The organism is Prevotella sp. S7-1-8 (genome assembly GCF_000758925.1).
Classification (GTDB): domain Bacteria; phylum Bacteroidota; class Bacteroidia; order Bacteroidales; family Bacteroidaceae; genus Prevotella.
The window spans coordinates 1-57,671 of record NZ_JRNC01000036.1 but is presented as its reverse complement, the minus strand read 5'-3'; the positions used below and the strand labels follow the sequence as shown (position 1 = coordinate 57,671).

The 57,671-nt window shown below is 45.9% G+C and carries 59 protein-coding genes, 1 tRNA gene and 2 pseudogenes (1 of these 62 running past the window's edge); 50 read left to right on the top strand and 12 right to left on the bottom strand.

What is annotated here, in order from left to right:
• From HMPREF1640_RS06460 to HMPREF1640_RS12560, 23 genes are all read left to right on the top strand, one after another.
• Window positions 1-662: the 3' portion of a hypothetical protein gene (locus tag HMPREF1640_RS06460; protein ID WP_052051745.1), read on the top strand. It extends 295 nt beyond the left edge of the window; only the last 662 of its 957 coding nucleotides appear in the window; its start codon lies beyond the left edge, outside the window; it ends in the stop codon at window positions 660-662.
• Between the two features lie 20 nt (window positions 663-682).
• A complete protein-coding gene (locus HMPREF1640_RS06455; RefSeq protein ID WP_036893374.1) occupies window positions 683-1,423 on the top strand; it encodes an MBL fold metallo-hydrolase in 741 nt (246 codons plus the stop codon).
• Window positions 1,424-1,435: 12 nt separating this feature from the next.
• Entirely contained in the window at window positions 1,436-2,053 is a 618-nt protein-coding gene (locus tag HMPREF1640_RS12580; RefSeq protein WP_052051744.1) for a hypothetical protein, read from the top strand.
• A 27-nt stretch (window positions 2,054-2,080) separates the two neighbouring features.
• Window positions 2,081-2,536, top strand: a complete 456-nt coding sequence (locus tag HMPREF1640_RS06445; protein ID WP_052051743.1) for a hypothetical protein — start codon at window positions 2,081-2,083, stop codon at window positions 2,534-2,536.
• 3 nt (window positions 2,537-2,539) lie between these two features.
• Window positions 2,540-3,274: a DUF2303 family protein gene (locus tag HMPREF1640_RS06440; protein ID WP_036893373.1), complete on the top strand. Its 735-nt coding sequence runs from the start codon at window positions 2,540-2,542 to the stop codon at window positions 3,272-3,274.
• 67 nt (window positions 3,275-3,341) lie between these two features.
• Window positions 3,342-4,199: a Lin1244/Lin1753 domain-containing protein gene (locus HMPREF1640_RS06435; RefSeq protein WP_036893371.1), complete on the top strand. Its 858-nt coding sequence runs from the start codon at window positions 3,342-3,344 to the stop codon at window positions 4,197-4,199.
• Window positions 4,193-4,945, top strand: a complete 753-nt coding sequence (locus tag HMPREF1640_RS12575) for a hypothetical protein (protein ID WP_156098738.1) — start codon at window positions 4,193-4,195, stop codon at window positions 4,943-4,945. Before HMPREF1640_RS06435 ends, HMPREF1640_RS12575 begins: the two co-directional genes overlap by 7 nt.
• Before the next feature lie 31 nt (window positions 4,946-4,976).
• Window positions 4,977-5,756, top strand: a complete 780-nt coding sequence (locus HMPREF1640_RS06425; RefSeq protein WP_036893369.1) for a Rha family transcriptional regulator — start codon at window positions 4,977-4,979, stop codon at window positions 5,754-5,756.
• Entirely contained in the window at window positions 5,753-6,355 is a 603-nt protein-coding gene (locus HMPREF1640_RS12785; RefSeq protein WP_081935300.1) for a DUF4406 domain-containing protein, read from the top strand. Before HMPREF1640_RS06425 ends, HMPREF1640_RS12785 begins: the two co-directional genes overlap by 4 nt.
• Entirely contained in the window at window positions 6,342-7,412 is a 1,071-nt protein-coding gene (locus tag HMPREF1640_RS06415) for a DNA cytosine methyltransferase (protein WP_081935299.1), read from the top strand. The genes HMPREF1640_RS12785 and HMPREF1640_RS06415 overlap by 14 nt, the downstream gene beginning before the upstream one ends.
• Window positions 7,413-7,416: 4 nt before the next feature.
• On the top strand, window positions 7,417-8,181 hold the full coding sequence (locus HMPREF1640_RS06410; RefSeq protein ID WP_036893367.1) for a site-specific DNA-methyltransferase: 765 nt from the start codon (window positions 7,417-7,419) through the stop codon (window positions 8,179-8,181).
• 13 nt (window positions 8,182-8,194) lie between these two features.
• Window positions 8,195-8,764, top strand: coding sequence for a 3'-5' exonuclease (locus HMPREF1640_RS06405; RefSeq protein WP_036893365.1), 570 nt, complete (start codon window positions 8,195-8,197; stop codon window positions 8,762-8,764).
• A 16-nt stretch (window positions 8,765-8,780) separates the two neighbouring features.
• Window positions 8,781-8,942 (top strand): hypothetical protein, encoded by a 162-nt coding sequence (locus HMPREF1640_RS13230; protein ID WP_156098737.1) that lies wholly within the window; start codon window positions 8,781-8,783, stop codon window positions 8,940-8,942.
• Window positions 8,943-8,953: 11 nt separating this feature from the next.
• Window positions 8,954-10,063 carry a hypothetical protein gene (locus tag HMPREF1640_RS06400; protein ID WP_036893363.1) on the top strand — a complete coding sequence of 370 codons (1,110 nt, stop codon included), beginning with the start codon at window positions 8,954-8,956 and terminating at the stop codon, window positions 10,061-10,063.
• A 25-nt stretch (window positions 10,064-10,088) separates the two neighbouring features.
• Complete coding sequence (locus HMPREF1640_RS06395; RefSeq protein ID WP_036893361.1) at window positions 10,089-10,616, top strand: hypothetical protein; 528 nt, start codon at window positions 10,089-10,091, stop codon at window positions 10,614-10,616.
• A gap of 234 nt (window positions 10,617-10,850) precedes the next feature.
• Window positions 10,851-11,249 carry a single-stranded DNA-binding protein gene (locus HMPREF1640_RS06390; RefSeq protein ID WP_036893359.1) on the top strand — a complete coding sequence of 133 codons (399 nt, stop codon included), beginning with the start codon at window positions 10,851-10,853 and terminating at the stop codon, window positions 11,247-11,249.
• A gap of 13 nt (window positions 11,250-11,262) precedes the next feature.
• Window positions 11,263-11,751 (top strand): hypothetical protein, encoded by a 489-nt coding sequence (locus tag HMPREF1640_RS06385; protein ID WP_052051741.1) that lies wholly within the window; start codon window positions 11,263-11,265, stop codon window positions 11,749-11,751.
• Between the two features lie 100 nt (window positions 11,752-11,851).
• Window positions 11,852-12,439: a hypothetical protein gene (locus tag HMPREF1640_RS06380; RefSeq protein ID WP_036893357.1), complete on the top strand. Its 588-nt coding sequence runs from the start codon at window positions 11,852-11,854 to the stop codon at window positions 12,437-12,439.
• A gap of 70 nt (window positions 12,440-12,509) precedes the next feature.
• Window positions 12,510-12,974, top strand: coding sequence for a hypothetical protein (locus HMPREF1640_RS12565; RefSeq protein WP_197051489.1), 465 nt, complete (start codon window positions 12,510-12,512; stop codon window positions 12,972-12,974).
• 34 nt (window positions 12,975-13,008) lie between these two features.
• Entirely contained in the window at window positions 13,009-13,515 is a 507-nt protein-coding gene (locus HMPREF1640_RS06370) for a phBC6A51 family helix-turn-helix protein (RefSeq protein ID WP_036893355.1), read from the top strand.
• Complete coding sequence (gene terL / locus HMPREF1640_RS06365) at window positions 13,515-14,993, top strand: phage terminase large subunit (RefSeq protein WP_081935298.1); 1,479 nt, start codon at window positions 13,515-13,517, stop codon at window positions 14,991-14,993. Before HMPREF1640_RS06370 ends, terL begins: the two co-directional genes overlap by 1 nt.
• A gap of 23 nt (window positions 14,994-15,016) precedes the next feature.
• Window positions 15,017-16,477: a phage portal protein gene (locus tag HMPREF1640_RS06360; protein WP_052051747.1), complete on the top strand. Its 1,461-nt coding sequence runs from the start codon at window positions 15,017-15,019 to the stop codon at window positions 16,475-16,477.
• A 353-nt stretch (window positions 16,478-16,830) separates the two neighbouring features.
• Window positions 16,831-19,290, top strand: coding sequence for a toxin glutamine deamidase domain-containing protein (locus HMPREF1640_RS12560; RefSeq protein WP_052051739.1), 2,460 nt, complete (start codon window positions 16,831-16,833; stop codon window positions 19,288-19,290).
• A 38-nt stretch (window positions 19,291-19,328) separates the two neighbouring features.
• Here the strand turns inward: HMPREF1640_RS12560 and HMPREF1640_RS06350 are convergent, their stop codons facing one another.
• The 6 genes from HMPREF1640_RS06350 to HMPREF1640_RS06320 all read right to left on the bottom strand — a co-directional run bounded on the left by HMPREF1640_RS06350 (window position 19,329) and on the right by HMPREF1640_RS06320 (window position 21,925).
• The gene (locus HMPREF1640_RS06350; protein WP_036893353.1) at window positions 19,329-19,571 is read right to left on the bottom strand and encodes a hypothetical protein; all 243 of its coding nucleotides are present in this window, start codon (window positions 19,569-19,571) and stop codon (window positions 19,329-19,331) included.
• A gap of 421 nt (window positions 19,572-19,992) precedes the next feature.
• Complete coding sequence (locus HMPREF1640_RS06340; RefSeq protein WP_156098736.1) at window positions 19,993-20,565, bottom strand: hypothetical protein; 573 nt, start codon at window positions 20,563-20,565, stop codon at window positions 19,993-19,995.
• Window positions 20,566-20,573: 8 nt separating this feature from the next.
• The gene (locus HMPREF1640_RS06335) at window positions 20,574-20,939 is read right to left on the bottom strand and encodes a hypothetical protein (RefSeq protein ID WP_156098735.1); all 366 of its coding nucleotides are present in this window, start codon (window positions 20,937-20,939) and stop codon (window positions 20,574-20,576) included.
• Between the two features lie 31 nt (window positions 20,940-20,970).
• Entirely contained in the window at window positions 20,971-21,237 is a 267-nt protein-coding gene (locus tag HMPREF1640_RS06330; RefSeq protein WP_036893348.1) for a hypothetical protein, read from the bottom strand.
• A gap of 42 nt (window positions 21,238-21,279) precedes the next feature.
• Window positions 21,280-21,543: a hypothetical protein gene (locus HMPREF1640_RS06325; protein ID WP_036893347.1), complete on the bottom strand. Its 264-nt coding sequence runs from the start codon at window positions 21,541-21,543 to the stop codon at window positions 21,280-21,282.
• A gap of 1 nt (window position 21,544) precedes the next feature.
• Window positions 21,545-21,925 (bottom strand): hypothetical protein, encoded by a 381-nt coding sequence (locus HMPREF1640_RS06320; protein WP_036893346.1) that lies wholly within the window; start codon window positions 21,923-21,925, stop codon window positions 21,545-21,547.
• A 229-nt stretch (window positions 21,926-22,154) separates the two neighbouring features.
• On the opposite strand from HMPREF1640_RS06320, the gene HMPREF1640_RS06315 reads away from it, so the two are divergent.
• The 21 genes and pseudogenes from HMPREF1640_RS06315 to HMPREF1640_RS13665 form a co-directional block, all read left to right on the top strand.
• Complete coding sequence (locus HMPREF1640_RS06315; protein ID WP_036893343.1) at window positions 22,155-22,844, top strand: hypothetical protein; 690 nt, start codon at window positions 22,155-22,157, stop codon at window positions 22,842-22,844.
• A gap of 18 nt (window positions 22,845-22,862) precedes the next feature.
• Window positions 22,863-23,429, top strand: coding sequence for a hypothetical protein (locus tag HMPREF1640_RS06310; protein ID WP_036893342.1), 567 nt, complete (start codon window positions 22,863-22,865; stop codon window positions 23,427-23,429).
• A 19-nt stretch (window positions 23,430-23,448) separates the two neighbouring features.
• Complete coding sequence (locus tag HMPREF1640_RS06305; RefSeq protein ID WP_036893341.1) at window positions 23,449-24,555, top strand: major capsid protein; 1,107 nt, start codon at window positions 23,449-23,451, stop codon at window positions 24,553-24,555.
• Window positions 24,556-24,611: 56 nt separating this feature from the next.
• Window positions 24,612-24,926, top strand: a complete 315-nt coding sequence (locus HMPREF1640_RS06300) for a DUF6706 family protein (RefSeq protein WP_036893340.1) — start codon at window positions 24,612-24,614, stop codon at window positions 24,924-24,926.
• A gap of 1 nt (window position 24,927) precedes the next feature.
• Complete coding sequence (locus tag HMPREF1640_RS06295) at window positions 24,928-25,263, top strand: hypothetical protein (RefSeq protein ID WP_036893339.1); 336 nt, start codon at window positions 24,928-24,930, stop codon at window positions 25,261-25,263.
• A complete protein-coding gene (locus HMPREF1640_RS06290) occupies window positions 25,254-25,721 on the top strand; it encodes a hypothetical protein (RefSeq protein WP_036893338.1) in 468 nt (155 codons plus the stop codon). The genes HMPREF1640_RS06295 and HMPREF1640_RS06290 overlap by 10 nt, the downstream gene beginning before the upstream one ends.
• Window positions 25,718-26,119 carry a hypothetical protein gene (locus HMPREF1640_RS06285; protein WP_036893337.1) on the top strand — a complete coding sequence of 134 codons (402 nt, stop codon included), beginning with the start codon at window positions 25,718-25,720 and terminating at the stop codon, window positions 26,117-26,119. The genes HMPREF1640_RS06290 and HMPREF1640_RS06285 overlap by 4 nt, the downstream gene beginning before the upstream one ends.
• A gap of 13 nt (window positions 26,120-26,132) precedes the next feature.
• On the top strand, window positions 26,133-26,636 hold the full coding sequence (locus HMPREF1640_RS06280; RefSeq protein ID WP_036893336.1) for a hypothetical protein: 504 nt from the start codon (window positions 26,133-26,135) through the stop codon (window positions 26,634-26,636).
• Between the two features lie 86 nt (window positions 26,637-26,722).
• Window positions 26,723-27,286, top strand: coding sequence for a hypothetical protein (locus tag HMPREF1640_RS06275; RefSeq protein ID WP_036893335.1), 564 nt, complete (start codon window positions 26,723-26,725; stop codon window positions 27,284-27,286).
• 225 nt (window positions 27,287-27,511) lie between these two features.
• A complete protein-coding gene (locus HMPREF1640_RS06270; protein WP_156098734.1) occupies window positions 27,512-31,927 on the top strand; it encodes a hypothetical protein in 4,416 nt (1,471 codons plus the stop codon).
• 18 nt (window positions 31,928-31,945) lie between these two features.
• Entirely contained in the window at window positions 31,946-32,455 is a 510-nt protein-coding gene (locus HMPREF1640_RS06265) for a hypothetical protein (protein WP_036893390.1), read from the top strand.
• Window positions 32,456-32,467: 12 nt separating this feature from the next.
• Window positions 32,468-33,673 carry a phage tail domain-containing protein gene (locus HMPREF1640_RS06260; protein WP_036893334.1) on the top strand — a complete coding sequence of 402 codons (1,206 nt, stop codon included), beginning with the start codon at window positions 32,468-32,470 and terminating at the stop codon, window positions 33,671-33,673.
• Between the two features lie 32 nt (window positions 33,674-33,705).
• Complete coding sequence (locus HMPREF1640_RS12555) at window positions 33,706-37,707, top strand: phage tail protein (protein ID WP_156098733.1); 4,002 nt, start codon at window positions 33,706-33,708, stop codon at window positions 37,705-37,707.
• A gap of 1 nt (window position 37,708) precedes the next feature.
• On the top strand, window positions 37,709-37,936 hold the full coding sequence (locus HMPREF1640_RS06250; RefSeq protein WP_156098732.1) for a hypothetical protein: 228 nt from the start codon (window positions 37,709-37,711) through the stop codon (window positions 37,934-37,936).
• 105 nt (window positions 37,937-38,041) lie between these two features.
• Entirely contained in the window at window positions 38,042-38,311 is a 270-nt protein-coding gene (locus HMPREF1640_RS06245) for a hypothetical protein (protein WP_036893332.1), read from the top strand.
• A 1-nt stretch (window position 38,312) separates the two neighbouring features.
• Window positions 38,313-39,626: a hypothetical protein gene (locus tag HMPREF1640_RS06240; RefSeq protein ID WP_036893331.1), complete on the top strand. Its 1,314-nt coding sequence runs from the start codon at window positions 38,313-38,315 to the stop codon at window positions 39,624-39,626.
• Between the two features lie 348 nt (window positions 39,627-39,974).
• Window positions 39,975-41,072, top strand: coding sequence for a reverse transcriptase/maturase family protein (locus tag HMPREF1640_RS06235; RefSeq protein ID WP_036893329.1), 1,098 nt, complete (start codon window positions 39,975-39,977; stop codon window positions 41,070-41,072).
• The gene (locus HMPREF1640_RS06230; protein ID WP_156098731.1) at window positions 41,035-41,424 is read left to right on the top strand and encodes a hypothetical protein; all 390 of its coding nucleotides are present in this window, start codon (window positions 41,035-41,037) and stop codon (window positions 41,422-41,424) included. Before HMPREF1640_RS06235 ends, HMPREF1640_RS06230 begins: the two co-directional genes overlap by 38 nt.
• A 10-nt stretch (window positions 41,425-41,434) precedes the next feature.
• Window positions 41,435-41,845 carry a hypothetical protein gene (locus HMPREF1640_RS06225; protein WP_036893325.1) on the top strand — a complete coding sequence of 137 codons (411 nt, stop codon included), beginning with the start codon at window positions 41,435-41,437 and terminating at the stop codon, window positions 41,843-41,845.
• Window positions 41,846-41,855: 10 nt separating this feature from the next.
• Entirely contained in the window at window positions 41,856-42,464 is a 609-nt protein-coding gene (locus HMPREF1640_RS06220; protein WP_156098730.1) for a hypothetical protein, read from the top strand.
• Window positions 42,451-43,020: pseudogene (locus HMPREF1640_RS13665) on the top strand (glycoside hydrolase family 108 protein); the annotation flags it as partial. The gene HMPREF1640_RS06220 and the pseudogene HMPREF1640_RS13665, both read left to right, overlap by 14 nt.
• Window positions 43,021-43,813: 793 nt before the next feature.
• Here the strand turns inward: HMPREF1640_RS13665 and HMPREF1640_RS06210 are convergent.
• Together HMPREF1640_RS06210 and HMPREF1640_RS06205 are read right to left on the bottom strand one after the other, a co-directional pair.
• Window positions 43,814-43,898: transfer RNA gene (locus HMPREF1640_RS06210), tRNA-Ser, on the bottom strand.
• A gap of 181 nt (window positions 43,899-44,079) precedes the next feature.
• Window positions 44,080-44,401 (bottom strand): annotated as a pseudogene (locus HMPREF1640_RS06205) (transposase); the annotation flags it as partial.
• A gap of 229 nt (window positions 44,402-44,630) precedes the next feature.
• On the opposite strand from HMPREF1640_RS06205, the gene HMPREF1640_RS13660 reads away from it, so the two are divergent.
• On the top strand, window positions 44,631-45,284 hold the full coding sequence (locus tag HMPREF1640_RS13660; protein ID WP_231565852.1) for a transposase: 654 nt from the start codon (window positions 44,631-44,633) through the stop codon (window positions 45,282-45,284).
• Window positions 45,285-45,318: 34 nt separating this feature from the next.
• On the top strand, window positions 45,319-45,849 hold the full coding sequence (locus tag HMPREF1640_RS13655) for a transposase (protein ID WP_231565851.1): 531 nt from the start codon (window positions 45,319-45,321) through the stop codon (window positions 45,847-45,849).
• A 283-nt stretch (window positions 45,850-46,132) separates the two neighbouring features.
• Here the strand turns inward: HMPREF1640_RS13655 and HMPREF1640_RS06195 are convergent, their stop codons facing one another.
• Together HMPREF1640_RS06195 and HMPREF1640_RS06190 are read right to left on the bottom strand one after the other, a co-directional pair.
• A complete protein-coding gene (locus HMPREF1640_RS06195; protein WP_036893321.1) occupies window positions 46,133-47,044 on the bottom strand; it encodes a sugar phosphate nucleotidyltransferase in 912 nt (303 codons plus the stop codon).
• A 296-nt stretch (window positions 47,045-47,340) separates the two neighbouring features.
• A complete protein-coding gene (locus HMPREF1640_RS06190) occupies window positions 47,341-51,735 on the bottom strand; it encodes an acyl-CoA dehydratase activase-related protein (RefSeq protein ID WP_036893319.1) in 4,395 nt (1,464 codons plus the stop codon).
• 175 nt (window positions 51,736-51,910) lie between these two features.
• Here HMPREF1640_RS06190 and HMPREF1640_RS06185 point away from each other — a divergent pair, with 175 nt between their 5' ends.
• The 3 genes from HMPREF1640_RS06185 (at window position 51,911) to HMPREF1640_RS06175 (ending at window position 54,189) form a co-directional block, all read left to right on the top strand.
• Window positions 51,911-52,600, top strand: coding sequence for a GIN domain-containing protein (locus tag HMPREF1640_RS06185; RefSeq protein WP_036893387.1), 690 nt, complete (start codon window positions 51,911-51,913; stop codon window positions 52,598-52,600).
• A 426-nt stretch (window positions 52,601-53,026) separates the two neighbouring features.
• Window positions 53,027-53,494: a hypothetical protein gene (locus HMPREF1640_RS06180; protein ID WP_036893318.1), complete on the top strand. Its 468-nt coding sequence runs from the start codon at window positions 53,027-53,029 to the stop codon at window positions 53,492-53,494.
• 68 nt (window positions 53,495-53,562) lie between these two features.
• Window positions 53,563-54,189: a DUF3256 family protein gene (locus tag HMPREF1640_RS06175; RefSeq protein ID WP_036893316.1), complete on the top strand. Its 627-nt coding sequence runs from the start codon at window positions 53,563-53,565 to the stop codon at window positions 54,187-54,189.
• A gap of 97 nt (window positions 54,190-54,286) precedes the next feature.
• On the opposite strand, the gene HMPREF1640_RS06170 is transcribed toward HMPREF1640_RS06175, so the two are convergent.
• Entirely contained in the window at window positions 54,287-55,753 is a 1,467-nt protein-coding gene (locus HMPREF1640_RS06170) for a DASS family sodium-coupled anion symporter (protein ID WP_036893314.1), read from the bottom strand.
• Window positions 55,754-55,908: 155 nt separating this feature from the next.
• Window positions 55,909-56,304 carry a DUF1573 domain-containing protein gene (locus HMPREF1640_RS06165; RefSeq protein ID WP_036893312.1) on the bottom strand — a complete coding sequence of 132 codons (396 nt, stop codon included), beginning with the start codon at window positions 56,302-56,304 and terminating at the stop codon, window positions 55,909-55,911.
• 1,174 nt (window positions 56,305-57,478) lie between these two features.
• Between HMPREF1640_RS06165 and HMPREF1640_RS13650 the strand changes: the two genes are divergently transcribed.
• The coding region (locus HMPREF1640_RS13650; protein ID WP_036893308.1) for a hypothetical protein at window positions 57,479-57,671 on the top strand (193 nt) is incomplete at its 3' end.

Below are 57,671 nucleotides of genomic sequence, written 5' to 3'. Positions count from 1 at the left end.
CGTTGATGGTTATGCAGAACATGGCGGTGATTTATGGTCGCCCATCATGGTCATCCAAGTTCTTGATTGCAACCGTCAATTCGTGCGGTCGCTTTGAACCATTGCAATTCCGTTTCACGGACAAGGGCGCGTTGGGAATGGTTGATTACACCGATTATGTTTGGAATCAACAAAAGCGTTGCAAGGAATCCGTAAAGAAACAATTCGATGGAAAGAACATCCACGAAATCGAATGTGTTGCATACACAACCAAGCGTGGTTCGGACGGAATTTTGGAATCATCCCCGGTTTCAATCCGGCTTGCGATTCAAGAGGGTTGGTACACAAAAAGCGGTTCAAAGTGGCAAACTATGACAAAGCAAATGTTGATGTATCGCGCCGCGTCCATGTGGACAAACGCTTATGCGCCAGAACTTTCGATGGGTATGCGTACCGTTGAGGAACAACAGGACATTTACACCGAATATGAGGATGTAACCGCAAGTGAAGTTTCCGCCGAAAAGGAAGCAAATGCGAACAAGAAACGCATTTCACTTGGTACGGGAAGCGAAAAGCCGGAAACGGGCGAAATAAACCACGATAATAACGCGACAAGGGAAACGCCCACCGATAACGCGAAAGTGGCGGAAAACGCAAATAACGCCCCAAATCCGGGGTTTTAATCACTTAAACCGAAAGGCAAATGGAATTGAAAATATTGGGTTCATCCAGCAAGGGCAATTGTTACTTGCTTGACAATGGCAAAGAAGCGTTGATGATTGAATGTGGAATCGCTTTCAAAAACGTACAAAAGGCGGTTGATTTCGACATCACACGAATCAAGGCTTGTATCATATCGCACGAACACGGCGACCATGCAAAGCACGTCAAACGTTGCCTTGATGCCATGATTCCTTGCTATATGTCAGACGGTACAAGAAACGCCCTTGGGTTGGCATCGCATCCATTGGCACACGCAATGACCGAAAACGTGTTGCACAAAATAGGAAATTTCGGTGTTTTACCATTTGACACCGAACACGATGCCGCCCAGCCTTTCGGGTTTCTGATAGCGCATCCCGAATGTGGCACGGTGTTATTCGCGACCGACACATATTATCTGCAATACACGTTCGATGGTTTGAACAACATTCTTATTGAGTGCAACTATCGCCAAGACATCTTGGATGCCAACGTGGAAGCCGGGTTGATTCCGGCAAAGTTGCGGGCAAGAACGATGAAAAGCCATTGCAGCTTTGAAACGTGCAAGGAGATATTGCAAGCGAACGACCTTTCAGAAGTCCACAACATCGTGTTGATTCACCTTTCCGATGGCAATTCAAACGCCGTTGAGTTCCAGCAAGGAATCGCGGACTTGACACACAAGATTGTCACCGTTGCCCGTTCGGGAATGACTATCAATTTCAACAAGTCACCATTTTAACAACAAAGAAAAATGAAAAAGTACATTATCAAAAACGCGGATGGAAGCGAGCAAAGCGAAATGCAAGCCATCCACGAATCACGCAAAGAAGCCGGGGAAACCTTGATGGACTACATTTGCGACCACAACGAAGATTTGGACGTTGACGATGACGATTATTTGTCGCCGTTTGATTTCGCCCTTGAAGAAGTTGAATGCACGGAAGTGAACGAAGTTATCACGGACTTTGAGAGCGCAAGAAAAGCCCTTGGCGGCAAGCCGAACGCGGACTTTACCGTTGCAAAGAAGATTCTTTCCGGAAACGTTGTCCAGCTTGAAGATGTCGCAAGACTTGTGACCGACATCAACCCCAAGCACATTGAAGCATTGATTGCCTTGAACAAGTTGTTCACCATCGCACAGGCATGGAACAAGGAAGATGGCTTTGTACCCGATTTCTCGGATTGGGAACAAGACAAGTGTTTTCCTTGGTTCGTGTATGACAAGGATGATGCGGGGTTCGTGTGCGCGAATACGTATTACTCGCCTACGAATGCGAATATCGGTTCTCGGCTTTGCTTCAAATCGTCCGCGCGCGCCGCGCAATTCGGCAAGCAATTCGCCGACCTTTACAACAAGGTTTTCTTGTAATGTGTTTCACTATAAAACAAAGTAACAATGAACAACAAGACAATGGGCAAGGATATTGCCAACCCAATCCAGCGTGAACAGTTCATCAAGGACAACGCGGATGCGTGTGAGAACAAGGGTTACATGAAAGCGTACACCCCGGAAGAACTGCAAGGACACAAAGAGAAACTTGTGAACGTTTCCATTGAGATTTCCGAAATCGAAAACGAGATTAAGGAAATCAAAAAGGAGTACGCCGAACGCTTGAAGCCCTTGAAAGAGGCACGCGAAAACATGGTTTCCAACATCAAGGCGAAAGCCGAATGTGTGAACGAAGTTTGTTATCGTTTCACCGACCGCGATGCCAAGATGACGGAGTATTACAACCGCGATGGCGACCTTGTGGAAATGCGCCCGGCAACCGCCGAAGAGTTGCAGCCAACACTATTTATGAACGCACAATATATGAACACCGCCGCCGTAAAGGATGGCACAAACGATTAAAATATGAACAACGAGAAAATGAACATCAATCTTGCACCGGGAATGAATGAAATCATCATCCGCGAGGGTGCAGCACCCAAAGTTCTTGACCCGAAAGCCCCGGTTAAGATGGAAATCAACGGAACAATCGGCGCACCCGTGGGGTTCTTGAAGAAGCGTATCAACGCCGGACAATTTGAGCAGAAGAATTGCCACATCATCGTTGACCGCGAGAACATCTCTATCGAACTTGTGGTGAACGAATCCGATGAATACACACGCGGCACAATCAAGGGAACATTGCGATTCCATCCCAAGTTCATTGAATTTGGCATCAACACGGGCAAGGTGTGGTCGCCGTTTGAATTTTCGATGTTCTGCAAGATGAACCGCGCGTTCTTTGCGGACAAGAACGCAAACATGACCTTAGTTTCGGCTTGCAAGAATTTCACGGCAACCGTGAACAACGCCATCGAAAGAAGCATCAAGGAGAACGGCGACCGAACGGACAATTTCGCCCAAGTGGTCAATTCCAGCTTGCCGGAATCGTTCACGCTTTCAATCCCTGTTTTCAAGGGTGGCGACAAAGAGAACTTGGAGGTGGAAACATTCGCCAAGATTGACGGACGCAACGTTGCATTCGTGTTGATGTCGCCGGGTGCGGAAGAAACGCTTGAAACATTGCGTGACACCGCGATTGACAAGGAACTTGAAGCAATCAAAGAGATTGCCCCGGAAATCGCAATCATCGAAATCTAACAACAAGGCAACCCCGCCGCCTTTCCATCCGGTTGGGTGGCGGGAAAGCCATTAAAACGCATTCGGCATGAAAGATTCATATTATTTCCAGCATGATTACAACGCGAGAAACGACCCCAAGTTGCAAGACGTGTTGATTGAATTGGGCGTTGAGGGCATCGGCATTTATTGGTGTATCATCGAACAACTATATGAGCAAGGCGGAACGTTGCCATTGCGTTACTGCAAAAGCATTGCATTTGCATTGCACGTGGATTGCAAGACCGTTGAGCGACTTGTGAACAATTACGGATTATTCGCCAATGATGGTGAAAATATGTGGTCGGATAGTGTTTTGAAGCGTTTAGACAAGCGAAAGGATATTTCCGACAAACGCAAGCAAGCGGCAATCGAAAGATGGCGGCAAAACCTTGACAATCAACGGAAAGCGGCAATTCAAGATGGTAATGAAGAAACGTCCGGAGATACACAAGCAATACAAACGCAAAGCACAAGCAATGCAAATGCAGAACATAAAGAAAAGGAAAGAAAAGAAAAGAATAATATATCTACTAACGTAGATACGTCAACTTTCGTTGACGCGCCGGAGCAAAAAAAGGAATTTTCGGTTGATTATTCAAGATTGTTGGCATTATGGAAAGAACAATGCCCGTCATTCCCACAACCACGTTCCCTTGCTGATGATGACAAACGCAAGATTCGGCAAAGGTTCGGCGAAATGATGACCGCAAAAGACCCGGAAACGGCATACCAGCGCATCAAGGCGATATTCCAAACCGTCAACGCATCCGATTTCTGCAAAAGAGGGAAATGGTGTACATTCCGATGGATATTCACGAACGCGACCAATTGGCGCAAGGTTGAAGATGGCAACTATATAGACCGCCCCGGCGGAAACGATAAAAGAACAAACGAAGAATGGTGAACAACGAGAACAAGAAACCGACAATGCCAAGCATCGAACAGGTGTTGAACGCGATTCGGCAACGCGATATGTTTTCCGGATTCCAGCGTTACCAATACACAAAGCCGGGTTGGTACGACCTTGACAACGCGATGAAGATAATTGAAGCAATCGGAAAAAGCCGGAATCCGGCGTTCGTCATTGACGATGAAAACCGATTTGCATTTGAAAATTTCATCAAATGGGCGCATTGCGACACGTCAATGAAGTGTCTTGACCCTGTATCGGGACAAGTCATCCCCGGCAGACTGAAACGCGGAATCTATATCGCCGGAAACGCCGGAACGGGCAAAACGTGGTGCATGGAAATCATGCAAGCGTACATCCAAGCCATCGGAATCAAGGTTTTATGGCATACCGACAACGACCCGCGCCCGTTGTATTGGCGCACAATACGCGCCGATGGCTTGTGTGACGTGTGGGCGGAATCCGGCAACATTCAGCAATACAAGACCGCGCCGATGCTTGCCATTCAAGACCTTGGCAACGAACCGCCGGAAACGCTTTACATGGGCAACCGTCTTGACGTGGTGCGTTACATCATCGAATACCGGGGTGATATGCACGCCGAAATGACTTTCATCACATCGAATTTGAGGATGGGCGGCGAAATCCTCAAAGAACGGTATGGCGACCGCGTATCAAGCCGATTGCAAGAAATGTGCAACTATCTTGTGATAAAGGGCAAAGACCGCCGCAAACTTTGATTTGGATTACTAACAATGAAAATTTACAATTATGAATGAAATCATCCAATCAAGCGTTTACAAAACGCAAAAGGGAACGCCCGTGACCGATTCCGTCAAGGTTGCACAGGTGTTCGGCAAGATGCACAAGAACATAATGAAGTCCATCCGCAACATCATGGGGTCGGCTCAAAATTTAGCCAACGAACATTGGTTTGCCGAAACCACATACACGGATGCACAAGGGAAGCGGCAACCCATGTTCTTGATGAACCGCGATGGCTTTTCCTTGCTTACGATGTCATTGACCGGAGAAAAGGCGATGGCATTCAAGGTGGCATTCATCAACGCATTCAACAAGATGGAGGAAACAATAAAGGAACTTGCGCCAGCATCCCCGGCGATTCCTCAAACGTTCGCACAGGCTTTGCGCCTTGCGGCGGAACAGGCGGAAACAATCGAAAGCCAACAAAAGCAGATTGAAGCACAAGCCCCGAAAGTGGCATTCGCGACCGCCATCATCAATTCCCCGTCATCGTGCGGGATTGATGAACTTGCAAAGATTCTGAAACAAAACGGCGTGGATTTCGGGGAAATCCGGCTTTTCCAATGGTTGCGCGACAACGATTATTTGTGCAGCGTTGGAACGGCACGAAACCAGCCAACACAAAAAGCCCTTGACCTTGGCTTGTTTGAACTGAAACCGCAAACGTGGACAAACCCACGGACGGATGAAGTGATGACCACCACGCGAACGATGGTGACGGGAAAAGGCAAGGAATATTTCATCAATAAATTCATCTATAATGCAGAGAGGAAGAAAAGCCAATGAAAATTTATGTATCGGGCAAGATTTCGGGCTTGCCAATCGAAGAAGCAAAGCAACGGTTCGCCAATTCGCAAGCGTTGCTTGAATCAATTGGGTTTGAAGTTGTGAACCCGTTGGAATTTGGGTTGTGTGACGAAAAGGCATCTTGGGAATCGCACATGGTCAAGGGCATCAAATTGTTGTTTGGTTGTGATGCCATTTACATGATGGACAATTGGACGGGAAGCACGGGCGCGGGCATTGAATACGACATCGCCTTTCGTCTTGGAAAGGACATTTGGTTTGAATCCATCTTTGCCCGTGAAAACCAGAACGTGATGCGCATCCAAAACGCCATCCACGAAGTTATAGGCTTGAAGTTTTCGGATTATATCACTAAGTCGCGCAAGCGTGATGGGTTTTATGCGCGCATGATATTCGTTCACCATTGCCGGGCAATGAAGATGAAGTTGACGAAGATTGCGCAATATGTCCACCGCGACCATTCATCCATGTTGCACTTGTTGAAGAAGTACAACGATGATATGCGATTCAACCCGCCGTTTAGAGATTTAGCCACGAAAGTGAATGATATATTAATAAGTTACAATGCAAAAATTTGATTATCGTTGGACTTTGGCGGATGCCCATTTCGCCAAAGACAAAGGCACGGTTTTTTCGTGCTTTGCTTGTGGGGGGGGTAGTTCTATGGGCTACAAGTTAGCCGGATTCGATGTGATAGGATGCAACGAAATAGACCACCGCATGATGTTCACATATTGCAAGAATCACAATCCGCGTTTCCCTTTCCTTGAACCGATTCAGACATTCAAGGATAAACAGGATTTGCCGCCGGAGTTATTCAACCTTGACATCTTGGATGGTTCACCGCCTTGTTCCACATTCAGCATGGCGGGAAGCCGTGAAGAAGCATGGGGAAAGATGAAAAAGTTCCGGGAGGGACAAGCCGAACAAGTTCTTGACACGTTGTTTTTCGATTTCATCCAGCTTGCAAAGCGGTTGCAACCGAAAGTCGTTGTTGCGGAAAACGTGAAAGGATTGTTGCTTGGCAGCGCGAAAGAGTATATGACAAACATTTATCGTGGCTTTGATGATGCCGGATATTATATGAACCATTACTTGCTTGATGCCCAAATGATGGGTGTTCCTCAAAGGCGGCAACGTGTGTTTTTCGTGTGCTTGCGCAAAGATTTGGTCGGTTTCGTTCCTTGCGAACAAACGTTGTTTGAAACCTTGCCAAGATTGAATATGAATTTCAACGAAGCGGTGATACCTTTCAAGGATGTTGCCGATGGCATGGGCGATGGCGTTGATTCACCGAAAATGCGCAAATGTTGGGAATTACGCATGGATGGCGATTCGGATTTGTCAAACGCAAATGAACGAGAGTTTGGGAAAAGTGGAATGTTCAACAATCAATATGTCTATCCGGACAAGGTTTCGCCAACGCTTGCAGCGCGAAAGGATTGCTTGATACGTTTTGACATACCAAAGTATTTGAGCGCATCCGAAGTTTGTTGCATTTCGTCATTTCCACAAGACTATAATTTCGGCGGACAAATACCACATTACATTTGCGGAATGTCAGTGCCACCCGTGATGATGGCACAAGTGGCATCCCGTATATATGACCAATGGTTATCAAAAATTAGAAAATAGGATTATGAACAAAGTTGAATTATTCAATGACCATTTCCAAAATTTCAAGGTGTATGGCATACCAAAGGCGCAATTGATTATTGCCGACCCGCCATATAACCTTGGCAAGAACGCATACGCAAGCAATCCATCGTGGTATATTGATGGGGACAACAAGAATGGAGAAAGCGAACTTGCAGGGCGAGAGTTTTTCGACACCGACAAGGATTTCCGCCCGGCTGAATTTATGCACTTTTGTTCGCAAATGCTTATCAAAGAGCCAAAGGAAGCCGGGAAAGCCCCTTGCATGATTGTGTTTTGCGAGTTTGAGCAACAATTCAAATACATTGAATTGGGCAAAAGGTATGGTTTCAACCATTACATCAACCTTGTGTTCCGAAAGAACTTTTCCGCGCAAGTTCTGAAAGCGAACATGAAGATTGTTGGTAATTGCGAATATGGCGTGTTGCTTTATCGCGACAAATTGCCAAAGTTCAACAATGATGCCGTTGGTGGTGGGATGGTGTTCAATTGCATTGATTGGGGACGTGACACGAAAACGCCAAAGGTACATCCGACACAAAAGCCCGTGCCATTGCTGCAATACCTTATCCGCATTTTCACCGACCCCGGCGATGTTGTCATTGACCCGTGCGCCGGGAGCGGTTCAACGCTTTTCGCAGCAAAAGAACTTGGGCGGCGCGCATACGGATTTGAAATCAAAAAGGACTTTTTCAAGGCGGCACAAGACAAAGTTTTGAACCGCGCTATCCAACCAAGTTTATTCTAATAAATATAAAATTATGAAGTTATTATTTTTCGACCTTGAAACAACAGGAACAAACCCCGGAAGAAACGGAATCCATCAAATTTCCGGTCAAGTCGTAATTGACGGAATCGTGAAAGAATCGTTTGATTTTCACGTCCAGCCAAACCCGAAAGCAGCCATTGAGGATGAAGCCTTGGCGGTTGCGGGTGTTACCCGTGAACAAATCGCGAAATATCCGGCGATGGGTACGGTGTACCGTCAATTTGTCGCAATGCTTGACAAGTACGTTGACAAGTACAATTCAAAGGACAAGTTCTTTTTGGTTGGGTACAACAACGCCGCATTCGACAATCAATTCTTGCGCGGATTTTTCTTGCAGAACAACGACAAGTTCTTTGGTTCATGGTTTTGGGCAAATTCAATGGACGTGATGGTTCTTGCGACCGTGTATCTTGCAAGCAAGCGCACGGAAATGGAGAATTTCAAGTTGTCAACGGTTGCGGCAACGCTTGGCGTGCAAGTGGATGGTGATTCGTTGCACAATGCAATGTATGACATCGAATTGACAAAGGCGGTGTTTGACATCGTGACGGGTAATGTTTAGAACAACTTTCGCAACAATGAAAACTTTATTCCTTGATGTCATGTTGAATGACCGATTTGTTTGCACGTTGAAATACAAGTTTTGTCCATTGTTCCCAATCGAACTTGGCGACTTGAAGAAGTTCATCGAAAGCAAACGCCCATCGTTAAAGGGCAAAGATTATCGAATTGCATTCTAATATTCGCAACAATGAAAACAACAAGTGAAAGGATATTCGCCAACGACATCAAGATGTCATATTGGCAACAAGACAATTGCATGAGGTGCGCCAAGGCGGTATGGTACAATGCCCAGCTTGGCAGATGCCCGAAATACAAATGCGCCTTGCAACGCGACATGGAAGCGCAAGCAGCCGGGAACATGGAAATCAACGAAAGGTCATTCAACACGTGCCACAACGACAAGACTTGCCCTTTCATCAAGCCAAAGGAACAGGAATCCGCGCCGGGCAATGAAGTTCTTGATTTCTCAAAGGGCGAATCCATGTTCAATGAAACAACCGTGTTCAATAAAATTGAACAAGCCCCGGAAATTGAACACGGACACGAACCAACGCCAGCACCGGAACACAAGCCAACGCCGGAAGAACTGAAAGCGGCGGAAAAAAGGATGTATGACACCATCTTTGAAAAGGAGATTGTGAACAACATCAATGGTTTGTCACCGATGATGACGGAAAAGCAATTCAAGGAAAGTGTGCGCCATGATACCGATTGGATGATGAAAACATTCACGTTCAACGAAAACATGATGATTGCTTTCGTTCCATTGGTCATTTCGCATTTGGCGTGGATGTATGCCGACAAGGTGATGAAGTATTGCGCCAAACACAAGATTCCGGAAACCGTCAAGTTGTCCCGCACCGTGAAGCACGTCCGCCAAGAATACGTTGGTTCCTTGAAAAAGGATTTGGATGCAAGGCATATCCAGCGTATAGAAAAGCAGACGGAAGAATTTTTCAAGGAGTACACAAGCGATTTCACGATATTTTGGTATTGTGTCAATTCGCAGTATAAAAAGCAGTTTCCGGGCGACATCTACAAGGATATGAAAACGGATGCGTTCCTTGGTGTGCTTATGTGTCGTTTCCTTGTTGACCACAACAAGCGCATGGACAAGATAATCGAATCCAAGATTGGATTTGCCCAAAGCATCAAAAACCCATACATGGACAAGTTGAAAACCTGTTTGGATGCGTATTGCGGAAACCAAGTCATCGAATGCGACACCAACATCAAGGCGTGTTTGAAAGTGTTTGAAAAGAACATCAATGAGATTGATTTTGAAATAACCGGGTAAGTTTAACACAATAAATTTTGAAAACATGAATTTCAACAAATTGGCAAAAGAATCCCATGCCAATGCCGTAAGGCATGGATTTTGGGAAAAGCGAGAGAGCAACGAACATTGTTTGATGCTTGTCGTTTCGGAGATTGGCGAAATGGTTGAAGCGCATCGAGCCGGGAAGCGCGCCAACCTTGAAGTGTACAATGATGGAACGTTCAACAGTAGCGAGAATTTCAAAGTTCTAATCAAGGACGCCTTGGAAGATGAAATGGCGGACGTTGCAATTCGTCTTGGCGACCTTGCAGGAGCGTTGGGCGTGGACTTTGACAAGATGAATCCTTGCAAGTATCATCGCGCGTTTGACAAGTTCACATTCACGGAAAACGCATTTGCCTTGACCAAAGGTTTGTGCCGTGACATCATAGGCATTGAAAAGCGCATCCAATTCGGATTGGAATACATTACGAAGTGGGCGCATTCCTTAGGAATTGATTTGGCTTGGCACATTGGCGAGAAGATGAAGTATAACGCAACGCGACCGCCGAAACACGGCAAGGCGTATTAACCAAGTGCAATGCAAGTGTACAACAAAAGCATTGCTTATGCGGTATATCGTCATAATTGAAAACCCAATTGCAGGGGAACGCACAACGGTTTAAACCAAGAATTTTGAATCCTTGCGGATTGACCAATCCCAAATTGTTGCCATCGTTGACAAATCAGACCAGCAAGTGACTTATGACGGGGAAACGTGGTGCAGTTACGAAAAAGTATATAACACTTAATTCAAAAAATCATTATGTTACAAATTGAAGTAATCGGAAACATCGGCGCGGATGCCGAAATCAAGGAGTTTGGCGGCAAAAAGTATGTATCTTTCAATGTCGCACATTCGGAGAAAAGGAAAGATGCCAACGGTGCAATGGTGGAATCAACAACATGGGTTTCCGTCTTGTGGTACGGTGATGGCGGCGGTCTTACTCAATACCTCAAAAAAGGTTGCAAAGTGTTCGTCCGTGGTCGCTTGTCCGTTAAGCCCTATCAAGACAGGAACGGCAACACCCAAGTTGCGGTAAATGTGAATGCCAACGAAGTGAACTTGTGCGGCTTCAAGGGCGAACAATCCACGGCGGCAAGTTCGGCAACACAACAGCCATCCACCCTTGCGGGGCAAGATAACGATGATTTGCCATTTTAGTTCCTGATGCCTTATGAAGTATCAAAATGTGATTGGCATTGACCCGGATAAGGAAAAGTCCGGGGTGGCGTTTTTGAAGCGAAGCACACGGCAATTGGAATTGACCAATCTTGCGTTCCCGTTGTTGCTTGATTACTTGCAGCACGCCAAGAAAAAGGGCGAGGAAACGCACGAATCGTTGATTGTCGTTGTTGAAGCCGGATGGATGAACGCCAAATCATGCTTTCACGCCGCCCAAGGCAAACAGGCGGAAAAGATTGCAAAGGATGTCGGCGCGAACCATGAAACCGGGCGAAAAATCATTGAAATGTGCAAGCATTACGGCATCGAAGTAACGCCGCACGCGCCTTTGGTGAAGTGTTGGAAAGGCAAAGACCGGAAGATTACACATGATGAATTGGCATCGTTTACGGGCATCATGGGACGCACGAACCAAGATGCAAGGGATGCCGGATTGTTGGCGTGGACATTTGCCGGATTGCCCATCCGCATAAAACCGTAGGTGGATAACTTTGGAATAACTTATCGGGCAAAAGGGGGTGTATTATAGTGATACCCCCCTAACTTTGCATTGCAATTGCATAATTTAATAAGAAAATCGTATGAAACCAATTGATTTTGAGCAATCCACAAAGGTATTGCAGAAACCCGGCACGTTGTCGGATTCACAATGTGGTGCGTTGCCCGTGTGGTGTGATGGCAAACAATGCGTTTCGTGTTGGAAACCATCAATCAAGGAACGCATCAACATATTATTCGGCGGGAATGTGTGGCTTGGTGTTATGTCCGGTAAGACACAACCGCCCGTATTTGTCGCAGGGGAAAGAGTATTTGAAAAAACGCCGTTTTTGCCCGTTTTAGGGCGTTTGGGGTTGAAGTGGGTTGAAGTTATCGCGGAAGCGTGGAAAAACCTTGCAGAAGCCGCCAAAATGCCCGACAAGCGCAAGCATTTGTATGTCGGCATTGTGATTGGCTTGGTGTTCGGGTGTCTTTTCGGCGTTTCAATAGGTTTTGCCGCCGGATGTCTTGCCGGGGCAATCAAGGAATGGTGGGATTCCAAAGGACACGGCACGGTTGAAATCATGGATTTCATTTTCACCGCCATTGGGGCATTGTGCGGTGCGTTCCTTTCCATCCCGGCAATCATATTGTATCACTTAATCATCGAACTATATGGCAAAGGTAATTGAAACAAATATTGAATCCCTTGTTCCCGACAACAAGAATTTCAACAAGGGAACACAATACGGCGACCATCTTATGGATGAATCGTTGCGCCGTTTTGGCTTGGGGCGTTCCATCCTAATTGACAAGAACAACCGCATCATTGCCGGAAACAAGACCGCCGAAAAAGCCGCCGACATTGGCTTTACCGATGTTGTGGTGGTTGAAGTGGACGGGAACCAACTTGTTGCCGTGAAGCGAAAGGATATTGACCTTGATTCCGCCAAGGGTCGTGAACTTGCCATTGCTGACAACGCAACAGGCAAAGCGAACCTTGCATGGGATGAATCTTTGATTGAAGAAGTTTCGCAACAATGGGGTTTTGAACCGCAAGATTGGGGCGTTGATGTTTTCCAACAAGAAGAACCCGAACAAGAAGAACCATCCGGGAAAAAGGAAATATCAACCCGGTTGATTGTTGAATGTGGAGATGTCACAAAGTTGTCGTTGTTGTTTAGTGAACTGCAAGACCGTGGCTTTTCGGTCGAACTGAAAGAGTGATTAAAGTGATAAAAATCAACTAAAAAAGGCAATTATGGCAAAGTACGGAAAAAAGATTGTTGACAAAATTGTCGGGCTTATCAAGTCGGACACATACACCATCGCCGAGATTTGCCGCCAAGTGGGAATAACACCAAAGACATTCCATCAATGGAAAGAAGAACATCCGGAGTTTGGGCAAATGATTGTGGATGCCAAGGATGAACGGATGCAATTCTTTGTGCAGGAAGCCAAGAAATCATTGTTGAAGAAGATACAAGGGTATGACGTTACGGAAACAAAGGTTGTCACCGTTCCCGGCAAGGTGAAAGGCGAGGAAGACAACCCGAAACCGATTATCAAGGAGCAGACGAACACAAAGAAGCATATCCAAGCGGACACGGCGGCAATCATATTCACGTTGACCAATGGCGACCCGGAACATTGGAAGAACAAGCAATCAACGGAAGTGACCGGGAAAGATGGAAAGGATTTGTTTGCGGGCAAGACCGATGAGGAATTGGCAAGCACAATTGAAGAACTTCAAAGGAAATTGGAGTAATGGCAGCAACAAGAAGCGAACGAATACAACTTATCCAAGCGATGCAAGAACGGCTTTATCGTGAAAGTCGTTCCGATTTGTTGCGCTTTACGCTTGCCACGATGCCGACATTCCGCCCGGCTGATTTCCATCGCCGATATTATCATGTATTATCCAAATTCGCGGATGGTGGCGTGAAAAAGTTGATGGTGTTCATGCCGCCGCAGCATGGAAAATCCGAGGGGTCAACGCGCCGTTTGCCCGCGTATCTGTTAGGGCGCAACCCGGACTTGCGCTTGGCGGTCGTTTCCTATTCGGCGACAAAGGCAAAGAAATTCAACCGCGAAATCCAACGTGTGATTGACACGCCGGAGTATCACAACATATTCCCGGAAACAACGCTTGGTCAATCCAGCTTTGCCGATGATTCCGGACGTGGTTACATCCGTACAACGGAAGAATGCGAGATTGTGAACCATGTCGGCGGATTCAAGACGGTGGGCGTTGGTGGTGCGTTGACAGGTGAACCCGTGGACATTCTAATCATGGATGACATTTACAAGGACGCGAAAACGGCATGGTCGTCCATTGTCCGTGAAAACATATCCGATTGGTACGATACCGTTGCCGAAACACGTTTGCACAACGATTCGCGCCAATTGATTGTATTTACCCGATGGCATGAAGATGACCTTGCGGGCAAGTTGTTACGCGAACAAGGCGTTTATGATGCCAAGGACAACCCGAACGGATGGGTTGTCGTGGTGTATCAAGCCATCAAGGAGGGCGCGCCGACCGAATATGACCCAAGACAAGAGGGTGAACCATTATGGGCGGAACGACACAACCTTGAAAAATTGCAAGCCATACGGAAGCGCAATCCACAAGTGTTTGAATCCCTGTATCAACAAAACCCGCAACCGCGCGCCGGATTGATGTATGAAGCCGGATTCGTTGAATACCTTGTGCGCCCGGCAACGCTGCAATTGCAACGCCGTTGCTATGTGGACACCGCCGACACGGGCGCGGACTACCTTTGCGCCATCGTGTATGACGAAACGGAAATTGGCAATTACATCGTGGATGTGCTTTACACGACAAAGCCCGTTGAGTTCACCGAACCCGCCCTTGCCAAGATGTTGACTAAGCACGGCGTGGCGCAATGTATTGTCGAAGCGAACAACGGCGGTCGCCTATTCAAGAACAACGTTGAAAGGCAATGCCGTTTGCTTGGCAACGGAAAGACAAAGTTCACATCCTTTGCCCAGCGCGAGAACAAGGACACGCGCATTTATTCCCATTCGGCGATGGTTCAGAACTTGACGTTCATGCCGCAAGGATGGAAACGTTTGTTCCCGGAGTTTGCAAAGGCGATTTGTGGCTATCTGAAAGCCGGACGCAACGAACATGATGACGCGCCGGACGCATTGACCGGAACGATTGAGAAACGCAAGCAAGGCAAGCAAACGAGCGTTGCCGCCCTGTTTGGTCAAGTATGATAATTCAAAACAATAAAAACGATATGACAATACAAGAAATTTTTCAGCTTGCAACGGCAAACGATGTGATTTCCGAATTGAAGTCTTGCCGTTTCATACCACAACCCGATGTGGAGAGTGCAAACAAAGCACTTGACATAAAGTCGCATGATATTATGTCGCCGATATTGCGCCCGGATAAGCGCGTTCAAGTTTCGGCGGACAATGAAGCGGATTCCGCGCAAAAGGTTATTTCAACCGATGGAGAAAGCACCAATTTCAAGACGGTACGCGTGGCGCGTGTCGCCGTTGCCATTCAAAAGTTGATAATCAAACGTGCGGTATCATTCGTGTTCGGTAATTCCCCGGCTTACAATTCAACGCCGGAGAACGAACAGGAAGAAGCCGTTGCGCGCGCCCTTGGCCGCATTTTGTATGGAGTGAAGTGCAAGTCGTTGAATCGCAAGATTGGACGTTCCATTTTCGGGCATAAGGAAGCCGCCGAATATTGGTATCCGGTTGAAAGCCCCAACACGAAATATGGCTTTCCATCGCAATTCAAGATGCGTTGTACCATCTTTTCGCCCGCCTATGGTGATACGCTTTACCCGTATTTCGATGAAACGGGCGACATGGTGGCGTTTTCACGCTCCTTTGCCCGAACCCGTGATGGCGTTGTCACAAACTATTTTGAAACGTTCACGGACACCGAACATTGGTTGTGGATAAACGGCGCGAATGGATTTGATTGCGTTGATGGTTATCCCAAAAAGACGGGCATCAACAAAATACCTGTAATATACGGACATCAAACGGAGTTCGAAACCGAGGATGTGAACGCGTTGATTGACCGATTGGAAACCTTGTTGTCAAACTTTGCCGACACGAACGATTATCACGCAAGCCCGAAGATTTTCACGACCGGACAAGTCAACGGATGGGCGCAAAAAGGCGAATCCGGTGCGGTTATTGAGGGCGAGGAGGGCGCAACCATGCAATATGTGTCATGGCAGCAAGCACCGGAAGCGGTCAAGTTGGAGATTGACACGTTGTTGAAACTGATTTATACCATCACGCAAACGCCCGACATTTCCTTTGAAGCGGTCAAGGGATTGGGCGCGATGTCCGGTGTGGCGTTGAAGTTGCTTTTCATGGATGCCCATCTAAAGGTGCAAGACAAGTGCGAAATCTTTGATGATTACTTGCAACGCCGTGTGAATGTCATCTTGGAGTATATCGCGCAGATGAACACCAGCTTGTCGGATGCGTGCGAATCCATTATGATTGAACCCGAAATCATCCCTTACATGATTACGTCAGAAATTGACGATTTGAATTATTGGATGACCGCAAACGGAGACAAACCCGTTGTGTCGCAAGAAGAATCCATCATCGGTGCGGGTATTTCCAAGAATCCGGAAATGACCATGAAGAAGTTGGAAGAACAGGACACGCGCGACAATTCATTCATCATCGGTGAACCGCAATTGGAGGGCGATGCGTAATGCCACGTTATCCAAGAACAACACGAACCCCGGCAAAGGAACAGGCGAAGAAGCCACAATTCCGATGCCGGGAATGCGCGGAATCATACGATTGGCATTCCAAGGCGATTGATGGGCATTTGATATTGTGCCGTTGCAAGCAAGACCACAAGACGGAACACGGGCGATGGTGCAAGTTCCTCAATGACCTACAATGTGAACATTTCAAACCAAGAAAGAATGAGTAAAACGAACCTTTGCGACAACTGCAAATATTGGGCGCGTGCGTTTGACAATTTTTATTGTTGCGTATGCGCCAAATGTCATCCGGGGGATGATGGGGTTTGGCATTGTCGCTATTACACCAAGAAGTAATGGCAAAAAGGCAGAAAACAACACGATTTTCCATACAAGGATGGGACGCAAGGCATTACAGGACAACGGACGCGTATGTTCAAGCCGTGCAAAGCCTGTATGACAAGGCGACAACGGCAATCACAAGGGCGGCAGCGCGTGGCAAGATTGACCCCGACAAGCCTTTTTCGTTCGATATGTACCCGTCCGTAAAAAAGGAGATGCAGCGCATCACGGAACAATTGGCATCCCGTGTGACAACCGTCATCGAATCCGGTTCAAAGAAACAATGGCTTTTTGCTTGTGCCAAGAATGACGGGTTCATTTCATCCATCATGGACACATCCAAGTTGAGCAAGGTGCGCTTGAAGAAGATGCAAGACCGCAACTTGGATGCGCTTTCGGCGTTCCAAAGTCGCAAGGTGGAGGGAATGAATCTTTCGCAACGCGTATGGAAGTACGTTGACCAATACAAGGCGCAAATGGAATCCGCCCTTGATGTCGGACTTGGTGAGGGAAGAAGCGCGGATGAACTTTCCCGCGATGTCCGGCAGAACTTGAGCGAACCGAACCGATTGTTCCGGCGTGTTCGTGACAAGCGCGGAAACCTTGTGTTGTCCAAGAACGCACGTGCCTATCATCCCGGACAAGGCGTTTATCGTTCCAGCTACAAGAACGCGACGCGCTTGACACGTTCGGAAATCAATATGGCGTACCGGGAAAGCGATTACCAACGATGGCAACAATTGGATTTCGTTGTTGGCTTTGAAATACACCGGAGCAACCACGAACCATTGTGCAAGTGTGCAATTTGTTCAAAGTTGGTTGGGCGTTACCCCAAGACATTCAAATTCAAAGGGTGGCATCCACAATGTATGTGTTACGCCACGCCCATCTTGATGGATGAAGAAACTTTCGATGCAAATGAACTTGGCGACCTAAAGGCGGCATTGCGCGGCACGGAATACAAGCATTTGCAAGCAAAGAACGCCGTGTCCGAAATGCCAAAGGAGTTCATGGAATGGGTAAAAGACCATATCGAAGCGCAAAAAGGATGGTCATCAACGCCATATTTCATCCGGGACAACTTTGTTGATGGGCGACTTGGCAAGGGATTAAAAATCGCAATGCCGACAATCGAACCATCCGGAAAGGTTGATTTCCATATCCCATTTGAACAATTGTCCGTTGATGAAAGTATCAAGTTCAACAATGAAATGACAAACCGCGTCAATGATGATTGCGATTTGATTGATGCTTGTCGTTTGTATGGCATTGATGCGGCATGGTACGACCAAATGACGGATGAAATAAGCATTCAACACCAATATTGGCGCGTTCCGGAACTGAATGCAGCCCGTGACCGACTGAAAGCGCAATTGATGGCAAAGATTGAGGAAACCCGGATGATGGCGCAAAAGATATTGTCCGAGTATGAAGCAGCAGCCAAAAGCGCGGAAGAATGGGTTGGCGACACAACAAGCATTGTGCGTTATGCGCATGACACATTCAACGATGAAGCATCCGAGCAATACCCGAATTATAAATTCATTCTCAAATCTGCAAATGGTGGCGCGTTGGATGTTTCCAAGTTGCGCGCATCCGTTGACAAGGCAAAGACGGATTATAACAAGGCAATCGCAGATGCAAAGGCGTGTGTGGCGAAGTATGACGGGAATGTCGATGTGTCCAGTTTGAAAGCGTTGATAAACGAAAACCGCACGACATCACGCAATGCAAAGGTCATCACAACGGACATCATAAAAGAGATTGAAAGGGTGGAAACATTTGCAAACAACAAAGATTTGGTTGCTAAGAACGACAACGAAACCGCGCAAATGCTTGGAATTGAAAAAGGAACACCGATGACGTTTGAGGAAGCAGACAATCATCGTGCGAATGAAAGTTACAATAAAGGTAGAATTGAAGCATGGAAAGAACAAACAACATTCGCGATGAAGAAGAACGATGACAACCCATATCACATCAATTGCCAATCTTGCGTTGTTGCACATGAATTGCGTATGCGTGGACTTGATGTTGAAGCCCAACCGAATTATGACCGTAGTGGAACGAAACCAACCGAATTGTCTCATGACACGAACAAAATATGGATAGACCCGGAAACAGGGAAAGAACCTTTGTGTGAATGGATGACAAACCAATTCACGCGAAATTCCGCGAAGGCGGCAGCATCCGCCGTTAAGTGGTACGAAGAAATGACAAAAACACCCGGTCGTTATTCGTTGACTTATCGTTGGAAAGTTCAACGATGGAAAGGCGGACACATCATCGTTGCCGAGCGTCTTGCGGATGGAACATTGCGAGTGTATGACCCACAAACGGGACGCATAAGAACCTTGGAGGATATTTGCAAAACGTTGAATTGGGGAACTTACAGGACTTGCGGAATCCAACGTGTTGACAAGATGGCAATCAATCTTGACATGATAGATGGAATTGTTCGCAAACGACAATAAGAAACGCGGATGGCGCATTAAGAACCATCCGCGTTTGTTTAATCATTGAAATAACCAATTATCGAATTGATTGAATCCGGGGAAGCAAAACGCGCTTTCCCTTGCTTTACCAATACGAAAGTTGGCAATCCGATAGTTACATTGCCATCATTCCCGACTTGTGTTTTCACCTTAAACACGTTGAATCCTTTTGGTTCCCAAAAACCAACGAAATCAACACCGGAGCGAAAGCCATTCCGCCTTGCGAAAATGGTCGCGGTGATTGTGTCATTGTTTGCCATTTGAATTTGGATTTTTGCGGTTTGTTTTCTTGCGTTGAATCAACCCACGGCGGATGATTACCTTATTGTTGCGGTATGGCTTTTGTTCCGTGATGCCATAATTCCACAACCTTGAAGCAGACACGCCAAGTTCATGCGGCGTGAAATGGTCATATATGGCGGCGATTGAACCGAAGTAATGATTGTCATCGTCACTGAAAGAAACGTGATATATCGTATTGCCATTCATTCTTTTGGGGTTTCGTTTGTTATGCTTTGCCTTATTTCATCCATGTGCGCCATTACGTCATTCCTTGTGGTGCAAAACGCAGCGTGTGGGCATCCAATACACCTTGCTTTCGTTCTTTGCCCATTGATACCAAATCTTGGTGGTTGGATGGGGCAAATTATAGCCCCGGCACAATCATATTGAAAATCCATATTATTCATTTTTTATTGTTGAACTCGTGAAATCAAACCATTCGCGCGGTGAAGCGGTCGCCGCCTTTTTGACCTTGCGATAAAAGCCTTTGTCCAGCTTGCGCAAACGACCCAACACATCGTGCGGTTGCCAACGGAAATCCGGCATCACCGGGTTGTTGGCGGAATAGATGCCGCCTTGCTTGGGTTCAAAGTGACCGAACGCCACAATCAACCCGTCCTTGATGAACACTGTTTCCCGGATGCTTTTGTTGCCCTTGTGCGTCATCGTGACATGGTGGCATCCGTTGTAATATTCAACAATCCGGCGTTGCATTTCCATTTGTTCCTTGACTTTATCCGCGCGCATCTTGCGAAGTTCAAGAAGATTCACGGCGACATCATGCCGGATGGATGCAACATTGATTGGCGCATCCCCGGTTGCAATGGCGAATGACAATGTGCCATCCACGAACATTTTCACGGCACGGGCAAAGTTTTCTTTGTCCGTCACTTTGTCGTGCAATTGTTGCACGAAATCAACATCCAAGTCATATCGGCTTGCGATGGATTCAATTTCTTGTCTTTTATCCATGTTCTTAATTACCATATTTCAATGGGCTTTGGATATTTGCGTGCCTTGGTAATTGCAACAGCACGATTCAAAGCCCGGTTAAACGATTTGTAATATCCGAACACCCATTGTTGTCGTGGGTGTTCCTTGGTGAAGATTGGGCAACCATCGGCATCAACCGGGCATCCGGGATTGTTGATGTACACCATGAATTTGCCATCGGTTGCGATGATGGCAACCCATTCCAGCTTATCAACGTAAGCCGAACCGCCAAAGTCCGTGCATTGTCCATCGTATGTGACCAATTCATGTCCAAACGTTGTAACGCCCGGCATACCCTTAAAAGCAGCCTTGAACGCCATGCAACGCGGCGTGTAATAACTTGATTTTGCCATACCACTTGCGTTTTATAGTGAAACATTTTTATCAACAACACTTTGGAATCTTATGCGAACACAACCTATGTCCGGCAAGAATGATTTGCGCTTGCTTAATGTAGAACGAAGAACGCATTGTGCATGGCAATCCGTGGTCGGCGGTTGGATGATGGTATTCAAAGGCAACGCCCGAACCATCACTATAAAATTCAACCGAATACACCTTGCCATTGTCAAGCGCGGTGATAACATCGCGCATCCGGCGTTGTTCGTCATAACTGAAACCCGAAAGGGCTTGTTCGATATTCTTGTTCATTGTTGCGAAAGATTATGCCGTGGACAATGCCCCAGCGGATTATTATTTGTTTTGATATTTTTCGATGGTGTCAAACACATCATCCAGCGCGCATTGGAACGCGTATGAATTGGAAACCACAACGCCACGGAATGCAAGGTGGTTGCACTTTTGCAAGCCAAGCAACCCTTTTATCAACGTGCTTGCATCGCCGATGGTGAACGCGTCCAAATTGACCTTATCAAGCGGATTTCCGAAATCCTTGTTGTCGCAAAAAGACTTTAGCTTGATGATAAGTTCCTTTTGCTTGGGTGTTATCAATTTCATATTACTTGTTGTTGATGATTGCCAATACCTTTTCGTAAATGTCCAAATCAAGGTCGGATGTTACCGATTCGATTTCGTAGTCATAAGGAATGCCCGTTGTTCCGATTTGTCCGGCGGGATTAAGGGTCAAGCAGATGGTGGCGGCATCGGTCGCGTCCATTTCATCCTTGGCGTTGTTGAACTCAATGATGAAGAACTTGTTTGCGTCAACATCGCATCCGTAGTCATCGCGTTCATCCTTGGGGATGAATCTTGAACGTGTGCGGATGTTATAGGACTTGACCTTGAATTTCCATCCCTTGTCAAAAGTCATCATCTTGTTCATGTATTCAGAATCAAGAACTTGTTTGATTGCCTGTTTTACTTGCTTTTCAGTTGCCATATTGTTGCGAAAGTTTTATTTGTTTACCCATTTGGGTGTGTTCCACTATGAAACACGCTGCAAAGATAATAGATTTATTTAATAAAACTAACTTATACACCGGAAAAATGCACTTGCAATGCAAATTTGTTGATAAGTCGGGCATAACTTGGGGAATTTTTCGGTATGTTTTACTATAAAACACATTATCTTTGCCACGATTTGATTTACTAAATAAAAATTTGTTCGTATGAAGAAAACCATTTTGGCATTACTTGTGGCGAAGTTCCAAGGCGTGCGAAAGGATGCGTTGGGCGTGCTGGCGGGCGTTCTTGCTTTACAGGCAACCAACGAGGATGAAGCGAAAGCCCTTGTTGAGAAAGTCACCGATGCGCAAGTGACGGAATTTGCAAAGGACTATCGCGCCGATGTGGACAAAGAAGTGTCCGAAAGTAACAAGACGTTTGAAACCAACTTGCGCAAGAAGTACGATTTCAAGGAGAAGCAGAATGAACCCGGCATCCCGCCAACCGAGAATCCGAACGACATTGCCGCAATTGTCAAAGAAGCCGTGGCAGCAGCCGTGAAGCCCTTTGAAGAAAAATTGTCCGGTTACGAAACCAAGAACATTGCCGAAACAAGGCTTGCGGCACTCAAAGAGAAGTTGTCCGGATGCAAGGACGAAACGTTCAAGGCGCAAACCTTGAAAGATTTCGCCAGAATGTCATTCGCAACCGATGATGATTTCACGCAATACTTGAACGACAAGGCGGCGGACATCGAAACCGCAAATCAAAACGTGGCGAATGCCGCCCTTGGTGGCGCAAGCGGAAAGCCCATGTTCGCGCAGAAGAACGAAGATGGTATTTCCAAGGGCGTTGCCGATTATGTGGCAAGCCTTAAACCCGAAAACAACGAGTTATCGGGCAAAGAAGTTTAACCCATTAAATTGCAAATTATGTCGTTGACAATTAAAAGAGCAAAGGACAACCGCGTTGTCAAGTGCATTTTGCACCGAATCGCGGACATCCCCGGCGGCGTGACGGTATCAGTCGCCAACCTTGGCGGTTCATCATTGTTTGAGGGAACGCCAATTGGCAAGGGCAAGAATGGTGCGTTTGAGGTATGCAAGACCGCACGGGTTATCACCAAAGCGGATGCAGCCGCCAAGACCTATGAGGTTGCGAAAGGTCATCATTTCAAGGTTGGCGACCGCTTTGCGACCGCAGATTGCGATGGTCAGACCATCACCGCCATTGACAAGTCCAATCCCGCAAAGGACATCATCACCGTAGACACAACGCTTGGCGCAATTGTCAAGGTTGGAACTTGCGCGTTTGAATCAAGCGGCGAGAACAAGACCTTGAAAGTTGTTCCGTGCGCAATCGCTGGAAGCAACGAGGATGTGGAACAGGGAAGCAACCTTTTCGTTTCCGCTTGGGTTCACGCCGTTGTAAGAGAGAGCAACGCGCCTATCGTGAATGCCACAATCAAGGCATCCATTGCATGTGTTTCTTATGTTTAACCCTTAAAACGTATTCGATATGCAGAAATCGTTAATGGTTGGACTTAATGAAAAGGACATGGGCGCGGTCATCCGTACCTATGACCTTAAAGATTATTATTATCCAACCCTTTTCCCACTCAAGGAAACCAATTTCTTGAAGTGGAAGATGCTGGAAGCACAATCGGGCTTGAAGATTGCCGCCGACCTTGTTAGTCGTGGCGCGACAATTCCACGCAAGACCCGTGAAGCCATTTCACGCATCCAAGGTGACATCCCCAAGATTACCATTTCGCGCGAGAAGAACGAGGATGAATTGACCGAATATGACATCATGGTTGCCATGTCGTCAAACAATCCAGACTTGAAAGCCCTTGTGGAGTTTTGGGCGGAAGATACCAAGTATTGTTGGGATGGCGTTGCCGCCCGTGCCGAATGGATTGCATTGAAGCAAATTTCGCTTGGCAAGGTGAAGTTCACCAATTCAAACAACGCGGCTATCGTCACCGAATATGACGTTGATTACCTTATCCCGGCGGAGCAGAAAATCGGCGTTCCCGTTTCGTATTCAACAGGCACGGGCGCAAAGCCTTTGACCGTGGACATTCCAAAAGCCTTGAAGTTGGGCAAGAAACTCTATGGCGCAACTTACAAATTCCTTTTTATGAACGTTGACACATTCGAGAAGTTTGCATCCCAAGAGGAAGTTTACAAGAAGTGTGCGTCATTCGTTCAGAACGCTGTCGGTTCACAGGATGCGCCCGACCTTGCAACGGTCAATGCGTACCTTGCCAAGAAGAAAGAACTTTATCGCGGTTTGCAAATCATTGTGATTGACCAAGACATCACACTTGAACTTGCGGACGGTTCACGCTTGACGGAAAATCCGTTTGAGGATGACGTGATATTGTTCAGCGAAAGCAAGGTTCTTGGCAACACTTATTGGAAGAAGCCAATTGACGCAAAGGCAATGTCCGGAAGCGTAGCCGAAAAGGTTATGCACGGACATACGCTTGTCAAGAAGTATTCCAATGAATCGCCCGTTCAAGAGGTAACGGAGGGAATTGCAAACCTTTTCCCCGCGTGGAATCTTGCCGGACGTTCCGTGTTGATGCAGACCAATGCGACAAGTTGGAACAAAAACTAACATTCGCCGCCGGGCGTGCGCATAACACCCCGGCGGCATAAAAGCAAGATGGAAATATGACAAACAAAGAATACTTAATTAAGTCGTTGAACGGCATGAACCTTTCGGATGATGACATTGACATCATCTTGGTAAAAGCCGGATTGGATGGCGATGCAGACCTTGACATCAAGGCGTGCGACACGGCGGTTTATAAACGCTTTTCGGTCATCCTCAAAGGTACGATGCAGAATGTGAGCGAGGGCGGATATTCCGTTTCGTGGAACATTGATGCCATCAAGTTGTTTTACAACGCCCTTTGCAACGAACTTGGCAAGGAAAATGTGCTTGTCAACCGTCCGAAGATTCGCAACCGTTCTAATATGTGGTAATATGGCAAAGATTGTTCAATACCCGCATTTCCTATTCATTGAGGAAACCCCGGATGCCGTACAGGATGAACAGGGTTATTGGTCGGAAAGCGAATCATCGCGCAAGTATCTTTCCCGATGTCGGGAAGAAAGCGATGGCAGAGGAACGGAGTTTCAAGTTGCCGGGGGTAAAACCTATAAGGCAACATCCGTCATTCAGTTGCCTAAGTCTTGCCCAACGGTAAGCAAGGGCGCAAAAGTCATCATTGCAAACGACATTGATTGTTCGGACATCCGCATTACCGGAATATGCTTGAACTTTGATGCGGCACAATTACATTCACGCTTATGGCTATAAAACCGAATTTCACCAAAGACGATGTGCGCAAGCGATTCGATGCGTTCTTGAATGAGATTGAGAAAAAGCAGATTGCCCGGTTGCAAAGACTTGGCGAAATGTGCTTGGTCGAAGCAAGGACAAACAAGGGCTACATGATGCAGACGGGCGCGTTGCTTTCGTCAACGGGTTACGAAGTCTTTGTTGATGGCGTTGCCATCCATTCCCAATTCGATGCGGCAAGCGGCGCGGAAAGCAACGCAGCCGAAATGGGCATCAAGTCCGGACAAAGCATCGCGGAAACCATCGGAAAGGGGACAAAGGGAATCGCCCTTGTGGTTGTAGCTGGAATGAATTATGCCGCCTATGTCGAAGCGAAAGGATATAACGTGTTGTCAAGCGCGGAACACCTTGCAGAACGGGAATTGCCCCGAATGTTGGAGAAACTTATTTCAAACATCAAACGTGCGGCAGAATGATAGATTCATTTGAAACAAACGAAATATTGATTGGGTTGTTGCGTGGCAAGACATCCGCCAAGGGCGGTTGTTACCATGAGGGCGACCGACCGGATAATTCAACGGAAGAAGATATTGTCGTGAACACGGTTGATTTGGCGATTGATACCACCCCGCAAATTGGTACATCGAACGTCAACATCTATGTGAGCGACACGCCGAAGAAGATAAAAGGCAAGATGATGTTGTCCGCTAATAACCCACGATTGAAAGCCTTGGCAAGAGAAGTCACGGCAATCATCCGTAATTCGCGGATTCACGGAATCAAAGCAATACCCGGCACGATGTCAATCATGAACGAGCCGAACACCAAGCAGCATTTCGCGAACATCCGCATTGATTGGAATATTCAAATTTAATTTTTTCATAATTATGGCAGATAGAGCATCAGTAATAACACTTGGTTTGTGTGAAATCCAAGTTGGCGCGGCAAGCGCGGTGGGTACAATGCCCGCGCAGATGGCGAAGATTGGCAAAACTTACAAGGACACTTGCAAGATGGCACAAGATGCCGCCGATGTCACCGAACATTACGAGGAGGGCAAAGCCGCCCCGGAGGTTCGCAAGAAGTCGCGCAAGATGCCGACCTTGACGTTTTCCATGATGGATGCCAATGTGGATGACCTTGTGTCATACGTTGGCGGCGCAAAGGTTGGTGAAGATGGATGGGGTTATGATGGTGACGAGGTTGTTGCCAACAAAGCCATCAAGGTTGTAACCGAACAGGGACTTGACTTTGAGATTCCCAACGGCGACATTGAAGCGGTAATCAACGCGGATATGAGCGCAAAGGGAATTTTCCTTGTTGATTTTACCGTCACACCTTGCGCGGTTACGGCTGGCAAAGCCTTGCGCGGCGTTCCTAAAAAGGGGTAAGGCGCGGGGCATCATAACTAACAAGAAAACCCGAAGTCCCCGGAGGTAACAAAAACGCCTTGGGGGACTTTTTATTTTTTATCAACATGAGCAGCGAAAAAGACGAAAAAACACTACTTGAACAAGAACGCCGGGAGTTGAACACAATCATCGGCAAGGGCGTTTCCTTTGAGGTCAAGGACATGGAATTTGAAACCAAGACGCGCTTTTGGGGGTTGTTCAAGAAACACATCCCGCATGAAGTCACGCGCAAGTTCACAATCCAAGAACCCACGTTGTCAACGCTTGACCGCCTTTCGGCTGAATGGGTGGAATTTGCAATTGACGAACAGGAATTGCAGAAGCCCGAAAGCATGAAAGCGGCGCGCACATTGACGCATTTCCACGCAAGACGCGCGGCAAAGGTCGTTGCCATCGCCGCATTGGGTGAAGAACGATTGATTCCCAAGCCTTGCAAAGCTGGCACGATATGGGTTGAGGATGAAAAGAGATTGGAAGAATTGACGGACTTGTTCGCCCGGAAAATCAAGCCATCCCGATTGCATCAGCTTTACAACATCGTGAACACCATGAGCAACTTGGGGGATTTTGTGAACTCTATTCGATTGATGTCAATCGAAAGAACCACCGTGCCGAATCGGATAGAGTAAAGCAAAGCGGGCTAAATTCCCCGCTTGGTCGCCGGGGTGCGATATGTGAGCATTTCGGTTGGACATACGATTATTTGCTACATGGCATTGCGTGGTCGGTTGTGCAACGCATGATGATTGACGCGCCAAGTTACGACAACACGGATGGCGAGGTTGAGGAAATCACGTTGACGCAAGAAAATAGTGATACGATTTTGAATTATGTAAATTCTTTAATGTAGAAATATGGCAGATGTAAACGGGGGCGCATTGTCCTTTACGTCCATTATGGACAACGACCAAATGAACGCGGCGATTGAAGAAACATTGCGCCGTGTTCAAGGCTTTTCGGATGCCGTTGTTGGAAGCGGTGACACGATGGACAACACAACGCAAGAAATCGTTGAAAGCATCCAAATTCAAAAGCGCGTCATCGAAGAATTGGAAAAGACCGTTGCGGACTTGAACGAACGCATCAATTCCGTTGAACCCGGCACGGCGCAAGACGCGTTGATTGAGCAAGCGAACGCGGCACGTGCGGAACTTGATGGGGAAAAACAAGGAATGGTCGCCTTGATTAACGAATTGAACAACTTGCAGCGCGCCAATGAGGGTGCAGCATCAGCAAGTGAGGACATCCGCAACGGACTTTCCCAAATCGGCGCGGCGTGTGAAATGCACGAAAACGCGATTGCCGCCCTAAAAAAGGAGTATGAGCAAATAACCCAAACGATGAACGGCGCGTTGAAAAGCGGCAACGATAATGAATATCGTGCCTTGCGCGACCGCGCCCAAGCCATCAAGGGTGAAATCGCAACCCGCAAATACTTGTTGAACGAGTTGCGCGAGCAATCAAACGCGCTGGAAGACGAAGCAAGCCGGATGGAACAGGCAAGGGCGGCAGCGGAAAACACCGCACAAGCCCATGTTTCGTTGCGTCAGCAAATTCGCGCCTTGAAAGAAGAAATGGCGAATGCGGTTGCCAACGGCATTGACGAACAATCGGAAGCATACAAAAGGATGGTGAATGAACTTGGTCGTTTACAGGACATCCAAGGTGACATTCAATCACAAGGAAGCGTTCTTGCAAACGATGAAGCGACATTCGCGGGCGTTTTGTCCGGATTGAATGGTGTCGTTGGCGGATTCACGGCGGCACAAGGCGCGGTTGCTTTGTTCGCCGGAGAAAACGAGAACTTGCAAAAGATAATGTTGAAAGTGCAATCCCTTATGTCAATCACGATGGGATTGCAACAGGTGGCACAAACATTGAACAAGGATTCCGCGTTTTCCCTTATCACATTGAACAAGGCAAAGGAATGGTGGAACAACTTGTTGGCGGTCGGTCGTGGTGAACAAATCGCATCCACGGCAGCAACGGCGGCAGATACAACGGCAACCATCGCGTCCACGGCGGCAACAACCGCAAATGCGGCGGCAGAACAGGCAAGCAACACCGCCAAGACCGCAAGCGTTGGAGCATCCACGGGGGCGGCAGCAGCGCAAGCAGTACAAACCGCATCGGCAACCGCCGGAACGGTGGCGAACATCGGACTTGCCGGAGCGTTCCGCATGGTCGGAGCGGCAATCAAATCCATTCCGGTGTTCGGTTGGATTCTTGCCGGAATATCCGCGTTGATTGCGCTTGTGTCACATTTCGTAAGCAATGCAAACGAATCCAAGAAAGCAACCGAAGAATGGTATAATGCCATTGCGGAAAACGCTTACAAGCCCATTGCATCCATCATGGAGTTGTCCGACAAGTGGAATGCACTTGGAAACGACCTTGAAGCCAAGAAACAATTCATTGAAAACAACAAGAAAGCGTTTGAGGATTTGGGCGTTTCCGTTCGTGATGTGGTTGATGCCGAAAATGTCCTTGTTGCTAACAAAACGGCGTTCATCAATGCGCAAATCGAAAAGGCGAAAGCCACAATCTATTTGCAGCAAGCACAAGAAAAGGTCAAGGAACTAATCAAGAAAGAACAGGAATACAACGCGATGTCGGACACGAAATCCATGTGGGTTCAGACATCAACGTTCGGCACGGGTTATTGGGTGGAAACCGCCAACAACGAAAAGAAGAAAGCGAAAACCGCCCTTGATGGTTTGCGTGCGGAAATATCAAGAGGATTTCAGAACGCCGCCAACGCCGAAAGGAACGGATGGAATATCCTTAAAAAAGCCGGAATTGGTGCAACGCAAACATACACGAAAAGTTCACTTGGCGCGATTGAACAAGCCATTCAGTTGAAGCAAGAAGCCTTGAAACACCTTACCAATAACGATGATTACAAAAAGGCTATGGCGGAAATTGAGAAATTGCAGAAGCAAGCCGACAAAATCACCGGAAAGACAACGACATCATCCGGGAATGGTGGCGGCAGCAGCCATCATCGTTCATCCGGTGGAGGTGGCACGAAGAAAGATGCGTTCCTTGAAAAGCTGGCGAAATACAAAAGCGAATATTCCCGCTTTTTGAAATGGGTCAATTCCAACGACCCAATCATTCAGCAAGCGGCGAAAAAGGAATTTGGCGGGCTTTTGAAACAGGGCGCAACATATATTGACTATTTGAAGAACCAACGCGACATCATCTTGCAAGTTGATGTTGCCAATCGTTCCAAGACACAAAACAAGCAGTTGCGCCAACTGAATGATGCCATCGCGGAAGAAACAAAGAAAACCGTCCTTGAAGCATTCAACAATGAATTGTCGGGTTCCCTGTCAAACGCAAAAACCGTCATTGAAATGTTGAACGTCATCGAAGCGAAGCGCAAGCAGCTTGCCAACGATGGAACGGAACTTGACAACGCCGAAAAAGAAGCCCTTGACAATGCCGAAAAGCAAGCACAGGAAAAGGCGAAGCAAGAAACGAACGCATTGTTGACCGAATACGCATCTTATGTGGAGCAGAAACGCCGCCTTGAAGAACAATTCAACGCCGACATGGAGTTGTTGAACCGCAAGCGCGCAAAGGCATCCACGGACGCGGAAAAAGCCGAAATTGACCAAGCAATCGCCAATCGCACGAAGAAGTATAACACGGACACAAGCAAGGTCGGTGATTATGATGCCATCTTGAACCAATATGGCGGATATGAGCAGAAAAAGGAACTCATTGCGGAACAATACGCCGAACGCCGCCGGATTGCAGAATTGAATGGCAATAAAGATTTGCTTGAAAGACTTGCAAAAGCGGAGCAAGACGAGCTTTCCAAGTTGCAAAGCGACTTGATTAAAAATTCCGAGGATTGGCAAAACCTTTTCGGCAACCTTGACGATTTGACAACAAAGACCATCAAGCAGCTACTCGCCAAGATTGAGGGCATGAAAGCAACCATCGGCGTTGACTTGAACCCGCAAGACTTGAAAGCCTTGACCGACCAATTGAACAAGGCGCGTTCAGAGGTTGAGAAGCGCAACCCATTCACCGCCCTTGGTGCGGCGTGGAAACGCCTTAAAGAAGCAACCAAGGATGGCAAGAGTTGGGGAAGTGATGAAGCCAAGAAAGCAACCAAGGAAGTTGCAACCGCCGTTTCCAGTTCGATTGACCTAATCAATGGCACATTCAATGCGGTAACGAATGGATTTCAGAAGATGGGCATCGAAATGGATGAAGAAACCCAAGCCATATTGGGCGACCTTGGTGGCATCATGGATGGTGCAAGTCAAGTTGCGCAAGGCATCGCGACCGGAAATCCGCTTTCAGTCATTCAAGGTTCAATCGAATTGTTGTCATCCGCCTTTGACCTGTTTAATTCGCGCGACAGCAAGGCAGAAAAGCAAATCAAGAAGCATCAAAACGCAATCAAGCAGCTTGAAAACGCTTACAAGCAACTTGAATGGCAGATTGGCAAGGCGTTGGGCGGCGAGGTTTACAAGAACCAACAAGCAGCCATCCGCAACATGAAAGAACAACAAGAACACTTGAAAGCATCATGGGAAGCGGAAGAAAGCAAGAAGAAAACCGACCACGGCCGCGTGAATGATTTCAAGGAACAATATGCGGAACTTGGGCGACAAATCGAAGATATGATTGACGAAATATCCAACGACTTGTTGCAGACAACCGCAAAGGACTTTGCAAACGACTTGGGCGATGCGCTGGTTGAAGCATTCAGCAAGGGCGAAGATGCGGCAAAAGCGATGGAAACAACCGTCAATTCCGTTTTGAAAAACCTTGTCGTGAACCAATTGAAGAAGAAATTCTTGGAAAACCAATTGCAAGGCGCATTGGATAAATTGGAAAAGGACATGGGGTATTGGAACGGCGATGATTTCGTCTTTGATGGATTGACACAAGCGGAGATTGACCGATTCAAAAGCGCGGTCGGCGCGGCATCAAGCAATTTCAACCAAGCCTTGAAGCAATACGAAGAAATATTCAAAGACATGGGCTTGGATGATACCGATGAATCGTTGACCGGGGCGGCTAAGGGAATAAGCGAGGAATCCGCGAGCATCCTTGCCGGGCAGATGAACGCCATCCGCATCAATCAGCTTGACGCGAACGAAGTCTTGCGCCAATCGTTGCAAGCATTGAACACGATTGCAATCAATACGTCATACAACAAGTATTTGTCGCGAATTGAACGCATCATCACAATATTGGAATCCAACCAAGGCGGAAACGCATTGCGTTCGCAAGGTTTGTCCTAAACTCAAAAAGAAATGACAATGAATAACACAGTAACAAAACATCTTGCCAAGGCAGCACAGGCGAACGGTATTTGCACGCCTTGGTTGAACGAATTGAAAAGTCTTGATGACAAGGACGCGTTGGTGGATATGTACATTCGCGGCATTGATTTTTGCCTTGAACACGATTACCCATCCAACGATTTCATCCGTGAGAATTTCAAGGGCGTAATGGAGAAACACGGCGTGTTCCTTGATGATGCAATTGCATTGCAAAACCAATCCAAGTGCATTGCGCTTGGAACGACAAATGGCAAAGTCACGGCAACCGGATATTCAGTTTCGGAAGTATGGGCAAAGCATGATTCCGCGTTGAATATCGTTGCAAAGGACAATGCCTTTGTCATGGTTGACGTGTACGACAACGCCGTTGTGAATGTCATCGCAAGCGACTGGGCGAAAGTTTGCGTGAACCATCACGGCGGTAAAGTGATACGAAAAGCCACGGGCGATGCCGTGGTGAAAATCCGGGAGAAGTCAAACAAGTAAATTGAACCATTTATGGACAACAAAAATATTATCTTTCAAATGCCATTCGATGAAAACGATGGCGCGCTTGTCGCTTATGACTATTCATCGAACCGCACCGATGGCGTTGTGTCCGGTGCGCATTTCGTTCAAGGAAAAAACGGCAACGCCATTTCATTTTCCGGCGATGATACTTGCGAGGTTGACAAAAGCATATTGCCCACACTTTCCGTTGACTTTTCGATGTTGATGTGGGTGAATGGTGCGGAATGCGAGGTTGGCACGCCAACACAATTGATTTGGATGCTTGCTTTCGCCGGGCTTGACAATTACGTTGAAGTTCCCATCGAAGCGAAATCCGGAACTTGGCTTTCGCTTGCGTTGGTGAAACATGGCGTGAAATATCGCTTTTATGCCAATTCATCCTTGATTAAGGAGGTGACGAACGGCGGCACGTTGCAAGGCGTATCGCTTAACCAAGACCATTATGGCGGCGATTATGGCTTTGGCTTGCTGGATGATGTCAAGATGTACAATCTTGCATTGTCGCAACAAGACTTGATTTCGGAAATATCATCCGCCAAACAACAGGCATACACCATTGACGGACACGATTTCAAGGATTATGGAATCTATGTGTCGGCATCCGATGGTTTGTTGTCGCGTCCGAAACTGAAAGACCCATTGACGGTCAATTGGGACAACTATCATGGCGAAAGCGTGGATTTGATGCACAAGTTCATTGAAGCGCGCGACATCACGTTGTCTTGCTTTGTTAAGGCAGAATCCAAGATTGATTTCATCAAGCGCGTGAACGACTTTGCGCATCTTTTCGACAAGAAAGGAACGAATCGCCTTGTCGTTGACGTGCATCCGGTGAAACCTTTGATTTACGAAGTTTACATCAAGGATGAAATCGAAGTTTCAAAGACTTGGAACGATTCGTCGATGGTCGGAATGTTCAAGTTGAAGTTGCGCGAACCCGAACCCGTCAAAAAGGTGTTGAAGCATATCCGCGTAAGCGAAGAGACAAAGACTTGCGAAATCACATTGACTTCAACCAAGTATGTGAACATATATTGGGGCGATGGAAATGTTGATTATGACATAGCGGGCAAGGATGTTTCAGTACAACACGAATACACCGAAAGCGGCGGTTATTTCCCCGTTGTCACGGGTTGCATTGATGAAATCACATCATTCACCACAAATGCCATTATCGTATGGGAGCGAATATAATTATCACAAAACCGAATGGAAGCCGTGTGCCTATGGAATCAAGGGCAACGGCGACCGCAATCACCGCCGCAAAGCAGACTTGGGCGTTGAATGCAGAAGATACCATTGCCATCACGGTTGTTTCCCCATTCCCGCAATCATACGGGATTGGGGACGTGATAACCGTGTTCGGGCGTGACTGTCGCTTGAATCGTTTGCCAAAGGTCAGCAAAACCGGAATGCAAGAATACCAATACGATTTGGAATTTGAGGGCATCCAATACGACCTTATGCGCGTGACGTATGACGTGAACATCAACACCACAAACAATCAATTACAGGACATCCAAGGCGATTCCTTGACGGGTGACTTGAAAAGGTTCATGGAGGTGTTGATAAGTAACGCAAACCGCGTATTCCCCGGCAAATGGGCGTTGGGCGTATGTCCGGAAACGGATAGCGACAATACTTTGACGTTTTCGGAATCCGACAATTGCTTGTCGGTGCTGCAAACCTTGTGTTCGGAAGATAAGTTTGGCGTTGAATTTGAGATTGAACGCGTCAACGGCGTTTATGTCATCAACATCAAAAAGACCATCGGACAAACCTTGCCTTTCGTGCTGGAGTACGGCAAGGGCAAGGGCTTATATTCCATTTCGCGCGAAAATGTTTCATCCTCAAACATTGTCACACGATTAAAGGTGTACGGCAGCACGGAAAACATCACGTCAAAATATCGCGCCGACCGCCTTTGTATGTTTGGCAAGGACAAGGCATCATCTTACATCGAAAAGGCGGATGCCGTGGCGAAATACGGCATATTTGAGGGACGCAAGAATTTCGACATCAAGCCGACATTCACGGGCAAGGTCTCATCCGTTGTTGATGGCGATGTGTTGTCATTCATTGACGCGTCATTCCCATTCGACATCAACGCAAAGAACGCATCCGGCGAAACCCTGTATTTGATTTCCGGGGTGTCCGCCAAGGTGCATTTCAATTCCGGAAACCTTGCCGGATATGAATTTGAGGTTCACGCATACGACCACGCGACACACAAGTTCACGTTGGTAAAGCAAACCGATGACCGGGGAAACGTGTTCCCATCGGAAACATCGCCCGCGTTCCAAATCGGCAAAAACGACACATACAAGGTGCTTGACATCGCTTATTCGCGTGACATCGAAGAAGCAGCAGAAAAGAAGCTGGCGGAAGAGGGCAACAAGTATTATGACCAAAATTCACAACCAAAGGTTCAATATTCGGTGAACGTTACAAAGGCGTTCATCGAAAAAAAACTTGCGTTGTCGGATGGCATCACGAATGTTTTCGCGCCGGGCGATTATTTGCCAATCAAGGATGATGAAATTGGGGTTGACAAGTCAATCCGCATCAAGTCATTCACGCGCAACGTGCTTGACCCATACGATTATTCGTTGACCATTTCGGACACTCAAACCAAGGGCGACATCACAACGCGCGTGATTTCCGACCTTGTGGACATTGACAAGGTGTTGACCATCAACAACCTAAAAGACCCGGCACAGGCGCGCGCAAATTGGCGTTCATCGCGTGAAGTCTTGAATATGGTGTTCGACCCGGAAACGGGCGGTTATTACAAGGACAAAATCACGCCGGGATCCGTGGACACGATGATGTTGTCAGTTGGCGCAAAATCAATGCAATTCGGTTTGATAAACACCGTTTTTGAACCTAACTTTCAAGGAACCCCGAACTTGTTCAAGTGGAAAGGTGGCGTTCTTACACATTACACCATTGACCCCGACAAGGCGCGTTCGTGGGTGTTGGCGGATGGAACAACGGCATTGCAACAGGATGTGCCATATTACATCTATGCAGTTTGCAACCGCGACAATTCAGCCGGAACAATGAGCATTTCGGCAACACAACACAAGGTTGAAGAATCGCCGAACGTGTATTTCTTTCTGATTGGAATCTTGGGAAGTATTGACGCGGACACAAAGGTTCGTGCCATTTCCTTGACGTATGGTTTTACGACAATCAACGGACGTTTCATCAAGACCGGACGCATCGAATCGGCGGATGGTACAACATATTTCGACCTTGACCAATCCGAAATTGGCGGGCGAATAGTGTTCACGCAAAACGGGCAAGAAAAAACGCTTGAAGAACTTGGCAACGAAGCGATGGAAAGCAAGGATTTCATCAACAACACATTGCCCGGAATCCTTGACGAAATCAAAGCGCAATTGGATGGTCAGATTGAACAACATTTCTATCAAATAAACCCATCCCCACTTTCAACCGCGCCGGGTGCGGAAGATGGTGTTCCGAATAGTGGATGGACGGATGCCAACACGAAAGAAAATCATCTTGGCGACCTGTATTATAACACAACATCCGGCAAGGTTTGGCGATATGTGAAAATACAATGGCGACCAAAGCCGGGATATGCGCCCGGCACGTTCTATGTGTGGCAAGAACTGCAAGATTCAGAACTTGCGCAAGCCATCGCGATTGCAAATGAAGCGTTGGAGCTTGGCAAGGAAAAGAACCGCATCTTTACATCAACGCCCGTGACACCTTATGGTGTCGGCGACTTGTGGGTTCAAGGTGCGACCGGGGACATCATGCGATGCAAGACCGCAAGGGAATCCGGCGCGTTCACGTCATCGGATTGGGAAAAGGCAAGCAAATACACGGATGATTCAGCGTTGAAGAATTTCATCAACGGCGACTTTGCCAATGCCATTGACACGATGACCAAACAAATTGACGGAAAGATTGAAACGTGGTTTCAGACATCCGACCCGGCATCAAGTTGGACAACGGGCGCGGAAAAAGCAAAGCACGTTGGCGATATGTGGTATAATTCAAGCACGAAGTTGTTGAAGTGCTATCGTCAGACATTCCGCTTTGTCAATGGTACGGGAACGGTCGTTTATATATGGCAAACCATCGAAGATAAAAAGGCGATTGATGCGTATGATGCAGCAAGCAAGGCACAGGACACCGCCGATGGCAAACGCCGCGTGTTCGTTGCGCAACCTTATCCGCCTTATGATGTCGGCGACTTGTGGGTTGATGGAAAGGAATTGCGCCGTTGCATCACCGCAAGGGAATCCGGTTCGTGGAACACAAACGATTGGGTTGTTGCCGTGCATTACGATAACACACAAACAACGATTGATGGCGGAATCGTCACATCCGGAACAATACAGGTCGCGGGCGACAACAAATCCATCCTTGCCGGAATCACGGGAAACGGCACGGCATCCGATTCCATCCGCTTTTGGGCTGGAGCGTCATTCGAGAATCGCAAGACCGCGCCTTTCCGCGTCATGCAAGATGGTTCGGTTGTTATGTCCAAGGCACAAGTGGAGGGCGTGATAAATGCCATAACGGGTTCAATCGGCGGATTCCGCATCCAACAAGGGCAAATCGGATATGGTAGTTCAGACGAACAGGACACGACAAATGGATTGGCGTTGTTTCGCGATTTCATAAGATTCTGCAACGACAAACAACGCGTGTTGCTTGGTTGTCTGTCATCACTTGGTTATCCTTTTAATGGTTTTTTGTCATTGACCGACAAAATGGGCACAACGCTTGAATTGCGCCACGACAACCCATCAACGAGTGATGCAAATGATGAACATTGGTATCGTCCAAAAGCCCTTGGCGTATATGGCAATCAATACAATATTGGAAAAGTTGCGGCATTTGAAAATGGTTACATCGGGCAAGCGTACACGGACATTATAGAACAATGGTTCGCAATTACGCAAAAGTTCCATTTCACCGCTAACACGACTAAGTATTTGAATGTCAAGTTGCCAACATTGGAACAGGTGAACAAGCAGACGAACAATGTTCCAACAATATTTGACATCGAAATTGTATGTGACCGAAATATGGGAAATCGAATAAGAGTTTCACCGCAAAGCGGATGCACGTTATACAACAACGATGGAAATTCAATTAGTGGAATTGGTATGGAGCGTGGCGATTCATTGACATTGCGTTATTACAATGGTGGATGGATGGTTGTTAATAAACAATATACAACATAATATGGAATATCAATTGGCAAAATACGTTCAAGGTGAACCCCTTGACTTGCGCCGGGTTGACAAAAGCCAAGGCGCGTATATTACGGAATTGAGAAATACGGGGTTTCTTGATTTCGTGCCAAGCGAGCAGCCAACGGGCGAACCGGGAACGTCCGTGGTTGAATCGCTTGATGTTGTGGATGGAAAGCTGGTGCAATCGTGGCGTGTCGTTGAAGATGCGCCACAATAAACCGCATTGCCGGGCTAAGTTGTGCCTAACTTATCCACGGCGTGTTTCACTATGAAACATATATTGTAAATTTGCATTCAAGTTTTTAACGTAAAAAATTGAAGTATGAACACAAGAAGCGGCGAAAGCGTTTCCGCGCAAATCGGAAAGATGGGCGTGATTGACCTTGCGAACGGCAATTTCAGCCTTTCGGACGGTCAACCGTTCAACATCAAGAACGATTCCACAAGCCCCGTCAAATTGTCGGTGCAGCTTGCCGGAATGGATGATGGGGATTTCATCGAAACCAACTTTGAAAGTGGTTGGAATCCAGAAATCGTGAAAGTAATCAAGGCAACATCGTTGTCGGGTATAAACTTAAAACGGGGTTACTAATATGGGACTTTTAATCGGTGTCGGCAACACAAAGCCGACCTTTCCTTATGATTATTATTATGGCGTGGAATGGGACATCACGGTGTCCAATCCCAAGCCAACACGCGTTGGCAAGATGGAGTTGCACAAGGAATTGCCATTGCAAAACATGATGCGCAATTGCATCTTGGATGACAACGGCAAGGTTGTGTATTACCTTAACGCCAACGATTCGACCAAGCGCGACACAGGCGCGGCGGCAGACTTGACGGGCGAGGATGGCATGATGGAAACGGAATTGCCTGATATGTACGTTCGTTTTGAAATGGATGGCAACAAATGCCGCCATTTGCAGAGTACGCAACCATTGCCCGGATTCCATCTTTGGCGTTTGGGTTATTGTTCAAGCGTTGAAGCAACGGTTCAGCGTTCAACAAACGAGCTGGCATCCGTTTGTTCAACCGATGTTGATTATCGTGGTGGCAACAACAACGCAAGTTATGATGGAACTTATCGTTCATTTCTTGGCTTGCCCGCAACATCCATTTCATTGAACGATTTCCGCGCAAAGGCGCGCAATCGTGGTTCGGTGGAATGGAATGCAAACCTTTACAGGATGCACAAGATGATTTGGTGGTTGTTCGTGGTTGAATATTGCACATTCAATTCGCAAGACGCGTTCAATGCTGAATTGGATGAAAACGGATTCCATCAAGGCGGATTGGGTGATGGCGTGACAACATGGGATTGGGTTTCTTGGCCAACGTACAATGGCAACAATCCAATCATCCCGTGCGGCGTTACAAATTCACTTGGCAACCATTCGGGAACGGTTGATTATACCGTGAGCGATGGCGACAAGATAAGCAAAACATTTGCCGTGCCACGTTATCGCGGCATTGAAAACCCGTTTGGTCACATTTGGAAGTGGACGGACGGAATCAAGTTAATCATCCAAAGCGAAGCGGCGGGCGGTTTATCTAAGATGTACATTTGCGATGACCCATCCAAGTTTACCAATTCGGGTGTTGGCAATTATGAGTATCGCGGCGACATCGCACGCAAAGAGGGATATGTAAAACAACTTGTCCTTGGCGAAGATGGCGACATCATGCCGTTGGCGGCAGGTGCTGGAAGTACAACGTATTTTTGCGACTACTTTTATACAAGCACCCCGGCATCCGGAGAATCGGAATGTGGTGTTTTGTTCGGCGGTAATGCGTATAGTGGTGCGAATGCGGGGGTCGTGTGCGCGAATATGTATTACGCGCCTACGTATACGTATGCGAATATCGGTTCTCGGCTTTGCTTTGACCCGCAAATCGAAGAGGATTGAAAAGCCGTAAATCGACCCGCAAACCGATAAACGGGATTTGAAAGAAAAAAGAAATAATGGTTGTCCGATGTCGTGGTGTTTTGTTCAGCGGTAATGCGAATAATGGTGCGAATGCGGGGGGGCGTGTACGCGAATACGAATAACACGCCTACGAATGCGAATATCGGTTCTCAGCTATGCTTGTAAAATATTATAGTTGCTAATCGGAAACCATGCCAATCATTCCAATCCGGGGATGGTAAGTCGGGAAAGGAAGCCCGGCGGCAAAAAATAGAATATGTTGAACGGTTTTGGTAGGGCGCAAGCCCGAAGAATCCTATTATTCAAGCAAACAAAAAACTTTCAAGAATGAAAAGAATTGGAAACCTTTATGAAAAGGTCATCGCGATTGATAACTTGAAACTTGCGGACGAAAAAGCCCGCAAGGGCAAGTTGCATTCCTATGGCGTGCAGCAGCACGACAAGAACAGGGAAGCGAACATTCTTGCATTGCATGAGAGTTTGAAAAATGGAACTTTCAAGACATCCCAATATCACGTTTTCACAATTTTTGAACCAAAGGAACGGCAAATCTGTCAATTGCCATATTATCCCGACCGCATCTTGCATCATGCGGTGATGAACATTCTTGAACCAATATGGGTGTCCGTGTTCACGCACGACACGTATTCATGTATCAAGGAACGCGGCACCCATGCGTGCGCCATGAGCGTGAAAAAGGCTTTGAGAAAAGACCCGGTCGGCACGAAATATTGCTTGAAGATTGACGTTCGCAAGTTTTACCCATCAATCAACCACGAAGTGTTGAAAGGTGTGGTAAGGCGGAAAATAAAAGATGGTCGCCTTTTGGCGTTGCTGGATGAAATCATTGATTCCAACATCAACACGGACATTCCAATTCGGAATTTTGTCACCGACCCGAACACCGGGGAATTGGTGGCAACATCCTTGAACGGCGTGCCGATTGGCAACTATCTTTCCCAATACTTTGCAAACCTTTTCTTGGCGTATTTCGACCATTGGTTGAAAGAAGAAAAACGCGTGAAGTATTATTGGCGTTATGCCGATGACATCGTTGTTCTTGCACCGGACAAGGAATCCTTGCACGCGTTGTTGCGTGACATACGGGCATACATGAAGCGTTTGCAACTGAAAGTGAAACGCAATCATCAAGTGTTCCCGGTTGACGCGCGCGGAATTGATTTCCTTGGATTCGTGTTCTATCACGACCACACATTATTGCGCAAGTCCATAAAACAAAATCTTTGCCGCCGGGTGGCGAAGTTGAACAAGCGCAAGAAACAACCCACAAAGGCAGCTTACAAGCAAGCCATTTGCAGTTGGTGGGGTTGGTGCAAGTGTTCGGATTCAATTCATTTATTCGACAAACTTTCAAAATCGTTTCCTTATGAAATTAAATTCAATCGAACCAAACGCGCATTATGACATTGCGCATGGTATGCCCGCCGTGCTGGAAAAGGACAATGACGGGTCGGTGATTTATCGCGTGAACATCGCCGAAGAAAAAGCCATTCCGGAGGGTGAAAAGGAAGCCCGCCCGATTGGTTGGTCATGTTATGAAGTGCGCACGTTCGCGAAGCCTACAAAGGCAAACTTGAAGCGTGTGTTCATCCGTTCAGTCATTGACGAAACGGCGGAATTTGACCTTGTAAATTCGTACAACAAGCACGTCATTGGCATTGCGCCGGATGAAAAGGCGGTTGCCGAATACAAGGAATATTTGAAGCTTACCGAAGATTTGGACAACCAAATCATTTCGGATTTGTCACACATCTAAAAAGAAGAAAATGCCACGATTTAGCGATTCTAACATTGAATCGGACGCAATAATTGGTAAAGGAATAGACCTTGAAGAACTTTTTGACCGCCGCATTGTCATTGAGAAAATCAAGATTGAACCAACCAAGTTTCCGGGAAAGAATGCGTCCAGTATGCGTATGCAAATGCAAGTTGTCATCAATGCCGAATTTATGGACACGCCCGATGCGGACGGCGACTTTTTCAAAAAGGATGCCAACGGAAAGGCAATCGGAACGCGGCGTTCCGTGTTCACCGGGAGCGACAATTTGATGTCGGAAATGAAGCAAGTGCAATCGCAATGGAAAACCGAACGTGTTTCCCAAGGGTTGCCCGCCGTTGATTTCGTTGTGTTTGATACGACAATCGCGAAAGTTGGCAAAATGTTTCATTTTACATGATTTTACGATTATGACATCAAACATTCATTCAACAATAGTTCCTATCTTGGCAAGATACATGATGACCGCATTCGGCGCGTGTTTCGCCATCATCAAGCCGACATTCCCGTTCATCTTTGTGTGTACGCTTGCAGTGCTTGCTGATTGTTACACCGCATGGTCGTTGAGCCGGAGAGTGAAGAAACGTTTTCCCGGTGCGAATGATGGAAAATTCAAATCCAACTATGCCGGGCGTGTGTTCCGAACACTTATCAAGGTGTATGCCTTGACCGTCCTTGTTCACTTGATGGACGTGATGGTGTTCCCGGAAGTGTCTTTGCATTTGCCGCAAATTGTAGCCGGGGCGGTGTGCTTTTGGCAAGTTTGGTCAATGCTGGAAAACGAATCATCTTGCAATGATGCAAAATGGGCAATCATCGCCCAACGCATCATGGTTGACAAGACCGAACGCCATTTTGACATTGACTTGCACGAACTGAAAGAACACAAGCCAACGCCGCCGATGGATGGCGTGCCGTGTGCCAATACATTTTGCGTGTTCCGTGGTGGCGGTTCATGTGACCCGCCAAAGTGTGAATTGTATGTAAAACCAAAAACAAACGATAATGGCGGACATTAAGAACTTGATTCCGTTCATCCTCAAATGGGAGGGCGGATTTGCGAACGACCCGACCGACCGGGGCGGCGCAACCAACAAAGGCGTGACAATCACGACTTATGAAGCGTATTGCAAGAAGAAAGGTTTGCCCCGTCCATCGGTGGCGGACTTGAAGCACATATCGGATGCCCATTGGCGTGACATCATCAAGACGATGTTTTGGGATAAATGGCGCGCCGATGACATCCATTCCCAAAAGGTTGCAAATATCCTTGTGGATTGGGTTTGGGCATCCGGCATCCACGGCATCAAGAAGCCACAAGCATTGCTTGGCGTTGTCGCGGATGGTATCGTTGGCAACAAAACCTTGTCGGCGGTCAACTTTGCCGACCCCGACCAACTTTTTGAAGCCATATTCAAAGAACGCGTGAAGTTCATCAATGGGATTGTTTCGCGTTCCGTTGTGGCATACGAAAAGAAGATTGGGCGCAAGGCGACCGAAAAGGAGTTGTTGAAGTACACACAAAAGCGTTTCTTGCCCGGATGGATGAACCGCTTGAATGACATCAAAAAGTTGCGATATGATATGAAACAGGCATTGAAATTCATCGCGCTTTGTCTTGTCGCGTTACTGATTGCCGCGTGTTCGACATCGCGCAAGCTGGAGAAGAACACCGACAAGGTTGTTGCGGATAGTGTGTCGGAAAGCATTTCCAAGGTTGCGGATGTTTTCAAGGTCGTTGACACGACTAAGACCGAATCCGGGGAATCCATCATCACGGAAATAATCTTTTTCGGAGATTCAGCGCGCGCGCCGGATTTGCCCGAACTGATTATTGACAAGGACGGAAAGATGACCATCAAGGGCGGAAAGGGCGTGAAAAGCATCAAGCAAACCGCCATCCGGTCAAACGTGGTGAAGAATGGAAAGACAACGGAAAAGGAACACAACACCACGACCAAGGACAAAGCGACCGTCCACAAGGAGAAGAAACACAACGAAGTTGCAAAGACAAGCAGACGTTCAAATGTATGGACGTGGGCAATCGCCGCATCAATCGTTGCCGTTCTTGTCTTGTTCATGCGGTACAGAAAGCCAATATTGGCATGGTTGCGCAAGTTGCTTGCATCCATGCGCAAGGATTTGGAATAAATTTTGTACCTTTGCACCACATTGTTGCGAAAGCCCCTTGCATCGCACGGGGAACAATGTTGAAGCCCGGTTCATCGCCGGGCTTCTTTAGTTTTGGGTGTACACGGATTCTCTTGTTTTTGGACATAAAAAAACGCCCGAAATTGTTAAAATTCGGACGTTTCGTGTACATTTTCGTGTACGTTTTGCATAAAACCTTGATTTTCAAGGTTTATTGCGGAGAGAGAGGGATTCGAACCCCCGGCACCTCTCGGTGCGACGGTTTTCAAGACCGTTGTAATCGACCACTCTACCATCTCTCCAAAATTTTGATATGGAATATCTTTATATCGAAACCGAATGCAAAATTACATATTTTAAACTAAAAATCACTTTAAATCTATTTTAAATTTTTCTGCATTATAATTTATTAACAAAAAGCATAAGGGGGGGCGGATTTCATAAGCAAGTGCAAGGCTATACTTTTTTAACTCGTTGGCGGAATTAATTTAGTGCATACTTAATTCTGCCAATGGGCTTGTTGTTAATGAAGTTTACGCACTGCAGAATGGTGAGTGCTCTAATTTTGCCAATGATTCTGGCAAACAAACCATTCGTTATTTTCGCATAATTTTTAATGACCAAGAACTGGTCTGTAAGTTGCGAGAATAGTGTTTCAATCCTTTTTTCTTGCCTTTGCAAACGGAATGAATGTCGGTTTCCAGTTCTTTTGGTTGTGCCGATACGGACACTCCAGTCTTATGTGCGCGGTCTCGAACAAGTCAAGCTGTACGTCAGCTCCAACATACCCCTTGTCGCCATAGATGCTACAGTCGTGATAATTAGTCGTTCCTTGAATACCATTTAACCATCTGGTTATCAATAAAATAATCGTTTGCAAATTTGCATGCTTCCACAAGTTTTTGCTCCTTTGTACAGTAAAACCTTGCAAATCAACGATGTATAAATCTCCATCCAAAGTCCGTCAGGCATCATTATTTTGGGATCTTGAGGCAATGCTCTCTCCCAAGAATTCTCTGTACAAGCTAGTCAATTTGATCGATTGGGATTTGTTTGAGCAGTCTTTTTCTCCTCTTTACAGTAAGGATACCGGCCGCATGGCCAAGCCCATCCGTCTGATGGTGGGTCTGCTAATCTTGAAACACCTTCGCAACGTTTCAGACGAGAGTGTCGTGGAGCAGTTCTCGGAGAACGCTTACTTCCAGTATTTTTGTGGAATGGAGGCTTTCCGCACCGACGTTCCCTGCGTTCCCACCGAGCTTGTCGAGTTCCGTCGTCGCATCGGGGAATCCGGCATGGGGCTGATACTCAAGGAGAGCATCGGCATCAATCTTTCAATCGACGACCAGAGGAAAGGGGAGACCACGGGGAAAGGCGGCAAGGATGGCTGCGGACGCAAGCTTGACGCGGAGCGGACCGCTTTCATTGACACGACGGTGCAGGAGAAGAACACGACCTTCCCAACGGACTCGAAACTCCTGAACAAGGTGATAGACTTTTGCCACGGTGTGGCGGACAAGGAAAACCTCAAGATCCGCCAGAGCTATGTCAGGGAGATAAAAGGGCTGAAACTCGTGCAACGTTTCAGGGGCCGGAAGAACGGCAAGGCAAAAGTCAGGAAGGCTGACAAGCGGATGCGCACCATTGCGGGCAGGTTTCTCAGGGGGGCTGCTTCGCCTGCTGCCTGATAAAAACGCTTGTCGGGAACGGATTGACACCTGCATGAGGTTTGTCAGTGGCGAGCGGTTGGACGGGCATAAGATTTATTCTCTTCACGAGCCGGACGTACTTTGCAACAGCAAGGAAAAAGAGGGCAAGAAGTACGAGTTTGGCAACAAGGTCTCCAACGTCAGGCTGTGGGATGGGATCATCATCGGCGCGCTGTCATTCCGCAACGAGTATGACGGTCATACGATAGATAAGGCAATGGAGCAAGTCAGGCGGCTGTATGACAGGAAAATAAAAACACTTGCCTGTGACAGGGGATGCCGAGGGCAGAGCATGAGCGGGCAGACACAAATCATGATTCCGGGCACACCAAGGAAAACAGACTCACAGTATGTCAAAAACAAAACAAACAAACTCTTCCGCAAGCGGGCAGGAATAGAGCCTGTCATAGGCCACTGCAAGGCAGACCATCGGTTAGGTAGGAACTTCTACAAGGGTCTCTTCGGAGACTCCATCAACGTCATGCTTGCAGCTGTCGCATTCAACTTCAAAAGAGCCATGAGGCTTTTTTTTGTGCCTTGTTGAAAGGGTGATATTGTGGTGCTGTGGAAGACGGGAATTAAATTTTCATCACCAATTCTTTCCGCAGGTTTATATGAAAAATGCCATCTCGCCTTTTTGAGGGTCGACTAGGTAATAGAATATAATATGGTGAAATAGGACAATGCCTGCTATGCGCAACGAATTATTGACGTGTTCGGGAAAAATCCGAACACGCCAATTAAATAGAGAGCCATTAAATAAAGAAGGTGCAAATGAGATATTTAGTTTCGCTGCTGACGCAGCATAAGAAAATAAAGGGGTGTTGTTAAAACAATTTTTCTGGATAAACACTTTCGTTCACTAAATTCCGTATCTTGGCCACCACTCCAGGACGATCGGCTGCATAGGTTACGCCAAACCACTTGCTTGTGGTATCTAATACTTTAACAGTAGCTGTGTTTTCATTAATGAGTTTGTTAACCATCAGTGGAATGAAAAACTCAGCTTTTTTGTTCTCCATATTTTCTGGGGACGAAAGGAACTCTTTGAAATATTCCATGCTGTATTCAAAATAATCGGGTGTAAATCCCCATACATTCATTGAAACAGGTGTGTTTTTATCCACCGTTACCCATTTTTCATTTTCATCCTTGTATTGAATGTCCTCACCATGGCGTTCTATCTCAGTACGCTCAACGACCGTGGCAAGGTTTCCTTTCTCATCTTTCGTACAAATTCCTCGTGCTACGGTTCCATTCTCGCTCAACGTGTTGTCAATGCGAAAGCCTACCATGGCATAACGATTCTTACTATCTTCAGGAAGGTCTGCCAAGAATTTCCCGATAACCTTGAAACAGTCGCGATTATAAAAATCGTCACAATTGATTACACAAAACGGCTCTTTAATAACATCTTTAGCCATCAGCACCGCATGGTTAGTTCCCCATGGTTTTTCGCGTCCATCGGGCACCGTAAATCCTTCAGGAATGGCGTCAATACCTTGAAACACAAGTTCTGTGGGAATATGACCTTCATATTTGGATAATACTTGCTTACGAAATTGTTCTTCAAAATCTTTGCGTATCACAAAAACGATCTTTCCAAATCCTGCTTGGATAGCGTCATAAATGGAGTAATCCATGATAGTCTCACCATTGGGGCCCAATCCATCCAATTGTTTGAGACCTCCGTAACGACTGCCCATACCGGCAGCAAGAAGTAACAATGTTGGTTTCATAATACAAAGTTTGTTTTTAATATTAGTTGATTTCTGAAATGCAAATTTAGCTATTTTTATCGAGTATCTAATACCTAAAAGAGAAAATCAACAAATTATTCCTTTTATTATGAGTTCCTTTTAGTTATTTGGCTTTGATACTTTGTGTGCGTCTTAAATCATTCATAATTTTTATTTTACCATAAATCCTGAAATTAGATAGAAAGAGAGTCGCCGTAGTAATTTTAACCTACGCAACCATTCGGTTTCCTATATGGCTTATGCCCTGAGCAAATCTGGAAACGGAATGGTTACGTTCAAACCGCAATGCTATCGAGAAAGAGTAACAATCGGTTGGTAACGTTCACGGATGAAACTCCAGCGTCAAAATCAAGGGATAGAAGATTAAGTTGAGGGTATCGGTTTTTGAGCTTCTTTTCGATGCCTTTCGAAACTATATGGTTTGCGATACAACCAAAGGGTTGTAAGCTCACAACATTAGTAACACCTTGCTTTACCATGCTTATAACATCACTCGGCAACAGCCAACCCTCCCCAAACTGCGCGGCTAATGAAACGATGCCATCCACTTCTTTTGCTTCTTCAAATATATTGGTAAATGGACGGAAATACCTAAACCGCGAGGCTATTTTGTTGATTTTCTTTTGTCTACGCCATATCAAGCTATAAATGCTTTTAACAATAAAGTCTGGTACGTTCGAATGGCACAGACCCATTTGTTTCTCAACAATAACATTGACAAAGTTTTGCAGAAAAAAAGGTGACAGAAGAGCGGGCACCACCTCAATATTTTTAGCTAATATTTTATCTACCAAGAACTGATGCGCAAAAGGATTAAATTTCAAGAAGATCTCGCCAACAATCCCAACAGTCTGCACGTCTCGCTCTTCTGTGATAGCATCAAATTCCTCTGCTGCTTGGGCAATTAGGTTCATAAGTCCCTTGGGGCTGTTCTTTAGTATTTGTGTAGAGGCCAAATTTAAATATTTGTCGCGTAAAGCGAGAGCGGCATTGCTCGATTTCGCTCCGACCACAATGGCATCCCTTTTCAATCTTGCCACTGATGAGTGGTAAAATTTTGAGATTGTATCACCATATAGAAATGTTGTCGTAATGATTGGGGCAAACTTAATCCAAGGCACATCAAGTTTGCCGCTTTGGTTTTTATCCTCCTCCTCAGCGCTCGTAGACACTCCAAGCGTGATTAATGGCACCTTGTCAAAGCCGTTGGCTTGCATGGCACGTCGAATGAGCGCGGCGTAATTAGTGGCTCGGCATTGTCCACCCGTTTGGGTCATAACCACAGATATTTTGTCGAGGTCGTATTGTTCGGAACGCAATGCTTTGACAAAATCGCCAACAATCAGTGTCGCAGGATAACACACTTCGTTATTGGCATACTTCAATCCATACTTGGCACTTTCAGAATCGCTCGGAGGAAGCACCTCGACATCCCAGCCAAAAAGTCGGCAAAGAGATGGCAACAATGGAGTGAGATACTCCGTAAAGTAAGGCGCCAAAATGTGACGTGAAATTGGCGGAAGCGCATTTGCCTCTTCATGGCTTGTGTTTGATTTTATGACACCCTTTCTGTCATGCGCGGATAACTTTTCTGCTTTGTCCCCCCCTCGAAGAGATTCGACAAGAGACCTTACGCGAAGTTTAAGGCTGCCAATATTGCTTACATCATCTATTTTTAACAATGTGAAAGGTTTTCCATGCCGTTTCAGAATGCCTCGAACCTCGTCTTGTATGAAAGAATCCGGTCCACATCCGAAAGATGTCATCTGCACAAAGTGTACATCGTTTGGTTGTTCTGCGCACCATTGGCCCGCTTTGATGATGCGACTCATGTAAGCCCACTGCTTAACAAGGTATGTGTCGCCAGCGCTTGTATTGAAATCGTCGCGCACTATATCCTCGGAAATGACATTTACGCCCAACGACGCTATCATTTCGGACAGTTTGTGTTGTACCAAGGGGTCGGTGTGGTAGGGGCGACCAGCCAGCAAGATCGTAAAATTACCATTCGCTCTTCCATCCGCGAGAATTTCCTCCGCCATTTTTTTTACTTCACTTGTATAGGCGTCTTGTGCCAATATGGCGGCACTATAAGCTTTGTCAATAGTACTTTTGCACACGCCGAGTTTCTTGAGATAAGCGAAAATTTGTTTTTTCAAAAGAGCTTTATCCCTAAAATTGATAACCGGGGAATCCACATGCGTACGCAATTTCATGGCGCCTCGTATCACATCAGAGTACGCGGAGACAATGGGGCAGTTGTAGCTGTTTATGTTCCTGTTATCGTCTTGCTGTTCATAAACAACATAAGGCATAAAGATAAATCCTGTTTTGTCACCGTTGAGTTTCGATATTTTATCATCAAGTTCTTGGATATGCGCATGCACGAGCTTGGCAGGGAAACAGATATTGTCGCTCATCACGCTTCCCAATGCCTCCTCGTAGCGATGGAAGGTAGATTCATCGCTAAGCGTTACACCAAACCCCGCTGTTGTAAACAGGGCGTGCCAAAATGGATAATCCTCATACATGTTCAACACGCGAGGTATGCCGACAACACGTTGGCAAGATGGTCTCTCGGCACACTTTCTGTCAAAAAGCAGCTTGTATTTGTAGACATAGATGTTTTTGCCTTTTGAAGCCCCCTTGCCCTTGTTGTTGAAAATACGCTCGCACTTGTTCCCGGAGTAAAATTTATGGTTGCCGGCAAATGTATACTGGGTTACGAAGCAGTTATTTTCACAACCTTTACAATTGAGCAATTTGGTATTATAAGCTGATACGGATAATAGGTCTGCTATGCTTCGAGAACACTTTACATTTTTTTGCTCAAACAGATTGATTGCGTTGAGTGCGCATCCATACGCCCCCATCATCTCAGGCATGTTGCCACGGGCCACCTTGGCGCCAGTCAACAGTTCAAAAGCACGTACTACAGAGTCGTTTTTCATAGTGCCACCTTGCACTACTATCTTGTTGCCAAGATGTTCATTCCCATGAAGTTTCAACACTTTGTATAAGCAATTGCGTACCACGGAATATGACAATCCACATGCTATATCCTCGATTGTAACTCCCTCGCGCATCACTTGTTTCACCTTGGAGTTCATAAACACCGTGCATCTCGTGCCGAGATCGCAGGGGTTGGGAGCATTGCAGGCCAATCGGGCAAAATCTTCCACTTCATAACCAAGGTTGTGCGCGAAAGTCTGAATGAATGTCCCACATCCTGACGAGCACGCCTCGTTCAGCTCCATGCGCACCACAACCCCATTCTCCACGAAGATAGCTTTCATATCTTGGCCACCAATGTCGAGTATGAACGACACGTTGGGCATAAGATGAGCAGCCGCGCGATAATGAGCCATCGTCTCTATAATTCCGTCATCCAAATTGAATGCCGTTTTGATGAGATCCTCTCCATATCCTGTGGAGCAAGAACCCACAATGTGTATATCAGCCCCCACCTTGTCCGCCGCTTTTTGCAGGCGTAGCAAACCGTCAGACACGGCCTTGATAGGATTGCCAAGATTCATGGCATAATCTTTGAAAACAATTTGGCCTTTACCCTCCTTGTTCGTTCTTACAGCCACTATCTTAGTTGTGGTGGAACCAGAATCAACGCCTATGACCACCTCTTCCACGCCACGTTTTAAGGGATAGAGTGGGGTGGCATATTGTTGCTTAGATTTCAACCAGTTTTGGTAATGTGCCACATTCTCAAACAGTGGCGGCAGCCCTTCTTGAACATCAGTCTTGTCGTGCCTTGACGTAGAGCCGGTGCCGGTGACCACTTTGCGTTTTTTTTGCTCCGCTCGAGAGCGGTCAACGAGCTTTTGTGCAGACCGCTCCAACAATCCTTTGAGCTCGGATAATTTCCTCGGTTTTGTATCACCGGATTTAAATGCGCAACCCATCGCGGGTATCAGATTGCCATTTTCAGGTACGGTCAAATCGTCGTATGGTATCTTAAGGTATTCAGAAAACGCTTTTCGCAGAGCTGGCAGAAATGTGAGAGGGCCGCCACAGAGCAATATTGGAGGCGTGAAGTCGCATCCGCGGCTAAGCGTTGTTACAGTTTGGACGGCAATACTATGGAAAATGCTGGCAGCGATGTCACTTTTTGGCAGATTGCGCGACATGAGATTTTGAACGTCCGTCTTAGCAAACACTCCACATCTCGCTGCCATTGGATAAACATGTCGGGCCTTTTCGGCCAACTCGCTCATTTTTGCGTTGTCACAACCCATAAGCACCGACATTTGGTCTATGAAAGCTCCCGTACCCCCCGCGCAGTTACCATTCATGCGCAGCTCCATACTTTTGCCATTGAAGAAAACCACCTTGGCATCTTCGCCACCAATGTCAACAAGTGTTTTAACCTTCGGATAACGTTCGCGCACAAACACTGTGGCCGCCACTACCTCTTGCACAAAATCGACTTTTAGCTGCTCTTTTGTTTGCATACCTACCGACCCCGTGACGCATAGTTTCGTTTCTATATCGCCGAACCGCTGGTATATTTCATCAATATACTTGGAAACCAATGCCATAACTTTGGCGTTGTGCCGCTCATAACGCGCAAATACCAAGCGACGGTTGTTATCCAAAACGACAATTTTTGCTGTGGTCGACCCCACGTCAAGACCTATCCGATATATATTGCGCATCTACCAATATCTATTAATAAATCTTTTTCTGAAAAAAGCTTTTTTACAATTTACAAAAATACGACAAATACAGAGAGTGAACAAAGATTTTTTGTTTTTTTGCAAAAACAAAACAATTCTTGCAACCTTTTTAAATTCCATTTCGTCCAAACATAAAACATACAATGCAAATGACATGAAAAAAACTTTATTATTATTTGTTTCAGTTGTTACGCTATGCTCATGTGGCAATTATTCAAAGACATTCAACAGCGCGGAAGTTACCAGCGTGCGCCATGTAAGGCCATTTACAGCTATCAAAATTAAAGGAGCATGTGACGTTTTTTTTGCACAATCCGACACGTTTGGAGCCAAGGTAGTAGGTCCTGAAAGTCGTGTTAATGCCATAAAAACAAGTTTCTCTGGCAATACCCTTGTTGTGAGTGTTGAAAAAAAACTCGCAGATGTAAATTTGTTTAATAATAATCCCTCTCCTGTGATATATGTCACCTCGCCAGATTTAATAGGCATCTCAATGGAAGGTTCTGGCGATTTTTGTATCAATGGCAAGCTTGATACAGACACGCTCAACCTTTATCTAAAAGGGAGTGGTGACATAGAGATGGCAAATGTGATTTGCGACGAGTTTCATTCCACATTGTTGGGAGTTGGGGACATTGATATAAAGTCGCTCACGGCCAAACGAAGCGATGTCAAATTGAAAGGAGTAGGGGATGTCAAAATTCATTTTGTAAATAGTGGTTATGCGTCTCTCGACTTGCAAGGCGTCGGCGATATATTTCTATCTGGCAACGTCAAAAACTTCCGAAAGAGAGCGCATGGAACTGGAGATATCAACTTTGACAAGCTGCACGTGGGACAATAGAAACGCTTTTATAACTTCTCTAATCTTATGTTGATAGCCAGGGCTTGTCTTTTAGACAGCTCTGGCTTTTCTTTTTCGTTTAGAACGATATGGTCTTCTTCTACGTTCTTGTCCGCATCTCTTGATACCACCAATCGTTATTACCAAAATTTTATTACTCTTAGCAAAGTGTTTTTGTGAAAGCGAAGCTATCTCACACTCTTAAAACAACGTCGTTTATCTTCGTGTATAAGCAATCATATTAAGTGGACCATTCTTTGGTAATATATGTAAAATTGTTTATCTTTGCAGCGCAAGGAAAAAATGGCTTGAAGTATATTATGACTTTTAACTGTTTGTGATATTTTTTCATTTTTCGCTTACTCAAATCACATAGACGGTGGACGGATCTATTAAAATGTTTTTATTTGTTAACAGAAAAACAAAATGAGAAAAATACTGATGACACTATGCCTTATGTTTGTGACATTGGCACAAGCACAAGACTTGAAGACGTTGAAGTTCGGAACTATTTTTGATGACGCAATTATAAACCTCAAATCTTCGCTGGGCGAGCCAACAACTTCCAACACCAACTTAGTGGTTTATCAAAATGTCCATTACAGAGGGTTCAAATGGGATAAAATCACCTTCAAATTTGCACAACGAAAGTTATGTGAAGTACGCTGTTATATGAATAAAAAAAACAAACAGCAAGCGCTCACCCAACTTTCCGCCATTGCAAAGACTATGAAAAAAGATTATTCCATTACGATGGACTATGAGGATGATGGCGACGTTTTTTATTCCGGTGGAGTTTCCCCTATGGGATTCGGCCATCTTTTTACCATCTTCGTTTCGCCTTATAATAGTATTTGGACTGCCCAAATGCGTTTTGGACCGTTCTCTATTTAATTTTTTTAATGACTTGATGGCAATATTCTTTCGTTCGCAAGGTTATTAATGCAACAAAAAAAACAAAGATGAAATTTAAAACGGCATTGTTATTGGGCACGTTTATGATATCCCTACCTACATTTTCGAAGTCAATGGTTGATTTATGGCTGTCAATGCCCATCAAAATGATTCCTTACATAGGGCACGACTCTCGATTGGAAATGACAAAATGCGTTTCCACGAGCACCAAAAATGAAGTAAGACATGACTTGGAAGGAACGAGCAAGATAGACACGATCACGGCAGATTATCTCCATATTACTTTAAATAATGCTGTCGAATTGGACATAAAACGGCTGCCATATCAAGGTAATGATTCCATCATTTGTGTTGTTCAGACATGGAGCGCGCCGCAAAAAGAGAGTAAGGTCTGCTTTTACAATCAAGAATGGCATCCCATACATTTGACAAACCCATTATCCGACAAAACCAAGTTCTGCCAATTGGTCAAGCCGGATACGATGACGCAAGAAGATTTTACAAATATAAGTCAGAAACTCAATGTAATATTGGTAAGTGCCTCTCTATCCGTTTCCAGCCAGACCATGGTTGTACATCGCTCCGTTCCTATATTTTCGAGCGAGGAGAACGATAAGATAAAAAATATGTTGCCAACTATAACAATGAAGTGGAACGGATTAAAATTTGAATGAGTTTTCAATTATATACAACCAAAAGGAGCTGTCAAATAGTTTTTGGCAGCTCCTTTCGTTTTCTTTACCATTTAATGGTTTGTTTATTCAATGCCGTTTATAAGATACCCATCTTGCCTACCACTATCAACAATGAGAAACCAACTATCAGCGTGATAAAACCAACTATCAACCCGGTCTTGGCCATATCTTTCTGCTCTATGAGACCAGTGGAGTAGGCTATGGCGTTCGGTGGAGTGGAAATTGGCAGAGACATTGCAGCGGATGCGGCAATAGCAATACCAATGAGGACGGTGGATGTACCTCCGATAATATCCAACTTGTTGCCCATGCCTTCGCACACAACGGTCAAGATAGGAATCATCAAGGCTGCGGTAGCGGTATTGCTGATAAAGTTTGACAGGAAATAGCATACCAATCCAGCCATGACCAAAATGACAATTGGGCTCCATTCTCCAAACGGTATAGATTTGATAGCCACTTCTGCCAATCCTGTTCCATTAAGGGCAAGGCCAAGCGCAAATCCACCGGCAACCATCCAAATAACGCCCCAATCAATGTCACGTAAATCTTTAGACGTGATAACACCCGTAAAGGCAAACACCGCGATAGGTAGCATAGCCACGGTGTTAGCGTTGATGCCCAACTGCTTGCCAAACACCCACAAGAAAATTGTTATGGCAAAAGTAGCGCCAACAACTACCGTGCGCCAATTGTGACGCATGTCTCCCTCTATTTTCAATTCTATAGTATCTTTGGAAAACGGGAATAGTTTGCACATTACAAACCATGCGATGATCAGCAATATGATAACCAACGGTGCCATCACCATCATCCACTGCCCAAAACCAATATTCATATCCATTCCAGCAGGATCGTTTAAAACCTTGTAAGCGAATGCGTTAGGCGGCGTTCCGATAGGCGTGCCCATACCGCCAAGGTTGGCACCGATGGGGATTGCCATGGTCAGTGCTATACGTCCTTTGCCATTGGCTGGCAGAGCTTTAAACACAGGCGTAAGAAAAGTAAGCATCATGGCAGCAGTCGCGGTGTTGGAGATAAACATGGAGAATAAGCCGGTGATAAGCATGAATCCCAAAAGAACATTCTTGCTCTTATTTCCAAACGGTTTTATGAGCGTCTTAGCCATCCATACATCAAGACCCGATTTTGTGGCCGCAATAGCCAAAATAAATCCACCCAAGAAAAGGATGATGGTAGGATCGGCAAAACATGCCATGATACCAACCGAGTCTAAAAGTTGACCGTATTCGCCAGTGTTACCTTGTAGGAAATTAAAGGACGAGTCACTCACACAAAACAGCAGTACAAAAATAATTGTGACTGACGTTGCCCAAGCAGGGATAGCTTCTGTGAGCCATAAGATAATAGCCATCACAAATATAGCTATCACGCGCTGCTGTACAATGGTTAGCCCGGCAATGCCCAAAAAAGAGATTGGAAGATTCCAGACTATCAGGGTGACAATGGCGGCAAGCAAAAACCACAAGCCTTTTTTCTTGTTAAAATCACCCGTAAGAGTTTTTGTTACAGTTTCTTGCATAGAATTCGATAGATTTTTATAGGTTATATGATTAGAAAAAAATAAGCTTTTGCAGGCACTGACAATAGTTGTTAGTGTTTGAGACAGGGTTAGTGAAGTCAGTTTGGAAAATAAAAAATTCCACATACAACGAATGTCGCATGTGGAATTCAACTCTATTTCTTATCGTCTTTGGCTTCTTGCATATTACCTTCAATATACAAGCGTGTCATCTCTGGAACGCCGTTTGAGCGTATGGTTATAGTCTTCTTGAAATGACCTGGAAATTTACCCTTGCCATTATATGTAACGGTAATGGTACCTTTTTGACCAGGCTTGATAGGTGCCTTGGTGTAAGATGGAACCGCGCATCCACAACTGGCTACAGCCTGATTGATAACCAAGGGTTGGTCACCGGTGTTTGTAAAACTGAACGTACATTTCTGAACGGAATTAGACTCCGCGAATGTTCCAAAGTTGTGACTCAATTTGTCAAACTTAATCTGAGCCTGTGCAAATGCGACATTAACGCTTGCGACAAACATCAAGGCTATAATTAAGATTTTCTTCATGTTTCTATTCCTGTTTTAATTAAAAAGTATAATTCAACACAAATGTATGAATTATTTTTGAATTTATCAATTTTATGAGAGAATTTAACAGTATTTGAATGTTTTTCTTTTCTATTTATCATAACACTCATTATATTTAAAATTGCCATTTTTAGGCACTTTTAAAAACGGCCACAAAATCTCCACGTATTTTGAAGCGTGACATAAACCAATTTTGTTAAGTGACAAATTTACGCGCTCGCCAAAAAATACATAATTAAAATGAATAATGTCATTAAAAAAGATATACCTCACTTTTTGTTCGAAGACAATTTTTAAATAAGCGAAATAAACGTTGAAAACATCCAACAAAACTATTATCATAAGTGCGCCAATTCAAAAAGAAGAGACAATTCGGCCGAAATCCGCGGCAAATGAAAGTTTTTTGCAATCTGCTGCAACGCAACTACTTATATCTTATCTTTTAAAAAATAGAAATAAAAAGTTTTCTAATTGCTTGGTGATCGCTATTTAATCACGTGCCAAACAAGTATCATTGGCAGCATAAACAGATACCAAACACAGCGTCATGAGGGCTCAATCGCGGTGTCAATAGATATTAATGGCAACAGAACGGAACTCTTGATTCTTTTTCAAGGATTTTTCTATAAATATATTCGCTTTATCTCGTTCTAAAACGATCGATTTTACAGGCATAAATTTATGATATTTCTTTAACATTTCAATTATTGCCTGTAACTGTTCGGCGATAAACGCACGAAGAAGCGCCAAACCTCATACAAGGCTCGGTTTGACATCTGTCTCCGACTCCGCACGATTGGCTCGGCGGTTTTGAGCGCAATCAACAACCTTGTCCGGAGTGTCTATACAAGAAAGTCTATGCCCTTTATGACCTGCCTGGCCACCATGTTTCTTGAAGGAAGACCTTTTTTGAGAATATTTTTTTTAAATATATTCAAGTTCCCGTGAGAAAAATTTACAAGTGTTCTTTATCGCTGAATAATTAAGAAAGGTTACAAATTACAATAAATATCTTAAAATCACATAATTCACGAGAGGATGGGAAAGAAAGTGTTGCTTGTTTTTGTAAAAAATATTACCTTTGAATGCCAATAAAGTTATTCGAGTATTTTAATCCATATAATTCATAGGACATAGAAAAGAAAGGAAAAGAATGAAAAGATTGTATGAAAAGCCAGTAGTTGAAGTGTTAAGAATGGAGGATTCCATGCAGATAATTTGCAGCTCGGGGGGTACAAACCAAACAAATTTCAAAATAGACAAGTGGGGTAAGGCTGAAGAAACGGACGCGGAGGGAACATCAGAAGCGATAGATAAATTTCCAGACTGGTTAAATGATAATCCTT

Bases quoted from the DNA above. Each gene is read 5' to 3' on its own strand.
- HMPREF1640_RS06390 (WP_036893359.1), top strand. From the start codon at position 10,851: ATGTTACAAATTGAAGTAATCGGAAACATCGGCGCGGATGCCGAAATC.
- HMPREF1640_RS06170 (WP_036893314.1), bottom strand. From the start codon at position 55,753: ATGCAAGAAACTGTAACAAAAACTCTTACGGGTGATTTTAACAAGAAA.
- HMPREF1640_RS06300 (WP_036893340.1), top strand. From the start codon at position 24,612: ATGACAAACAAAGAATACTTAATTAAGTCGTTGAACGGCATGAACCTT.
- HMPREF1640_RS06180 (WP_036893318.1), top strand. From the start codon at position 53,027: ATGAGAAAAATACTGATGACACTATGCCTTATGTTTGTGACATTGGCA.
- terL (WP_081935298.1), top strand. From the start codon at position 13,515: ATGGCAGCAACAAGAAGCGAACGAATACAACTTATCCAAGCGATGCAA.
- HMPREF1640_RS06165 (WP_036893312.1), bottom strand. From the start codon at position 56,304: ATGAAGAAAATCTTAATTATAGCCTTGATGTTTGTCGCAAGCGTTAAT.
- HMPREF1640_RS06285 (WP_036893337.1), top strand. From the start codon at position 25,718: ATGATAGATTCATTTGAAACAAACGAAATATTGATTGGGTTGTTGCGT.
- HMPREF1640_RS13655 (WP_231565851.1), top strand. From the start codon at position 45,319: ATGAGGTTTGTCAGTGGCGAGCGGTTGGACGGGCATAAGATTTATTCT.
- HMPREF1640_RS06240 (WP_036893331.1), top strand. From the start codon at position 38,313: ATGGGACTTTTAATCGGTGTCGGCAACACAAAGCCGACCTTTCCTTAT.
- HMPREF1640_RS06230 (WP_156098731.1), top strand. From the start codon at position 41,035: ATGAAATTAAATTCAATCGAACCAAACGCGCATTATGACATTGCGCAT.
- HMPREF1640_RS06185 (WP_036893387.1), top strand. From the start codon at position 51,911: ATGAAAAAAACTTTATTATTATTTGTTTCAGTTGTTACGCTATGCTCA.
- HMPREF1640_RS06325 (WP_036893347.1), bottom strand. From the start codon at position 21,543: ATGAAATTGATAACACCCAAGCAAAAGGAACTTATCATCAAGCTAAAG.
- HMPREF1640_RS06280 (WP_036893336.1), top strand. From the start codon at position 26,133: ATGGCAGATAGAGCATCAGTAATAACACTTGGTTTGTGTGAAATCCAA.
- HMPREF1640_RS12565 (WP_197051489.1), top strand. From the start codon at position 12,510: ATGGATGAATCGTTGCGCCGTTTTGGCTTGGGGCGTTCCATCCTAATT.
- HMPREF1640_RS12560 (WP_052051739.1), top strand. From the start codon at position 16,831: ATGGCAAAAAGGCAGAAAACAACACGATTTTCCATACAAGGATGGGAC.
- HMPREF1640_RS06290 (WP_036893338.1), top strand. From the start codon at position 25,254: ATGGCTATAAAACCGAATTTCACCAAAGACGATGTGCGCAAGCGATTC.
- HMPREF1640_RS06190 (WP_036893319.1), bottom strand. From the start codon at position 51,735: ATGCGCAATATATATCGGATAGGTCTTGACGTGGGGTCGACCACAGCA.
- HMPREF1640_RS06225 (WP_036893325.1), top strand. From the start codon at position 41,435: ATGCCACGATTTAGCGATTCTAACATTGAATCGGACGCAATAATTGGT.
- HMPREF1640_RS06310 (WP_036893342.1), top strand. From the start codon at position 22,863: ATGTCGTTGACAATTAAAAGAGCAAAGGACAACCGCGTTGTCAAGTGC.
- HMPREF1640_RS06445 (WP_052051743.1), top strand. From the start codon at position 2,081: ATGAACAACAAGACAATGGGCAAGGATATTGCCAACCCAATCCAGCGT.
- HMPREF1640_RS06305 (WP_036893341.1), top strand. From the start codon at position 23,449: ATGCAGAAATCGTTAATGGTTGGACTTAATGAAAAGGACATGGGCGCG.
- HMPREF1640_RS12785 (WP_081935300.1), top strand. From the start codon at position 5,753: ATGAAAATTTATGTATCGGGCAAGATTTCGGGCTTGCCAATCGAAGAA.
- HMPREF1640_RS12575 (WP_156098738.1), top strand. From the start codon at position 4,193: ATGGTGAACAACGAGAACAAGAAACCGACAATGCCAAGCATCGAACAG.
- HMPREF1640_RS06400 (WP_036893363.1), top strand. From the start codon at position 8,954: ATGAAAACAACAAGTGAAAGGATATTCGCCAACGACATCAAGATGTCA.
- HMPREF1640_RS12580 (WP_052051744.1), top strand. From the start codon at position 1,436: ATGAAAAAGTACATTATCAAAAACGCGGATGGAAGCGAGCAAAGCGAA.
- HMPREF1640_RS06405 (WP_036893365.1), top strand. From the start codon at position 8,195: ATGAAGTTATTATTTTTCGACCTTGAAACAACAGGAACAAACCCCGGA.
- HMPREF1640_RS06425 (WP_036893369.1), top strand. From the start codon at position 4,977: ATGAATGAAATCATCCAATCAAGCGTTTACAAAACGCAAAAGGGAACG.
- HMPREF1640_RS06220 (WP_156098730.1), top strand. From the start codon at position 41,856: ATGACATCAAACATTCATTCAACAATAGTTCCTATCTTGGCAAGATAC.
- HMPREF1640_RS06395 (WP_036893361.1), top strand. From the start codon at position 10,089: ATGAATTTCAACAAATTGGCAAAAGAATCCCATGCCAATGCCGTAAGG.
- HMPREF1640_RS06260 (WP_036893334.1), top strand. From the start codon at position 32,468: ATGGACAACAAAAATATTATCTTTCAAATGCCATTCGATGAAAACGAT.
- HMPREF1640_RS06385 (WP_052051741.1), top strand. From the start codon at position 11,263: ATGAAGTATCAAAATGTGATTGGCATTGACCCGGATAAGGAAAAGTCC.
- HMPREF1640_RS06265 (WP_036893390.1), top strand. From the start codon at position 31,946: ATGAATAACACAGTAACAAAACATCTTGCCAAGGCAGCACAGGCGAAC.
- HMPREF1640_RS06275 (WP_036893335.1), top strand. From the start codon at position 26,723: ATGAGCAGCGAAAAAGACGAAAAAACACTACTTGAACAAGAACGCCGG.
- HMPREF1640_RS12555 (WP_156098733.1), top strand. From the start codon at position 33,706: ATGGAATCAAGGGCAACGGCGACCGCAATCACCGCCGCAAAGCAGACT.
- HMPREF1640_RS06335 (WP_156098735.1), bottom strand. From the start codon at position 20,939: ATGGCAAAATCAAGTTATTACACGCCGCGTTGCATGGCGTTCAAGGCT.
- HMPREF1640_RS06455 (WP_036893374.1), top strand. From the start codon at position 683: ATGGAATTGAAAATATTGGGTTCATCCAGCAAGGGCAATTGTTACTTG.
- HMPREF1640_RS06370 (WP_036893355.1), top strand. From the start codon at position 13,009: ATGGCAAAGTACGGAAAAAAGATTGTTGACAAAATTGTCGGGCTTATC.
- HMPREF1640_RS06175 (WP_036893316.1), top strand. From the start codon at position 53,563: ATGAAATTTAAAACGGCATTGTTATTGGGCACGTTTATGATATCCCTA.
- HMPREF1640_RS06320 (WP_036893346.1), bottom strand. From the start codon at position 21,925: ATGGCAACTGAAAAGCAAGTAAAACAGGCAATCAAACAAGTTCTTGAT.
- HMPREF1640_RS06415 (WP_081935299.1), top strand. From the start codon at position 6,342: ATGCAAAAATTTGATTATCGTTGGACTTTGGCGGATGCCCATTTCGCC.
- HMPREF1640_RS06195 (WP_036893321.1), bottom strand. From the start codon at position 47,044: ATGAAACCAACATTGTTACTTCTTGCTGCCGGTATGGGCAGTCGTTAC.
- HMPREF1640_RS06270 (WP_156098734.1), top strand. From the start codon at position 27,512: ATGGCAGATGTAAACGGGGGCGCATTGTCCTTTACGTCCATTATGGAC.
- HMPREF1640_RS06340 (WP_156098736.1), bottom strand. From the start codon at position 20,565: ATGGATAAAAGACAAGAAATTGAATCCATCGCAAGCCGATATGACTTG.
- HMPREF1640_RS06245 (WP_036893332.1), top strand. From the start codon at position 38,042: ATGAACACAAGAAGCGGCGAAAGCGTTTCCGCGCAAATCGGAAAGATG.
- HMPREF1640_RS06360 (WP_052051747.1), top strand. From the start codon at position 15,017: ATGACAATACAAGAAATTTTTCAGCTTGCAACGGCAAACGATGTGATT.
- HMPREF1640_RS13230 (WP_156098737.1), top strand. From the start codon at position 8,781: ATGAAAACTTTATTCCTTGATGTCATGTTGAATGACCGATTTGTTTGC.
- HMPREF1640_RS06235 (WP_036893329.1), top strand. From the start codon at position 39,975: ATGAAAAGAATTGGAAACCTTTATGAAAAGGTCATCGCGATTGATAAC.
- HMPREF1640_RS06350 (WP_036893353.1), bottom strand. From the start codon at position 19,571: ATGGCAAACAATGACACAATCACCGCGACCATTTTCGCAAGGCGGAAT.
- HMPREF1640_RS06250 (WP_156098732.1), top strand. From the start codon at position 37,709: ATGGAATATCAATTGGCAAAATACGTTCAAGGTGAACCCCTTGACTTG.
- HMPREF1640_RS06435 (WP_036893371.1), top strand. From the start codon at position 3,342: ATGAAAGATTCATATTATTTCCAGCATGATTACAACGCGAGAAACGAC.
- HMPREF1640_RS06295 (WP_036893339.1), top strand. From the start codon at position 24,928: ATGGCAAAGATTGTTCAATACCCGCATTTCCTATTCATTGAGGAAACC.
- HMPREF1640_RS06410 (WP_036893367.1), top strand. From the start codon at position 7,417: ATGAACAAAGTTGAATTATTCAATGACCATTTCCAAAATTTCAAGGTG.
- HMPREF1640_RS06315 (WP_036893343.1), top strand. From the start codon at position 22,155: ATGAAGAAAACCATTTTGGCATTACTTGTGGCGAAGTTCCAAGGCGTG.
- HMPREF1640_RS06440 (WP_036893373.1), top strand. From the start codon at position 2,540: ATGAACAACGAGAAAATGAACATCAATCTTGCACCGGGAATGAATGAA.
- HMPREF1640_RS06330 (WP_036893348.1), bottom strand. From the start codon at position 21,237: ATGAACAAGAATATCGAACAAGCCCTTTCGGGTTTCAGTTATGACGAA.
- HMPREF1640_RS06380 (WP_036893357.1), top strand. From the start codon at position 11,852: ATGAAACCAATTGATTTTGAGCAATCCACAAAGGTATTGCAGAAACCC.